Consider the following 44793-nt stretch of genomic DNA (forward strand, 5'->3'; position numbering starts at 1 on the left):
CGTTGTTCAGGATGCTCATCACCTCGCCAGTCTGGCGATTATCGAAGAACTCGACGCCCTGGCGCTGAAGCGCGTCGTAGCTGTCGACCCGGACGGAGTGCTGGAAATACTGGGAGAAGCGGTTCCAGAGGTAGTTGTTCGCCCAGCTGAACAGTGAACTCAGCGCGTAGGAGGCGGCGACCAACCCAACCGCGAGGAGGAACTGCGGCCCCTGTTCCGTCGGGAGCCATGCGCTCGGCATGAACGGCAGCGTGAACGGCCGTGTGTCGAAAAACAGCGCGTCGATGGCGATGGCGAGGACGAACGATGGCACCAGCGCCATCGACATCTGAAGCACCGCCCCTAACCCGCCGCCGATGAACGTTGGCAGGCGCTCGCGGCCGTACTCGAGAAACAGCCGGAGGATGGCGTTGCCCTCCTCGGCGCGAAGCTCCTCGAACTCGTCGTCTGTCACGTGAACAATCGGTCGGCCGAGGCGGGAAAACAACTCGATATCGGAGAGTCCTGTGGGGTTCGCTGCTCCGAGCCACTACTAGCGTAGCTCCACCGTGTCTCCGGCCGCGAGGTCGAACGCCTCGTCACCACGGCCACGGTTGACCGCGAACTCGACGTAGTCGTGGCTCCCGACGGTGACGAGCCGCTCCCCATCGCCGACGGCGGCGTAGGAGCGCCTGACGGGCGCCTGCAGGCCGTTTACGATCACGGAGTCACGGTCCGAGACGAGACGCCCGGGGATGTTGCTTACCGTGTTCCCGAAGTCGTCGACGACCAGTACCTCGCCCGTTGCGCCGTCGCTCCCCAGATTCGGTTCGGGGAACGTCAGGTCCACCCACTCGGCCGTCGGAGTGGCCCGCGCGACATCGGCGACGCTCCCGGCCTCGTGAATCTCCGCTGCTGCGGGGGCGAACACGTCCCGTCCGTGGAACGTGTTGCTCACCGCATCCTCGTCGCAGGCGAGGTCGTAGACCGCGAGCTCCGTTCCGGCATCAGTGAGCGCCCGGGCAGCGGGAACTGCGACGCCGTTATCCGGCGCGATGAGGTGGTGGTCCCCGGCCTCGATGGCGAGTGCAGCGCGTTCGGTGCCGACGCCGGGGTCGACGACGACGAGATGTGTCGCCGGTGGGAACTCCGGGAGCGTCTCACGGAGCCAGAACGCCGCCGCCCGCACGTCCTGCCGGGGGAAGTCGTGGGCGATATCGACGAGTCGGGCGTCCGAGCGCTGGAGGATGACGCCCTTCATCGCGGCGGGGTAGGGGGTGCCGAAATCCGAGGCGAGCGTGATCATGGCCGACTGTAGCGATCGGACGGTAGAAAAGCCCGTGGCCGGCTCCCTGCCGCTGGAGCGTTCTCCTCGTAGAGGCCTTCGCGGCGAGTACGTCCTTTATCACACCCGTCGGCTACCAGACGAACCTGCTGGTCGACGGACCCGGCGGCTACCGAGCAGTGTCGAGACTGACCCAAACGAATAGTTAACAAGAAGCTAAGTGCTCGCAGGGGAGAAATGGCTTCAAGGCCGTCTTCTGTGTTTCATCTGGTCCCGACGCTCGTCTCCGCTCGTCCTGCCTCCCTCGCTTCCGCGGCACGGGTATCGGCCCCTGTGGAGGTGAAGCTCGACTGGGAGGATGCAGCTGAGCTCGGGAACCTGAAACGCTGGCGGACGTCTGCCGCGAGCACGGGCTCGCTCCGGACGCTGTCAGCAGTGTCCATCTGCCACCAGGGACGACAGATCGGTACGGGATGGCGGCGGCGTCTGACAACGTCGGGACGATCACGAACCTCACCGAGCACCCAATTGCCCTGGAGAACACACCGGATGGACGCTGACCTCCGGAATCGTGTCGAGGGCCCGTTCCGCAGGGTCCTGCAGGACCACGAAGCCGGCCCAACAGTCGAACTCGATCCGGGGGACCCATGGCGGCCGGTACGCACTGCACTTCACCTCGTGGGTGGCGAGCGGGTGCAGGCCGTGCATCTGAACGATCCTGTGGACGACGGGACGCCCAATGTGCAGAACGGCGTTCCCGATGGCATGCGGGCCGTGGTCGAGTTCTGTCGGGAACACGAGGTGGCGATCGTTCTCGAACCGGGGCCGGCCGAGGCCGAACAGGTGGCGGCTGCACTGGAGTGGCTCCGTGGCTCGGGTTGAACAGAACGTCCAGACTGCAGCCTGGCGCTGCTGCAGACCAGTCCCGACTGCGCAAGCCGCCAGTGAGTTCGCAGCCACGGACTCTCTCCCGAACTCGGAGTTTCAGCAGCTCTTACAGCAACGTGGCGTCACCCGGCACGAACCCGACAGTCACCGGCTCAACCTCCGGTTCCGGGAGCCGGAGCACGACGTCCTCGTCCGCCCACTCGCCGTAGAGCCGGGCCGTGCCGCCGAGATACTCCGCGCTCTCGATGTCGACGGTGAACCGGTTGAGTGCTGCGTCGGTCGAGAGCGCATCGGGCCGGACACAGAACTGGATGCGATCGCCAGGGGTGTAGCCTTCCGCCGCCTCGAGTTCGACGCGCTCCTCGCCGGCGGGCGCACCGTCGACGGCGACGACGAGGCGACCGTTCTGGCGGGTTTCCACCACGCCAGCGAAGAGGTTGTTCTCGCCGACGAAGCCGGCGACGAACGGAGTTTCGGGCGACTCGTAGATCGCCTGGGGCGTGCCGACCTGCTCGGCGCGGCCGTTGTGCATCACCGCCAGCCGGTCGGAGACCGCGAGCGCCTCCTCCTGGTCGTGGGTGACATAGAGCGTGGTGACGCCGAGTTCGTCCTGGATCTGCTTGACCTGTCGGCGAAGCTGTTCGCGCAGGCGGGCATCCAGCGCGCTCATGGGCTCGTCGAGCAGGAGCACGCCCGGGGCGGGGGCGAGTGCCCGGGCGAGTGCGATGCGTTGCTGCTGGCCGCCGGAGAGCTCGTCGGGCTCGCGGTCGCCCATCCCCGGCAGGTTCACGAGGTCCAGCAGTTCGTCGACGCGCTCGTCCGGGGTCACGCCACCCGGCGGGTCGCTGAACGTGAGGCCGTAGCGGATGTTCTCCCGGACGGTCATATGGGGAAAGAGCGCGTAGCTCTGGAACACGACGCCCACGTCGCGGTCCTCCGGGGGGACGCCCGCAGCGTCCTCGCCGCCGAGGCGGACGACACCATCGGTGGGCTCCTCGAGGCCGGCGACGAGCCGCAGCGTCGTCGTCTTCCCGCAGCCCGAGGGGCCGACGAGCGTGAAGAACTCGCCGTCCCGAACCGAGAGCGTGAGTTCTTCGAGCGCGACAGCATCGCCGTACTCCTTGCGGACGGCCGCGAGTGCGAGGTCAGCCACCGAACCCACCCCCGTCGCCGCCGAGACGGTCGATGACGGCGAAGCTGGCACCGGTGACGAACAGCAGGACACAGCCCATCGCCGTCGCCGGGCCGAGCCGGCGGCCGATGAACCGTTCGATGGCGACCGGCATCGTGTACCCCGACCCCCCGGTGGCCAAAATCACCGTCGAATCGAACTCACCCATGCTGATGGCGAACGCGAAGGCGGTGCCGGCGAGCACCCCCGGCCAGACCTGTGGGAGTTCGATGTCCAGGAGCACCCGGAGCCGGGAGGCGCCGAGCGTGCGGGCCGAATCCAGCACCGAGCGGTCGATTGTCGCGAGCAACGGCGCAACGCTCCGGGTGACGAAGGGGTAGGCACCGACCGCGTGGGCGGCGACGACGGCGAGGCTCCCGGCGACGACAACTCGGTGCCCGAGGATGGGGACGCCGAACACCAGGCCGCGGAGCAGCCCGAGCCCGACGACGACGCCCGACACGGCGAAGGGGGCCATCCCCACTGTATCGACCAGTTTTCGCCCGGCGAACTCCCGGGTCGAGAGCACCGCGAACAGCAGCCCCATCGGTACCGAGACGGCGAGGCTGGCGACGCCGTAGAGCAGGGAGTTCAGCACCGCGGTCAACGGCTTCACCTGGAACGTCGCCGCCGTGGCCTGCCGGTCGACGAGAAACTGGTAGTGCGCCAGGGTGAGTCCCCCGTCAGGCCCGGTGACGCTCGCGAGTAGCATGCTCGCGATGGGGCCGACGAACACCAGCAGGGCAACGGCGATGTAGCCCCAGACGGCCACTCTGTCCGCGGTAACGGGACCGAAGAGCTGTTTCCGGGCTGGCGGCCGGGAGGCGCTCGCGGCGCGCTGGCGGGCCTCGTAGCGCAGGTACGCATAGGTGAGTGTGAGCGAGAACACCGTCTCCAGCAGCGCGAGCCGTGCGGCGGTGGCGTAGTCGGCGCTGCTGACGGCGTTGTACACCCAGACCTCCACGGTTGCGAGCTGGAGCCCGCCGAGTGCGAGGACGATGGCGAACGACATGAACGTGAAGATGAACGTGAGCAGGGCGCCGGTCAGCAGCGCCGGCAGCAACTGGGGCACCACCACGTCCCGGAACGCGCGGCGGGGCGAGGCGCCGAGGGTGCGGGCGGTTTCGGTGATACTGCCGTCGACGCTCTCCCACGCTGCCGCGACGATGCGGGCGATCAGCGGCGCGTTGTAGAACGCGTGTGCGAGGACGATGATCTCGAGCGTGAACAGTAGTTCCACGGGCGGGAGCCCGCTGCCTGTCAGCACGCGGTTGACCGTCCCGTTCCGACCGAACGTGGCGATGAACCCCGTGGCGACCATGATCGAGGGCATGACGAACGGGAGCGCGGTCAGCGAACGCACCGTCGGCCGACCGGGGAACTCGAAGCGTGCGAGCAGATAGGCGCCTGGAAGCCCGAGCACGATGCTCGCGAGCGTCGAGAGCACCGCCTGGTACGCGGTGAAGCCGAACAGTCCCAGCTGGTAGTTTGGGAAGGGATAGACGATGACGGCGTTGCCGACCGGGAGCTCCAGCGTGTGGGGCTCGACGGCGGTCCACAGTACCGATGGGTCAGAAACTGCGTGGGCAAACACGCCGAAGTAGAACGGGTCGGCGACCACCTCGAAAAACGGGGCGACTCCCGTACGGGTTGCCTCGACAAGAACGGTCGCGACCGGGTAGAAGAACATCAGCCCGAGCACCGAGACGGCGGCGACGGCGGTGGCTGGGAGTACAAGCGCCTCCGCCGTCTTACTCCGTAACACGAGAACCGGTTGCGCGAGGAGCTACTTAGGGGTCACTCCTCGGTTTCGGTCTCCGTCTCCACGTCGAGGTCCTCCTCATCCGGCTCCGAGACCACCTCCTCAGCGGGTTTGATGTCGGGCTCGGAGCCACCGGACATGACTTTCTCTGCCTCCTGCTCCATCGCCTCGGTGTCGAGTTCGGCGGCCTCGTCGATCTGGCCGAGGATGTCTTCGATGTCGTCGAGACCCAGCATCTCCCGGGTTTCCTCGTCGAAGTCCAGCGAGCCGAGGCTATCCTTGGTCTTGCTGTCGCTGCCGGTCAGATGCTGGCCGTAGCGACCGACGAGCGAGGTGAGCTCCTGGGGCATGATGAACGTCGAGGAGTCGCCCTGGCCGATGTTCTCCAGGGTCTCCATCCCCCTTTCGATGATTGCGCGCTCGCCCATCGACTGGGCGGATTTCGCCCGGAGCACCGTCGAGATGGCGTCACCCTGCGCTTCGAGGATCTGGGACTGCTTCTCCCCCTGTGCGCGGATGATGTTGGACTGCTTCTCCCCTTCGGCCTCCTCGACGGCGGAGCGGCGCTCCCCCTGTGCCTCGAGAATCATGGCACGGCGGCGGCGCTCGGCGGAGGTCTGCTGCTCCATCGCCTGCTGGACGTCCTTCGAGGGGTTGACCTCTCGGACCTCCACGGACTCGACACGAATCCCCCACTCGTCGGTGGGTTCGTCCAGTTCCTTGCGGATGCGGGCGTTGATCTCCTGGCGCTTGTTCAGCGTGTCGTCCAGTTCCATGTCGCCGAGCACCGCCCGCAGTGTGGTCTGGGCGAGGTTGGAGACGGCGGTCTTGTAGTCCTCGACCTCCAGATACGCCTTCCGGGCGTCCATCACCTTGATGTACACCACCGCGTCGGCCGTGACGGGTGAGTTGTCGCGGGTAATTGCCTCCTGGCGCGGCACGTCGAGGGTCTGTGTCCGCATGTCGAACGCGTGGGTCTGTGAGACGAACGGGGGGATGAAGTTGATCCCCGGTTCGAGCAGTTGGCGGTACTCGCCGAAGACGGTGAGTGCCTTCTTTTCGGTGGCGTCGACGATCTCGACGGCCTGCCAGACGGCGACGACGACGACGAGCAGGAACAGAAGCCCGACGACGCCCCCAACGGGGCCGAGCTGGAGCGGTTCAATAACCATGGTGAATAGTTTGGGTGTCGGCGTCTTAATAGTTGCCCGACGAACCGCAACGCCGTCTCGCTAAAACAGTGTGTTGGGTTGTTAGTTTCGTTCTCCCTGGAAGGCCAGGGCGACGGTTTCGGCCGTCAGTTCTCTTCGGTCTCTCGCTCGTTGGATTCGTCTTCGGGGTGGGCTTCCTCCTCGGCCGCTGTCTCCTCGCCGGCTCGTCGTTCGTTCTCGGTGCGAGCGCGTTCGAGTTCCCGGTCCAGTTCGCTCTCGACGTTGCTGAGCGACTCGACGGTGACGACGTTGCCGCCGCCGGGGTCGACCACCAGCACCTCCTCGCCCTCGGCGATTTCGCCGTCCATCGTCCGGGCCGTGTAGTGGGGGTTGAAGCCGCCGCCGTCGACCTTCACCTGCCCCCGGCCGGTGGTGACGCGTTCGGTAACGCGGGCGGTTTTCCCCTTCAGGTCGTCCGAATCTCTCGTCTGGGCTTGGCCTTTCCCACCGTAGAGGTCGAACTCCCGGTAGCCATAGAGTGCGAGCCCCCCGAACACCAGCACGAGCACCGAGAGCACGAACGGCGAGGCCAACGGGCCGAACAGGAGCCCGACGAGCCCGGCCGCGAGTAACGCGACGCCGATGACGATGAAGTGGGCGCCCGGTGCCAGCGCCTCGGCGATAGAGAGCCCTAAGCCGGCGACGACGAGCAGGAGTGGGAGTGCTTGAGGGCCGAGCAGGTCGAACTGGAGCAGCATCACCTAGAAGGTATAGCCGCCTACCTATCAACGTTGGCCACCGCGGCAGAGCGTCTAAACGCCGAAGAGGACGATCAGCGTGAGGGCGATGCCCAGCAGGACGAAAAACGCCCCTTCGAGCGACGGGTCGCCCCGTTCGATGGGTGGGGGTGTTGGCTGCTGCTGCCCACCCTCGGTGACCTCGTCGAGATTGAACTGCCACTCACTCTCTTCGTCGCCGTCGGTCGCGCTGTCGCTCATCCGTCTGAACATCGCGGATGGGCGCGGAAAGCCGTTTGGGTGGGTGGTCGCTGTCGCCGAAACCTCTTTGTTCGCCAAGAGTCGACGGTACGGTATGACTGACGGCGCCGACGAGAGCCAGCGGCGCTCGTCTGCCAACCGGAACTCGAAGAGTTCTGGTAACGTCGACGAGAGCAAGCGGGCCACACTGAAGCGGTTCGCTGCGGCGGGTGCAGCGACGCCGTTCGCTCGCCTCGGCGGCCGCGAGGAGGACGCCGGCCGCTCGGACGCCCGCGACGCCATCGTCGGCTATCTCGCCAGCATGCCAGGGGCCCACTTCTCGAAGCTCCGGGACGACCTGAGCCTGGGGACCGGCGAAACACAGCACCACGTCGAGCGACTGGTCTCCGACCGCGTCGTCGTCTCCCGACGCGACGGCGACTACCGCCGATTCTACCCCGCTGACCGGTTCTCGCCGTTCGAACAGGTTGCGCTCGGCTATCTCCGTCGAACGACCCCACGCGGAATGATGCTCGAACTGCTCCGGGAGCCCGCGGCGACCGGTGCGGCGCTGGCCGAGAGCCTCTCGGTCTCGCAAGCGACGGTGAGCAACCACGCCGGCGAACTGGAGTCCGCCGGCCTGCTCTCCCGCGAGGACGGCTACAGCCTGAACCGCCCGGAGACGCTCATCACGCTTGTCGTCCGCTACGCCGACTCCTTCGACGCCGAGACCGCCGCCTTCGCCGCCGAGGCCGACGACCTGCTCCAGTACGATCCGTGAGGGGTCCGAACTGCTAAGTTCTCACGCCCCCATGTTCGGCTATGTTGGGCAGCCCCGTGCTCTGGCTGCTGGTGCTGGTCCCCATCATCGCCCAGATCCCGCTGCTGCTGTTGCTGATGCGCCATATCGAGATCGAGGAGGAGCCCCAGCGCGCGCCGGGTGATGTCTGGGGTGAGACCGCGTACGAGGACTGGGAGCAGGCGGCCGGTCCGCCGTCGTCGGCGAACCAGTGTCGACACTGCGGCGCCGAGAACGAGGCCGGCTATCAGTTCTGTGGGAACTGTATGGCCCGGCTCTGACTCGCTACTCCGCGTGGGTTACCTTCCACGTCGTTCCGGAGGAGTAGCCCCACTTCTCGATCGTCAACCCGTGGTCGGCGCTGAGCAATGCCCGCATGTTCGCGCCGACCTCCTTTGCGGTCATGTCGAGCTCCTCGGCGACCAGCCGGGATTTGAAATACGTCTTCGCGCCGGCGGCCTCACGCAGATACGCGAGGATACGGCGCTGTTTCTCCGAGAGGTCGGTCGGTGTCGCTGCACTTGCCGTGGCGCCGTCCGTGCTCATGGCTCTCACAACGGCGTGTTCCCCCTTGAGGAGTTTGGTACGGCGGGTTAAACACGGTGCAGTCATGCGATTTCTTGCCCATAGCTGCTGGTAAACGACCGAGCTACCCCCGACGTGGGGTACGGTCGGCTAACGGTCGGTCGACCTCCGGAAGTACCCTCGCGCCTCCGTCCGGTCGTGGCCGCTCCGGTCAGGCTCGCCACCGTTCAGAAGCTACTTACGGCCGCCGCGGCTCAGCGTCCTACAATGAGTGGCCCCGCCGATGGGAGTGAGACCGCCGACATGGCGGCGGGGGTAGCGGAGTCGGACGCCGAGGTGACGGGCCCTGCCGGTGGCTCAACCCCGAAGTCGGTCGAGGTCAGCGTCGTCCTCCCGGCGTACAACGAGGAGGAGAGCATCGAGGAGACGGTGCGGACGACCCTCTCGGTGCTCGCCTCGTTCCTGAAGCCCGGGAGCTTCGAAGTCATCGTCGCCGAGGACGGCTGTGCGGACCGCACGCCCGAAATCGCCGACCGACTGGCCCGTGAGCTCCCCCCGGTCAGACATTACCATAGCGACGAGCGGCTGGGTCGCGGTGGCGCGCTCGAGCAGGCGTTCGCCGCCGCCCACGGCGAGACGCTGGTCTACTTCGACACCGACCTCGCGACGGATATGAAGCATCTGGAAGAGCTGGTGACCACCGTTCGCTCGGGCGATGCCGACGTGGCGACCGGCTCTCGCTGGATGCCCGGTAACGTCGCCGACCGCCCCGCAAAACGAGGCATTCCGTCGAAGGGGTACAACGGCGCTGTCCGGCTGTTCCTCCGAACCGGGCTCCGCGACCACCAGTGTGGCTTCAAAGCCGTCTCGCGTGAGGCGTTCGAGGCCGTCCACGACGACGTGGAGGACCGCCACTGGTTCTGGGACACGGAACTGCTGGTGCGCGCTCAGCGCGAAGGGTTCCGCGTAAGGGAGTTCCCGGTCGACTGGCAGCCCAGAGGCGACTCGAAGGTCGATCTGGTACGTGACGTGTTCGGGATGGGAAGCCAGATCATCCGCACGTGGTGGCAGCTCTCGGTGCAGCCCCGCATCACCCGCAGAACGTCACTGGTCGCCAGCGTCCTGCTGGTTTCGCTGGCGCTGGTGCTCTCGACACAGTATCTCGATTTCTCGGCGGTCATCACGAACATCGGCGCCGCCGACCCGCTGCTCATCGGCGCTGCCACACTGGTCTACGTGCTTTCCTGGCCGATTCGGGGGCTGCGCTATCGGGACATTCTCGCGGAACTGGGGTTCACCGAACGCCTCGGCTTTCTCACCGGGGCCGTCTTCATCTCCCAGACGGGGAACCTCGTCTTCCCCGCACGGGCCGGTGACGCCGTCCGCGCGTACGTCGTGAAAGCCAGACGCGGCATCCCCTACCCCTCGGGCTTTGCCTCGCTGGCGGCCGAACGCGTGTTCGACCTGCTCACGATCACGACGCTCGCGGGCGTGGTCCTGCTGGGCTACACCGCCACAGGTCAGTTGGCCCAGGTGGTCGAATCAGTCACGGGCGCGCCGGAGAGCGGTCGCATCGCGGTGTTCGTCGCCATGTTCGTCGGCGCCGTCGCCATCGCCGCCGTCGCGGGCATCGTGCTCTCGGCCCGGTCGGAGCGCAATCGCGTCCGGGGACTGGTCACCCGCTTCTCCTCGGACTCCTACGCCGACTTCGTCGCGGGTGTGCTGGAGCGGTTCGTCGGGGACGTCCAGAAGGTCGGCGGCGACCCCACGGCGTTCAGCCGCGTCGGCGCGACCAGTCTGTTCATCTGGACGCTCGACGTGGCGACGGCGGCGCTCGTGCTCGCGGCGTTCTCCCCGGGGCTCGCGCCCGCGACGCTCGTCTCGGTCTGTTTCTTCGCCGTCTCGGTGGGGAACCTCGCGAAGGTGCTCCCGCTCACCCCCGGCGGCGTCGGCCTCTACGAGGCGGCGTTCACCCTGCTCGTCGTCGGACTGACGCCGCTCTCCTCCTCGGTCGCACTGGGCGCCGCCATCGTCGACCACGCGGTGAAAAACGCCGTCACCGTCGTCGGCGGCGTCGTCTCGATGCTCGCGCTCAACGTCTCGCTGACGACGGCGGTCGAGGAGACCGAGGAGGTAGAAGAGGAAGGCGTCGAAGTATCCTAACCCCTCAGAGTGATTACTGCGAATAGTTGCATCGACGGTGTCGAACGCCGCCGGTTCAGTGGCTCCAATCACCGACACGGATGGTCACGGCGGGACAGACTCGCAGTAATCACTATCAAACCAGGCCGATGAACCACTGGATCGCCCACTGGACGCCCAACGGAAGCACCACGCTGAAGAGGATCTGTGACCACATTCTGATTGTCGCTGGAAACTCCCGCGTATCGCGAACCTGTTCGATTCGGTGTTTCTCCCGCTCCCACTGCCGGAGCTCCTCGCTATCCTTCAGCGTCTGTCGGACGTCGTACGGCTCACTGATCAGGTCGTAGAATCGGGACTCGAGCATCTTCAGTTCCTCCCGACGCCGCTTGCGCATGTATCGGTGTAAGCTGCCCAGCGAGAAGGCGATCGACAGGACACCGACGGCCCAGAGCCCCCCGACGATGACCGAGACGAGCTGTTCCGGCGGCTGGTAGGGCGTGTACAACATCTCGGGAAACAGGAACGGGGCGTACAGCAACACGGTGATGAGCACGACGCTGAGGGTGAACAGATAGTACGACTGTTTCAACACGGTCCCGACTGGCCGGAGCCCGCCGAGGTTGTGTGGGTCGAAGTAGTAGATCTTGACGTCCTCTCGGTCGAACCGCCGTGGCAACGAAACGTGCAGACTGAGATATATCGCCGCTGTCTCGACGAGGATCGGAGCGTAGACGAACGGAATGATGACGACCCACCCGAACAGTCCCGCGACGCCTTCGTATTCGAGAATCGGTAGAATCCGCCCGCTCAGCACCAGATAGCTGTAGTACCCCCCGACAGCTATCAGAAAGAACGCTCGCTTGAAGCGAACCGGAACCAGCCGTCGGAACGCTGTTGACCCGGTCGCTGTCCGTGTCTCGATTCTGATCTCCTCCAAGACGCTCCCATAGCGGTCTCGGGCGTACCTGTTGGTAACCACCGCCAGAAGAACCGTCGCTGGGAGGGCCAGCCAGGACGGATTATCCAGAACCGTGTTCCGTCCGACCGTCAGTTGCTGGACCGTGTGGAGGACGAAGATATCGAACAGAACGACCCCACCAACCAGCAGATACGGATCCGGGACAGGTGATGACCACTCGTCGGACGGCAGTGTCAGTCCTAGCCGACGTGCGATCCGCTCGCTAAGCGTGGCAACTCGGTCGGCCGCGATCTCTACCCAGAGTCGTTCCCCGTACGTGTGCTTGTTTGCGGACATTGGTCGTGCGTGTGGCGACTGTCGTTCAAGCCGAAACCTGTCTACGGTTCGGTTGGCCCGTCACCAGTGGCAAATCGGGTGGGTACTCATCGAACCGAACTCTCGAGGAGTCAAATAGCTATCTCCCCCGGTGACGAATCATCTCCGACGGCGCCGAGTCAATTTCGAGACCCCATGACGGATTCTCCGAGGGCTACTGCTCAGTAGTGCTCGGTCACGAACGGCCCCATCGCCGCCGCTACCCCCGCTGCGAGCGCGTCGTCCCGGTCGACCACGCCCGCTGAGAGCGCACCGGCGGCACCCTGGCGCTTCGCCACATCGTTCTCGCCGAGCACGTCGTCCATCACCGACCCCAACTCCTCGCCGGCGTCGACGCGCTCGGCGATGGGACCGGGCAGCCGGAACGACGGCCCCGCGCCGCGGCCGGTGCGCTCGCCGTCAGTCGCTGCCGCCCACATGATGAGGAACAGTCCCGCCGAGCCGGAGAACTCGGCGACGCCGCCCTCCAGGCCGACGCCGAGGTCGTACTCGCCGGCCGCGAGCGCGTTCGCCGCGCGGTTGCCCGCGCCGGTGATCGTCTCGGCGTGGCCCTGTGGCTGCTCGGAGACGCCGGAGTCGACCGAGACAACCTCGACTCTCGGGCTCTCGAGCGTTGACTGGACGGCCGCTTCGACCGCGCGACGCTTGACCGGGTTTCCGCTGCCGACGGCGATTCGCATTGGCCGCGATTGGCTACAGGGGTACGTGGGGCTTGCGATGGCGGCGCCGTCGACCGCTATGGCGCCAGGTCGGCCCCATGAAACAGTGTTGCCAGCCGCTCGATCCCATCGAGCAAGCGGGGGCTCGGCTGGTTCAGCGTCGCATCGTCGACGACGTGTACCGCGGCCGCGGGCGCCCAGCCCCGCGCACGGAACGCGTTCGGGTCCACCGTCTCGCCGTGGCCACAGAGATGGAGCACGACGTGGTCAGGGTCGGCCGCGTCGACCTCCTCGGCGCTCACCTCACGGGAGCGCTGGCCGGGCTCACAGAACGGGTAGGCGCCACCAGCAGCCCCGACGGCCTCGGGTACCCAGTTGCCAGCGACCATCGGCGGGTCGGACCACTCCTCGCAGTAGACCGTCGGGACAGGTTCGTCAGCGACCGCCGCTTCAACCTGTTCCAGCCGCTCCCGCGCGTCTGCCGCGAGCGCTTCGCCGGCATCGGGCGCGCCGACCGCTTCACCGAGGGTGGCGAACCCCTCGATCACTTCCTCGAGCGTCCCGGGCTCCCGGTGGAAACCTGACAGTCCGCGGGATCGGAGTTCGTCGCGGTGCTCGCGCTGGAGCGCGTCGCTCGTCAGCACGAGGTCGGGGTCGAGCGCGGCCACCCGGTCGTAATCCGGATTGAGCCACCCACCGACGCGCTCGGGCTCTTCCGTCGTGTCGACAGCGTCGAGGTCACAGTGAACCGTCGCGCCGAGGAGCGCCGCGCCGGCGTCCATCGCAGCCAGCGTCGCCGTCGCGCTCGGGGCCAGTGAGACGAGTCGCATTACCCGACAGAGCGGACCGGGCGGGGAAATATCCCCTGGAGGCGGTCCGTGATCACCGTCCAGAACCGGTTTCACCCCCGCGCACCATCTCTCCCTATGTTCGACTCGTTCACCCTCGTCGCCGCGACGGCCGATCTCGCCGACGAGCCGGCGGCCCGCGGCGTCGCTGATCTCGTGGAGTTCCGGATGGATCTGGCGAGCGACCCGCTCGCGCAGCTCGCGAGCTACGACGGCGAGCTTCCCCTGTTGGTCACCAACCGCCCGTCGTGGGAGGGTGGCGAGATTCCCGGCGGCGAGGCGCGGCTGGAAGCGCTCGAGGCGGCGGTCGGCAACGAAGCGGTCGCCGCAGTCGACATCGAACTGGCAGCGCTCCGGCGTGGCGGGGAGATCGGCGACGCGGCGAATGCGGTCGCCGCGGAGGCCGAGGCGCTGGGCGTCGACGTGGTCGTCTCGGTCCACGATTTTGTCGGCACGCCGTCCGAGCGGGCGATGGCCTCTCTGCTCACCGCGGCGGCCGATGCCGGCGATGTCGGAAAACTCGCGGTGACCGCGGTGAGCAGGAGCGACGCGCTGGCACTCCTGTCGGCGACTCACGCAACCGCTGCGATCGGCGAGCGGGTGGCGACGATGGCGATGGGTGAGCCCGGGCGTCACACCCGCGCGGTCGCACCGATGTACGGCTCCCGAATCGGCTACGCACCGGTTCGGGCCGAGGACGCGACGGCGCCAGGCCAGTACGATCTGGAGACGCTGGCCGACCTGGTGGTCGAACTCGGCGGACCGTAGCAGTGCGATTTTTGCGCCCCCCGTCCCGAGCGACCCGTATGTCCACGCTCTCGGAGAAACGCGTCTACGCCGAGCAGGGCGAGCCGACACCGGTCTACGTCGCCGCCGAGCAGGGGCTGGTACGTGCGAAGCTTTCCGGCGACGCCGTCGGAGAGTTCTCACTCGCCAGGAGCTGTACCGCTCGCGACGTGGCGCTCGGCGACGACGGGCTGCTCGCGCTTGCGACGACGGAGGAGACACTGGTCGGTGGCGACGCCGAGCTGCTTCAGCAGACAGGGTTCGGCTCCGCCGTGGCTGTCTCGTTCGTCGCCGATACCGGCGCCGGCCGAATCCCGACAGCGGCTTCCGGCGCCCTCATTGCTGCGACCGGGGCTGGCCGAGTCGCCCGGCTCCCGCTCGACACATCCGAAACGGCGAGGCCGACTTCCGATGACTGGACTGATCTCGGACCGATCGAGGGGGTGCGAGCGATCGACGGCTCGCTCATCGCCGCCGAGAGCGGGGTCTCCCGCATGGTGGACGATACTCTCGAGCACGCAGGGCTCTCCGATGTCCGGGACGTGGCGGCCCGTGGCGCCCCTCTCGCTGCGACGGGTGAGGGGCTCTACGAACTTGGCAATGGCTGGATGGTCGCCCGGGATACTGCACACGACATCATCGCGACGGACGGTGAGCGTGCCCACGCGGTCGACACCGATGGAGCACTGTTCGCTCGCGAAGGTCGGGAGTGGGTGGGGACGGCATTCCCAATCGAGAGCAGGCCAGCAGACGTGGCGTACACCCCGGATGGCGTCGTTGTCGCTACCGAATCGGGGTCGCTGCTTGTCGACGCCGGCGACGGCTGGCGCTCACGCGCGCTCGGTGTGACGGGCGTCCAGGCGGTTGCAGCGCCGCGAATAGAGTGAGCCGCTCCCACGGTGTGGGCCCGCAACGCTGGCGGCAACGGAAACGTGTTTACCGGCGGCGACGCGACCCTCCGGCATGATACTTCCGGGCTCGCACTCCCAGTCGCTCTCGGCCCGTCTGGCAGCGGCGACCGACCACCGGCTGGGCCGCGTGCGCTACCACGAGTTCCCAGACGGCGAGCTCTGTACCGCCATCGACTCGCTGGAGGACGGCGAGACGGGAGCGCTCGCTGGCGAGGAAGCCGTCGTCGTCGCCTCGACGGTCTCGAGCGATGCCAATCTCGAACTGCTTCAACTGCAGGACGCCGCCCGCGAAGCCGCTGCCGACCGGGTGACAACGGTCATCCCGTATATGGGCTACGCCCGCCAGGACGAGGCGTTCAAACCCGGCCAGCCGGTCTCTGCCCGGGCCCTGGCACGAGCGATTTCGACCGGGACGGACCGAGTGATCCTCGTCTCGCCGCACGAACCGGCGCTCGCGGATTTCTTCGACGTGCCCTGTGACACCGTTAGCGCGGCCTCTCGGCTCGCCGAGCCGCTTCCCGAGGGGCTGAACGATCCGGTGTTCGTCGCGCCGGACGAGGGGGCGGTCGATATCGCCGAGCGAGCCCGCGACGCCTACGGCCGCGGCGGTGCGGACTACTTCGAGAAGGAGCGCGATTACGACACCGGCGAGGTGACGGTGAACCCCGGCAGCGCCGAGGTGGCTGACCGTGACGTAGTGCTCGTCGACGATATCGTCGCCACCGGGTCGACGATGAGCGAGGCGATTTCGGCGCTCCACAACCGAGAAGTGAACCGGGCGTACGTCGTCTGCGTCCACCCGCTGCTGGTCGGCAACGCCCGGACGAAACTCGAAGCCGCCGGCCTCGCCGGCATCTGGGGAACTGACACGCTCGAACGCGACGTGTCGGACACCTCAGTCGCGCCGCTGTTGGCAGAGCGCCTCTGAGTGTCGACTCGCCGTAGCCCGCACCTTCTTAGCCTGCCGAATCTAACGAGTCCAGCATGCCCGAGGACTGCATCTTCTGTCGCATCGTCACCGGCGACATCCCCGGACGCATCGTCCACGAGACTGACCACGCTATCGCTTTCCTCGACGCAAACCCGCTTGCGCCGGGCCACACGCTCGTCATCCCCAAGCAGCATTACGCCCGACTCGAGGATATCCCCGGCGAAGAGGCCGCCGAACTGTTCGGCGCGGTCCACGACCTCGTCCCGCAGATCGAGGCGGCTGTCGACGCCGACGCCGTCTCGGTCGGGATCAACGACGGCGAGGCCGCCGGCCAGGAAGTGCCCCACAGCCACGTTCATCTCGTCCCGCGGTTCGAGGGCGACGGCGGCGGCCCGTTCCACGCTATCGCGCCGGCCAGCGAGGAGCCCGCCGACGAGGAACTCGACGAGATCGCCGCGACCATCCGCGGCGACTGAGCCGCCGTCCGAACACCGCCGGGGCCACAGCGTTTTTACGAAGTGACGGGTGAAAACAACCGTATGTCTCCCACGACTGCCGCGCTCGTCGGCGCGACCGGTGGCGCCGGGACCACCCGCTGCTGCCTCGAACTCGCGACTGCACTGGCCGCCGATGGCGCCGACGTGGCCGTGTTGGACGCCGCCTACGATACCCAGGGGCTGGCGCGTCATCTCCCGGGCCGGCTCGACCCGGACATGACCGCGCTCGTCACCGACGAGACGGAGAGCACGCTGGCTGCGGGGCTCGTGGCGTTCGACCCCGCCGAGCGCGCCGATGCGTTCGCCGCCGTCGACGGCGACCCCGAACCGGGTCGAATCGCGTGCTGCCCGGCACACGCACCGTTCGAGCGGCTCGCACGCGCGAAAACGCCTGACGCAGCGCAGGCGCTCGAGTACCGCATCGAGGAGGCCGCTGCCACGTTCGACTACGTACTCGTCGACACGCCGCCGCTGGGCTCGAACCCCGCCGTCGCGGCTGTTACGGCTGCCGACCGAATCAGTGTCGTCGCACCCGCGACGAGTCACGGCCTCGACGCGGCACAGGTCACCCGCGGTCGGCTCAAGGACGTGAGAACGGCCGCCGACGCAGTCGTCGCCGTCGACAGGGCAGGCAGCGAAGTCGTCCCGCAGGACGACGCTACCGTCGTGGTCCCCTCGCTGCCCGGAGACGCGCCGACCGCACTCACCACGGAGCGCGGGCTGGACGCGATGGAGCGGCTTGCTGGCGCAGTCGTCGACGACGCGATCGACTTTGCGGTCGCCGACGAGGGACTGGCCGACAAGCTCTCCTCGATCCGGACGAACTGACTCGGGCTTGCGAGGCGCGCGCAGGCGTCGACCCTCGTTACAAGAACTCGTCGACGCTTCCCACCGCATCCGCGAGCGGCGCTTCTGTGCCAGTCCCGTTCCCGAGGTCGGCGACCGCGGTTACGAGTTCTGGTGCGGGCTCGTGTGTCTCGATATACGTCCCGAGCGCGAACTCCGCCTCGGTCGCGCCGGTGAGTTCGACGGCCTCCGAGCGGGGAAGCTGCCCATCGAGCCAGTCCCGGACGATGCGGCGCGCCATGGGCGAGAGCGGCGTCACGCCCGAGACGCCGCAGCGGTGAAGCGCCTTCGCGGCGGTTACCGGGGCGATTCCCGCCTCTCGTGCGGACTCGGCGATGCTCGTGCCCCCGACGTGCGTTTCGACGACAGTCGCTGCAGCCTCCGACGTGCACGGAAGCTGCTCGGTGTGCGGCCGGAGGCGGTCGAGCAGCTCCTTCCCCGTCTCGTCGACGGTGGCGACGCCGCGGCGCTCCTGCTCGGCTGTCACCTCGATGCCGGCGGCGATCTCCGAGAGCGTCATGACTCAGGTTGCTCCCCCCACTTATTTAGGTTATTCGACGATTGAACTATCGAACCGGCTCCTGAACGTAGAGCCTACCGGTAACCGGTACCTTCGCCGGACGAAAGCAAGACGGAGAGGGGGTGAACCACCTTGGTTTATGTATGGAATCGGGACGGAGTTCCGAGTATGAGCAAGGCACGCTCACGAGGCTGTCCGGAGTGTGACGGGCGACTGAGTACCGAGGGCGACGAGACCGTCTGTGACGGGTGCGGACTGGTGGTCTCGACAGATCGGCTCGACCGCGGGCCGGAGTGGCGCTCGTTTGCGGACGACGACACTGACCCAGCGCGCTGTGGGGCGCCACTGACCCGGTCACGTCACGATCGCGGGCTCTCGACGGAAATCGGGCGCGACGGGCGCGGGAAGGGCCGGAAGTGGGCCCGGCTGCGCCGCCAGCACCGCCGGACCCAGATCCGATCCAAACGCGAGCGCAACCAGGTGTACGGGTTCACCGAGATCCGACGACTGATGGGTGCGCTCTCGCTGCCGGACCGCATCCGCGACCAGTCCTGTTCGCTGTTCAAGTCGGCCCAGGAGGCGGACCTGCTCCGCGGGCGCTCCATCGAGGGGTTCGCGAGCGCGGCGGTGTACGCGGCCTGTCGGGCCGCGGGCGTCTCCCGCACCACGAGCGAGATACTCGACGTCTCGAAGGCCACAGCTGGGGAACACCGCGCGGCCTACGACGCGCTGAATCGCGAACTCGGGCTCCCGGTGTCGGCGGCCGACCCGACCGAGTTCCTCGCTCGCTTCGCCAGCGAACTCGACCTGGGACAGGCGACCCGGCGCCGTGCCCGTGACCTCGCGACGGAGGCGGTCGAGATGGGTCACGCGAACGGGCGGAACCCATCCGGCGTCGCCGCGGGTGCGCTCTATCTGGCTGCCCAGTACGAGGGCGAAGCGCTCACGCAGACGGAGGCAGCGGAGGTCGCTAGCGTGACGGCAGTCACCGTCAGAACGACGTATCAGACGCTTCAGAACCGACGAATCGATTAGCGCTTCTTACTGGTTCTCCGAACAGCGCGCGACGCGGTCGGCCATCCGTTCGAACGCCGTTCCAGCCTCGCTGTCGGGCGCGGCGTCGATGACTGGCTGTTCCGCACAGACGGAGTAGCCAACGCGCGGATCGGCTGGCACGGTCTCGACCGGCGCCCCCAGCGCGCTCCGGACCGTCGCCGTTGGCATCTCCCCGATAACCCGGTTGAGCACGACACCGGCCACGCCTGCGTCGAGTTCGCGGGCGAGTTCGCGCGTCCTGAGCGTATCCGCCAGTGCGAACGGCTCGGGTGCGGCGACGAGTACCGTGGCGTCAGCAACTGCAAGCGGCACTCCGGCATCGGCGCGCATCCCCGCGGGACAGTCGACGACGATGGACCCGCGCTCGGGCTCGATCGAGGTGAGCGCCTCCCGAAGCCGGCCGAGCTCCGCGGCGCGGGCGCCAGCCAGTGAGCGGCCACAGGGGAGGACGTCCACGGGGCCGGCCCGTACCGCCTCCCAGGGGTCGGCCCGGCCGGCCAACACGTCGTGGAGCGTCGGCCCGCGACCTGTCGGGAGGTTCGCCATCCCGAGGTCGCCGTCGACGACCACTGCGGAGAGCGCTGCGGCGATGTTGTACGCGACAGTGGTTTTCCCAACGCCGCCTTTCCCGCCTGCGACTGCCAGAATCACACGAGCCTCCGGAGCGCGTCGACCGGCGGGGTCGCTGTCCGGGCTCGTACTGCGAGTGCGGTCGCCTCGATGGCGAGTGTTCGAAGGGCTGCGGCGTCGTCGTCCAGTTGCTTCCCCAGTCGTTCGACGCCGACAACACCGCCGTTGGTGTCGAGGAGTGTGGTCGCCTCCGACACTGACGCGAGCCCCAGCGCCTCGACGGTCTCGATGCGCCTCCGATACGGGGCAAGTCCGTCCTCGAAATCAGGCGGGAGGTCAGCTTTCGGGGCGGACTCGGCTTGGTCGGTCCCCTCGATAGGACCCGAACCGCGGTCTTTGGCGTTCCCGGGCTGGCCGCTGTTCTGCCGAGACTGGTCGCGCTCTCGTGGTTCACGTCCGCCGAATACGGGGTCCTCACCAAGCACCGCCCGCGGGGGGCGCGCGTCGCCGAGGTCACGTATCACGTCTTTTACGGCTTCCCCAGCTCCTGTCATCTCCGCGGGCGCGCTAACCGCAGCGATCTCCACTGGCGGCTCCCTGTTCGGCGCAGGACAGGCGTAGCCGCGAGCAACTGTTCGCTCGGACGGAACGACCGCGGTGAGGCCGTCGCGATCCCAGCCAGCCTCCGGCTCGCGCTGCCGTCGCGGCGGGAGAACTGGGCCGTCGAGCCGGTTCCTGAGTCGCACGCGTCTGTCCACTGCTCGTTCGTTCGTCAGGCGCACGCTGACGAGCGTGATGCCGCCAACGCTCTCGGTTTCCCAATCGAGCTCCATCGGCGGGACTGCTGCGCTCTCCGGGAAAAGCTCGGAGGGCCCTCAGCAGCGGATGACTGGTGCGCCGACCGTTTCGGCGGCAGCCCCAGCAGAGTCGAACCGACCGGTGTCGTCGATCACGGGTGCTCGGAGGTCGGCAAGCCGAGCCGCGGCCAGGGCTACGGTGACGGCGTCGCCCTCGACTCCGAGGGGGTCAGTTGAGAGGGCCCCCGCTCCAGGTACCGCGGACACCGCGGCGTCGAACGCGTCAGCGAGTTCGGTTATCAACGCGCGACGGGCATCACGACGGCGATTGGCGACACGGTCCTGGAGGCGAAGGCGCCGTTCACGAACCGACCGAGCGCGCCGTGCCTGGCGTTCGGCGGCCTCCTGTGCCTGCTCGGCAGCCAGCCGCTCCGTCTCGGCCTCCGAGAGCCGCTCGGCGGCGTCCGCGAGCGCTGCTTGGGCGGCCTCGGTGTCTGTATCGGTTCGCCGCCGGGCTTGGAGCCGTCCGCGCGCGGTCGCGACCTCCTCGCGCAGTTCCGCCACGTTCTTGCCGGCCGCTGCGAGCTGTCGGCGCGTCTCCGCGGGGTCGACGCGCTCAGTCGAGAGCGCCGCAAGCTCCCGCTCGGCAGCGGCCAGCGCTCGCTCTTCAGGCACCCGGACGCCGCGACTGCGCGATGCGGCCACGAGTCTGTCGAGCGGCGCGGTGTCGTCAGTCGGATGGGCGAGTGACTCCCACCAGCGCGACGGGCTGGGGCACGCGACTGAGATGTGACGGTCCACGGTCCCCCGTATCGCGTTTTTGAGTGTCTCCGAAGAGAGTTCGGTGGGGGTAAGATCGACAGCGTGTCCCGTCAGCGATGCCTCGCTCTCTCCATCCCCCTTCACCGGGGCTCTCCGAACGACGCGCATCTCAGAGTTCCTGCCCCTCCATCGCTGCCGCTTCGGGGTGGTCGGTCCCGACGGCGAACTTGGCATAGGGTGTACTGGGGCTGTCGCGGGACTCGTAGGCACTGGCAGCCTCCCGTACCGATGTGGGCACCTCCTCGAACTCGTTGAGTGGCCGGGTTCGTTCGACCTGCACGTCGCCGCCGTGTTTTTCGCGGAGTCGTAACGCGAGGAACGCTCCAAGCTCGGTTCCCGCGAGCAGTGCGGCGCGGCCGAATCGCCGGACTGTCGCCGCCTCGTGGCTACGACAGATGTTCCGCAGACTGTTACGTGCCTCCCGCGAGTAGGTAACGAGCAGCAGCATTGGTTGCTGCTGCCTCGTCGGGAAATTAAAAGTTCCGGCTCCGAACCTTTTTCTCGCCATCGTCGGCTTCGACGATGGCGTCCATCAGCGTCGAGATGCTCTCGACGGTCTGCTTGTCGTGTGCGTCCGGATCCATGTGGAAATGGGCAAACGCGTCGAGTGCGGCCATCCGCCCGGTGAGAATGTGCAGGAACTCGTAGGCGGTATCGAGTTCCACGTACTGTAACAGTGCGGTCAGCGAATCGAAGCAGACGATGGTCCGATTGCCGTTGTCCTCCCATTCGGTGAGGAACTCGGTGATACGGATGCCCAGCCCGGTGAGGTCGTTGGGGCTACTCACCGTCTCGACCGGCTTGTTCGGGCCCGAGAACTCCGAGCTGCCGGCAACCGACCGCATGGTATCTTCGACGCTCACCATTCCAATCTCTGCCAGGCTGTCCGGGGAGTCGGACTGCCACTGGCGAAGCTGCTCATCGGGTGATCTGGTGTAGGAAACCCACAGCACGTTCGACTCGCTCGCCTGCCCTGATCGCAGCAGATTCGTACAGGCTTCTTCGGCTTCGCCCGCGAACGAGGAGGAAAGCAGCAGCGTGCTATTAGCTCCGGATAGATGTTCCGCCAACCGCTCTCCGCTCATCGTTTCTGTCACTGCGTATTCCTCTCGTATGCCAATACATGCCCATCTATCAAAGTCTTTTCGACTTCTCAGGTTTGAGAACCGTCACAGCGGCTCGACGTCGAACGCGGCGTTTTCAGCTGCGAGACGCGATCTGACACGTTCTTCGGCTTCGGCCGGGTCGGCGGCGACGACGACGACGCCATCCGCCGGTTCCTCGCCGACGGCGCGGTAGGCACGGCGCGATTCGTCTTCGAACTCGGTGGCGTAGCTCTGGAGCACCGATTGGACCCGCTGCTGGGTGGTCGCGAGGTCGTCGTCGCCGGCCTCGAACGCACGCAGCGCCTCCTCGACGTTGCGGAGCGCGGAGATACGGTCCACGACTGGTAGATGATCTGGCCGAGGATAAAACTGATTCCCTGTTCGGCGGTTACGTCGTCCGCAGATGGCCCTGGACGGGTTCGTACAGCTCGCCCTTCCGGCGGAGGTTCTCGATCTCGCTCTCGGCTTTGTCGGCGTCCATGCCGACCTCACCCGCTCGCTCGAGCACCTCCTCGATTGGCGCGCCCTCATCGTACTCCTGTTCCACATCGGAGATGAGTTCACGGATGGATTTGATGCGGTCGCGCTGGGACTTGCTGGTCCCCGTCTCGACCACGTCGGCGTCGAACTCCCCGGTTTCGGGGTCGACGCCGATGTTCTCCAGACAGGAGCGCACGATATCGATGACCCGGGTGGCGTCCTCCGCTTCGACGGTGTCCGAGAGACGTACCCGCGCCGAGGCCTCCGAGAGCCGAACCAGCGCCTCGAGCTTTCGGGCGGTGACCGGCACCGGGGCGTCCTCGTCGGCGCCTTTCGCGCGCAGGTTGACGTAGAACTCCTCGATGGCGTCTTTCGCCTCGTCGGTCATCGTCGGGTAGACGTTGCGCTTGGCGTAGGCGATGTACTTCCGCAGGAGTTCGGCCTCGATGTCGGGGGCGACCTCCTCGGTGACGTTCTCGACCTCCTCGGCGGTGAACTCCGAGGTGGGAGTGTTCTCGCGCTGGGTGTTGAGCTCGCCCGCGTAGTTCGTCTTGATGATGTGCTCGGCCAGCCGGCTGTCGTGCTCGGGGTCGGGCTGGTCGGTGACGGTGAAGATCAGGTCGAACCGGGAGATGAGCGCCGGCTCCAGGTCGATCTGCTCGCCGATGGGCTCGTACTGGTCGAACCGGCCGTATTTGGGGTTCGCGGCGCCGAGCAGCGAACACCGGCTCTTCAGGGTGGCGTTGATGCCGGCCTTCGAGACGGAGATCTGCTGCTGTTCGAGCCCCTCGTGCATCGCCGAGCGATCGCTCGAATCCATTTTGTCGAGCTCGTCGACTGCGGCGATCCCCTTGTCCGCGAGCACGAGCGCGCCGGCTTCGAGGGTCCACTGCTGACCGTCGCCGAAGTCGTCGCGGACAGCGGCAGCAGTGTTGTGGGTTACGACCCCGTTTGCGAGGAAGTTGTGTGTCTCCGGAACCGTGAGATCGAACAGTTCTTTCTCACCGGAGTCCTCGGCAGCGGTTACCTCGTCCCAGACGAGGTCCGCTTCAACCGCTTCCTCGATGATAGACTCGATATCCCCGAGTTCCCGGTCACCGAGCATCTCTCGGGCGCGTTCCCGGCTCGGATCGTCTCCGCGGTTGAGGTCCTGGTAGAACGCGCCGCCGGCGCCATCTGCTCGCAGGAGCGCATCCCCCACCGGGAGTTGCTCGCCACGGCGCGGTGCGTCGCCGGCGATCTCGGAAAGCGCCTTGGACTTCGTCGTCGAACCGAAACCGATGCGGTCGGCGTACGTGTCGAGTTCCGCGCCGTAGATAGCGAGGTGGGTCTGGAGAGAGGTCGACTCGATCTCGTAACCATCCTCGCGCTCGTAGGTTCCACGTCGGTCTCGTACGCGCGTTCGCGAGCGAACACCGTAGCTCTCGAGCATGAGTTGGACCTGGTCGGCGAGCCGGTCACAGACCGTCGAGAACTGGACGCTCGACCCGCCGTCTTCACGGCCACAGACCGACCCGTCGGCGTCGAACAGTCCGCGCAGGAACGCGTCGGCGTGTTCGGTAGTGGTGAGCCGGGAATCTAGCGTGATATCGTCTTTCGGCGACTCGACGCCGAGATTGCTGAAGAATCGGGCGACGGTTGCGCTGTGGAGGCGGATGCAGGGGAGGCGTTCGTCTTGATACTCGATGTCCGGGCGCTTCCCGAACTTCTCGTCCATGATGTCGGCTGCCTCACGGAGCAGTTTCTCGTCGCCGTTCGAGATGCGAACGTGGCCCCGGTTCCCGCCGCGTCGTGAAACCATCACGTCGCCGTCACCGAAAACGAGGCCGATGAGGTACATGAGGTCAGCGTCGAAGCTGTCGGGAATCCGGACTCCATCCCCGTGGCGGAGCATCGCCCGCTCGAGGTCGATATCGGAACGGTCGGCACCGATGGCGTCCAGTACCGCGTCGAGTCTGTCCTGTGGAAGGTGCCGGTTCCACAGCGAGTCGTAAATGAAGTCCTCTGGGAGGCCGAGCGCGGCGGCGGCGTCCCGCAGCGTTCCGAACTCTTCTCGAAGCCCGTCGACGAGGAGCGTCGTCGATTTATCGCTCGGTTTCAGCTTCTCCTCAGTGAACTCGATGAACTCCATCGGGTCCGGCGAGATGCGCTCGATATCGGTGTACGACGGAACCGCAACGTGGTCGCCGGTCTCGACCTCGGAGATTTCGCGCCACTCGATGCCGTCCTCGCTGCAGACGAGAATCGGGGTGTTCGTAGAGGTTTCCAGTTCCTTCCCGTGGGCCGTCTTGATTCGCCGGCAGGGTTTCTTCGGCATCCGCCAGATGTGCGAGCTCTCCGCGAGTTCGATGCTTTCGGCGTCCCGGTCGTATGTGTAGAGGCTATGAGCCGCCGGGGCTGCCGTCTCCTCCTCGACCGGGTCAGGGTGATGTTCGGTGGCAAGGTCGCGGATCGGAGTGAACCCGTCCGCGGTGTGGACCATGGTGTCACCGGTGACACAGAGCCCCGCTGCGGACGATCCTTTCCCGGAGGTGTACACCGAACGGGGGGCGACCTGTTCGACGTATGAGATCATCTGAGATTTTCCCGTACCCGGATCCCCGATCAACAACAGATGCAGGTCCCCCCGAATCCGTGAGCCGTCGGGAAGATGTTTCGTCACACCGGAGAACAGTTGCAGCGCCATCGCGAGTTTCTCCTCCTCGTAGCCGTAGATGGCCGGCGCGAGCGAGCCGACCATCCGGTCGTAGATGTCGGGGTCGTTCGAGAGTTCGACGATTTCCGCGATATCCTCGTCGGTGATCTCCATGTCCTCGAACTCCTCGTCCTCCATCTCGACGGTGACCCCATCCATGTAGAGGTCGAACAGCGCCGTCTTCTCCTGGCCCTGGGTCACCTGCTCGATGTGGAGCACGCCCGTCACGGTGACGTGGTCGCCGGCGGTAACGTTGCCCGTGATGTCGTCCTCGACGTCGACGTCGATGTTCTGGGGCGTCTCGCCACCGCGTAGCCCCTCGGGGCTCTCCTGGACGCGAAGCTTCTGGGAGTCGACGAACTCCGACTGGTCGTGGTTGACTTTGAACGGCCCCTGGCGCTCACAGCCCTGACACTCGTGGGGCTCCTGGAACCCGGAGTCCGACTGGGGGATGTAGCTCATCGTCCCGCAGCGCTGGCACTCGAAGGCGGCTTCCGTGACTTTGGGCCGCACGTCGGTTGCCTTCCGCACGATGCCCTGAATCGAGACGAGTGAGCCGATATGGTCGTCCTGCACCCGGAGGTTCCGGATGTCGACGGTGTGTTCGGCAGGGAGGTTCCGGAGGCGAACGTGCGCCTGCCCGAGGCTCACGTCCGCGGGGAGGTCATAGAGCCGCAGCGCCTCCTCGGCGTACTCCTGCATCTGCTCAGGTTTGGTGAGGTAGTCCTCGGCGATATCCCGGTCGAAGGTGAACAGGTCGTTGTATTCGACGTAGAGCGACCGCCGCTCGTTGGGATACTCCTGTGCGAGCCGGCCGATTTCGTCCCGGCAGTAGTTCCGGTAGAACTGGATGAACCGCTCTGTGAGTTCCTGGTTCCCTGCCTGAGCCATCTTACACTCGCTTTCGGCTTCATGGGTTAAGAGCTATCGGCTCCCCAGTCCGACCCGAACTCCGGCGAAATCTGTTTCGATACCTAACTGTTCTGGTACCGGCGAAACAGTTAAGAGAGACCCCACCATGTCTCATGTTGTCATGGCTATCAGTGGTGACGACATCCGACGACGGACCGGCGTTGAACGCGTCCTCTCGTGGCTCGATACTGAGGACGAGGAGCTCACGGCCGAAGCCGCGTACCAGACGCTGGAAGACGAGTATCTCTACTGACGGCCCCACGGCGCCCGGGTGGGAGAGGCATAGCGACGGCAGACGGGTTCGAGTTGTTCGGTTTCGCTGATCGCCTACCACTCAGCGGCATCTGCGGACCAGAAGACACGTGTGATGGTCAGCGCCACCGAGTGACGCGCTCAGCTCTCGATTCCGTCAGTGCCACGTTCGGCCATCATCCCTGCGGCGCGGTCCGCCCAGCCGGAGAAGTGGAAGCCGCTGGCGACGATACTCGCCATCCAGAGGAAGCTCGCGGCGATGGCGACGTAGGCGCCCAACGCCTCCCAGCCAAGGACGACGCCGAGCAGGTAGGTCAGGCCGAGTTGGAAGACGAACACGCCAGTGACGCGGGCGAGGAACGGGATGCGCGTCTCGCTTGCTCCCTGCAGGCTGCCCGACAGCACCGAGAAGACGACGAGACCGGTCGCCGTCAAGCCGTACACCTGCGCGAACTCGACGGCGAACTCGACGGTCTCGGGGTCCTCGGTGAACAGGCTGACGAACGCGTCCGCGGCGAACACCAGGCCGAGGCCGATAACGCCGACAGTGGCGATGCCCAGTCCCGCGACGGCCCAGCCCTCGAAGCGCGCGCCGCCGGGGTCACCCTCACCGAGGCGCTGGCCGACGACGACGCTGGCGGCGACGTTGTAGCCCCGGGAGAGCGGCCCCGTCACCTGCTGGTACATCCGGCGACCGATCTGGAAGCCGGCGTTGACCGGTTCGCCGAACCCGAGCAGGATCGCGTTGAACGGGAACTCCGCCACCGTGGAGGCCATCCCCTCGGCGATTTTCGGCGCGCTCACGATGACCAGCTGTTTGGCGATGACGAGGTCCTGTGGCCACGCGAAGGAGGCCTCGGACCAGTCGGTCGCGATGGCGAGACAGAGCATCGTCGCGGTGAACACGTTCGCGATTGCGGTGGCGGCGCCGACGCCGACGACCCCCAGTCGGGGGAGCCCTAACGGCGCGAACCCCAGACCGAAGCCGAGGCTGCCGAGAATGTTCATCGCGTTGGCGACGACGTTGATGTACATCGGGGTCCGGGTGTCGCCGGTCCCCTGGAGCGAGCGCGCGGCGATGAGCGCGACGTGGCGTGCGGGCGCGGTGGCGAAGATTATCGCGAGATACGTCGATCCCAGCTCCACTACCTGGTCGCTCGCGCCGAGCAGGCGGATGGCCGGCTCGCCGAGGACGAAGCCGAAGATGATGAACGGAATCCCGAGCAGGAGTCCGAGCAGAACCCCCTGAGTGATGGCCTCGTCGCGGTTCGCCTCCGCAGCAGCACCGGTGTCCTGGCTCGACAGCGCGATGGTGCCGCCGCCGAGGCCGAGGCCGATGCGTAACGGGAGGCGAGCATAGAGGTCAGCGAGACCGATGGCGACGACGCTCGCGGGGTTGAACGTCGCGGTGATGACGACGTCGACGGTCCGCATCAGCGTGCGGAACGTCTGCTCGGCCATCACCGGCCAGGCCAGCGAGAGCACCCGCTTCCAGACGGAGCGAACGCGGGGCCAGTCCATGGTCGGGGCTGTCGTGGCCCTCTCTTCATGCTGCCGAAACCGGTTGTCGCGACGGCAAACAGTCGGTGCCGTTTTGCCCCGTCACCGCAAAGCGCCGGGCGTGTCGGACGTCGAGGACTGGCGCGCGGCGCTCTCGGACGCCGGGGAGCTCACCCCCGAGATAGCCGAAGCCATCCTCGACGCCCATGGCGACCGGGGGTCTCGCGCCATCGAATCCGTCTCCGAAGGGCGGGTGAAGGAGTACCGCGACTTCACCGTCGTCGTCGGCCACGAGGACGAGTACGTCGTCGAGGAGGGCGGCTGTACCTGCGCGGACTCCGCGTACAACGTCGACCAGGCGAAGGGCGAGCGCTGCTGGCACTCGCTCGCTGTGGACATCGCCGAGCGCGTGGGGCGGGTTGACCACCACGATATGTGGTACTCGGACGTTCGTGAGTTCATCTGAGTCGGTCTCCCGGCGACTGCGGCGAAACACCGTGAGACCCGGAAGTCAGAAACGTAAAGACCGTTGGCCACTAACCTTTGTTCAATGCCGGACTGTCCGCTTTCCGACGACTGTCCCAGCTTCTCGGAACGCATCGAGGGGATGGGCTGTCAACATTACGGCGACAAGGGGGGGGCGGAGTGGTGTAACCACTACGATATGCCCATCTACGAGCTCAAAGAACAGCCGGTGAAACCCGGCGAGGAGATCGTCGTCGACGTGACCGATATCCACGAGAGCGGAGCGGGCGTCGGTCGGACCGAGGACGGCTTTATCGTAATGATCGATGGACTGTTGCCGGAATGCCGGGCGAAGGTTCGCATCGACCAGGTGATGTCCAATCATGCGAAGGCGAAGAAGGTCATCGAGAAGCTCCCGATGGAGGGCGAAGCTGAAGACGGTGAGAACGGCGATGAAAGCGACGAGGGGGACGAGGTCGGATCCGACGAGGAGGCGGACGAGGAGGCGGAAGACGAGAGGCGTGACCGTCCCGAGCGCGAGCGACTCGGCTCACGCGACAACTTCTGGGGCGGCGACAGCGCCTGACTCCCGACGAACTGTAGCTTTTTTATCCGGCGCCGCTGAGTAGACAGTATGACCGAGGGCGATGCCGCGGCCGGCGGTGACGGCGGCTCCGATGCCGTCAGCGATCTCGACGCTGATGAACTGCTCTCACAGGCCGGCTTCGATGCCGAGCAGAGCGTCCTCACACGCCGACAGGCGCAGGTGCTCGCGCTCCGGGAGCGTGGCGTCCGACAGTCGGTTATCGCCGACCGGCTGGGCACCTCCCGGGCCAACGTCTCCAGCGTCGAAGCGAGTGCCCGTGAGAACGTCGCGAAAGCCCACGAGACGGTCTCGTTCGCCGAAGCGCTCACCGCGCCCGTCCGGGTGGCCGTCGAGCCCGGAACCGATCTTTACGACCTCCCGGAACAGGTGTACGACGCCTGTGACGAGGCGGGGGTGAAAGTGGGTTACGCTGCCCCAGATCTGATGAAGGTGGTCAGTGACGCCGCGGGCGACGCCGTCGGTGGCCGTGAAGTGCGCGAGGAACTGCTCGTCAGCGTGACCAGCGAGGGCCACGTCCGGGTCCGGCGGTCACGCGAATAGGTGGTGTCCGGTCTCACGCTCTCCAGCCCGTTTGTCGTCGCTGCCGCTCAGAACTCGTCGTCGGCTTTCAGCATCGACACCGCCTCGCGAACCCGTTGGGCCTCGCCTTTCGGGACGACCAGCACCCGGTCGTCGTAGGCGACCACGGCCAGCCCCGAGACGCCGACCAGCGAGACGTGTTTGTCGTCACTCGCAACCACGTTGTCGGCGGCGTCGATGGTGAGATGCTCACCGATCGCGACGTTCCCGTTGGCGTCCTGCGGGAGCAGCCGTTCGAGCGCGTCCCAGGAGCCCAGATCGTCCCAGGTGAACTCGGCGGGGACGACCGCCGCGTCGTCCACCCGTTCGAGCACGGCGTAGTCCACTGACACCGGGTCGACGATGTCGAAACCCGCCTCCAGCTCCCCGGCCGCCAGCCGATCGACGAGTGCGCCGAGCGGGGAGTCCGCGGCGGCAGAGAGGAACGATTCGGGCGTCCACGCGAAGATACCGCTGTTCCAGCGGTAGCCGGCCTCGACGTATTCGTTGGCCGTCTCGCTGTCGGGTTTCTCGTGGAAGCGGGCGAGTTCGCTGAACTGCTCGCCCGTTGCAGTCTGCCGTTCCGGGCCGGGTTCGATGTAGCCGTATCCCGTCTCGGGCCGGTCAGGCGTGACGCCGAAGGTGACAAGTCGCCCGGTTTCACCCGCGACGCGCGCGCCGCGCTCCATCGTCTCCTGGAAGGCCGTTGTGTCGGCGACGTGATGGTCGCTGGGCATGGCGACGACGACGAGCTGCTCGTCTGTGTCCTCCTCACCTGACTCTGCCCCGTAACGCTCCCGGATGCGGTGGGTCGCGTAGGTCAGTGCCGGCCCGGTATCCTTCCTGTCGGGCTCGACGATGACCTCCGCTTCCGGGGTGTGTTCGGGGACCTCGTCGACGAACTCGGGGCAGGTGGCGACGACGAGCTCGTCGGCGAAGCCCGCGCGCTCGGCCGTGCGGGCGAGGAGCGACTCCTCGCCGCCGATGGGGAGGAACTGTTTCGGCCGGTCACCGCGGCTGGCGGGGTAGAGTCGGGACCCGATACCGCCCGCGAGGATGAGGGCGACAGTGGTCATGCCCCTATCTCGGGGGCGAGGCTGTTCAACCCCGCGGAAGCGGGGGGAAGTTCAGGAAATGGCGAGCAGGGGGCGCCAGTGATTCTCCCTGGGTTACCACGTCTCGACGACGCCTTCGCGGATATCCTCCGCACAGCCCCGGCAGTCGGGGTGATCGGCGTCGAAACACGCCGGCTTCCCCTCGGCGTCGACGGCGACGGCGCGGCGCTCGGCGTGACGACGGCAGACGAGTTTCGCCCGGCCGTCCTCGTCGGTCGGGAGGTCGAACCTCGTGGTCCGCCCCTCGCGGTAGGCCGATTTCGCCTCCTCGAACTGCCGGCCGGCGCCACGGAGCTTCGTCCGGATGAACCGTTCGAGGCGGTCGTCCATACCGGCTGCAGTGGCCGTGGGCTCAAAGGCGCGTCGCCACAGCCGGCGGGTTCTGGGTCGCGCGCCAGGTGAGCGAAACCGCCGACGTTCTGGGTTGCTGTGGCGCTATTGCCGTGTTTCAGTTCCGCCGTGGTGGCGGAATTTTAAATAGTGGTGGGAACCAACCCTCGTATGCCTCCCAACGAAACACAGGCGGAGGCAGATCACCATGAGCGAGTTGGAGACACACGCAGCGGAGATAGCCGAACAGTTCTCGGACCAGCTACCCGTCAGCCAAGCCGACGTCGAGGAGCGCCTGCAGACGCTCGTCGGCGAGTACCGCGTCCCCCTCGAGGAGGCGCGCCGGAGCGTCGTCAGCCACTACCTCGACGAAGCGGGGATGGAGCGCGACGAGCTCGGCGGCGGCGACAGCGAACTCACGACGCTGGGCGAGATCGACGAGGACGAACAGTGGGTCGACCTGCGCGTGACGGTCGCCGACCTCTGGGAGCCCGGACACGACTCCATCGCACAGGTGGGGCTGCTGGGCGACGAGAGCGGGACGATGAAGTTCGTCGCCTTCGATACCTCGGACCTCCCCGAACTGGAGGAGCAAAAGAGCTACGCGCTCTCGAATGTCGTCACAGACGAGTACGAGGGGAGCTTCTCAGTGAAGCTCAACAAGACCACCGGCATCACCGAACTCGATGAGGATATCGAGGTCGGGGACGACGCGACGTCGGTATCGGGCGCGCTGGTCGATATCCAGTCGGGTTCGGGGCTCATCAAGCGCTGCCCCGAGGACGACTGCACCCGCGTGCTCCAGAACGGCCGCTGTTCGGAGCACGGACAGGTCGAGGGCGAGTTCGACCTCCGGATCAAGGCGGTGCTGGACGACGGTTTCGACGTCCACGAGGTCATCTTCAACAAGGAGATGACCGAGGAGCTGACCGGTATCGGACTCGAGGAGGCCAAGCAGATGGCCAAGGACGCCCTCGACACGACGGTCGTCGTCGAGGAGATGGAGGGCGACCTGATGGGCCAGTACTTCGAGGTGACGGGCCCGACGTTCGGCCGGTACGTGCTGGTCGACGAGTTCGAGCGCCTGAACGAGCCGGCGGATCCGGAAGCCGTGCTGATCAAAGCGAGGTCGATCTGAAATGAGTTCCACCGACGCCCCAACGCGCGAAGTCGCCCGACGCATCTTCGCCGCCGAGTTCAACGACGCCACGCACACGTTCAAGGAGTCCGACGACGAGCGAGCACCCGCCTACCAGCTGCTCCCGACCGGCGGCAAGGCAAACCGGGTGTTCTTCGTCGGCACGCTCACCGAGAAGGAGGACATCGGCGAGGACAACGAGTACTGGCGGGGCCGGATCGTCGGCCCATCAGGGACGTTCTTCGTCTATGCCGGCCAGTACCAGCCCGAGGCCGCCTCCGCGCTGCGTGAACTCGAACCGCCTGCCTACGTCGCCGTGGTCGGTAAACCGCGGACGTACGAGACCGACGACGGCAGCGTGAACGTCTCCGTTCGCCCCGAATCCATCACCGTCGTCGACGCTGCGACCCGCGACCGCTGGGTCGTCGAAGCGGCCGACCGGACGGTCGAGCGCGTCGCCGCATTCGACGACGACGGGAACGAATACGCCCGGATGGCCGAGGACCGCTACGACTTCGACCCCGAGCAGTACCGCGAGGTCGCGGTCTCGGCACTCCAGTCGATGGACGAAGGCGAGGGATCTGCCGACGCGGAGTCAGACGAACAGGCCGAGCCGACGCCGTAGTCGGCCATCGGTTTCGAATCTTTTCGACCGAGGCCGGCGATCGACTTCTTTGCGGGTGGACGTGGCTTCGAGAACCGAACGACGAGGCTATCGTTGACCGATATCTTCGAACCGCGAGCGCAGCCGCTCTGTACCGTGATAAACGGAGAAATCCGCTGAACGAAACGTCCGACTTAGAGTCGGGTGAGGTTCGTCGCGCGGGGGCCCTTGTCGGCCTGTTCGATGTCGAATTCGACTTCCTGTCCCTCTTCGAGGTCCGGGCCGCCCACGTCTTCCATGTGGAAGAACACGTCGTCGTCAGCGTCCTCAGTCTCGATGAATCCGTAGCCGCCAGTGTCGTTGAAGAAATCAACGGTTCCAGTCGCCATTGCACTCGTGAAAAAGGTGGCCCCATGCATAATGCTTTCGCGTCAGCCACTGACATCCCCGTGCCACGAACGTTTAAGCCGCGGCAGTGTCAATCTCTCACTAATGGGTACGAAGAGCAAGACCGTCTCGTTCCGCGTCGACGAGGACGCGTTTGAGGCGCTACGACAGATCGCCGAGGAGCGCGAGCTCTCGCTCTCGGCGCTGTTCCGGGATTACGTCGATACGCTCGTGGCCCACGACGGGCAGGTCGATCTGGTCCCCGCCGACGGCACCGGTGACGACGAGGCGGAGTTCCCGCCGACGGTGGAGGTTCCAAAGAGCTACATCCGTGAGCACGAGCGCCTCGAGCTCGAGGCCGACCACCTCCGCGAGCAGCTGGAGGAGCACAAGCGGTATCTCGATTATCTGCAGGACCAGTTGGACGATAACGAGGAGGAGGTCGTTCATCTGGAGGAACTCGACGGCGACGGCTCGTTCCGGATCGGATAGCTACCCCGAGAGCGCCTGTTTCGCGTTGCGGGCTTTCCGTGCCATCTCCTGGTCGCCTTCGACTTCCGCCAGCGACTCGACCGCCTCTAGCCGCCGAATTGCCTGGTCGAGGAAGGAGAGTACGTCCCCGGAGTAGGCGTACAGCATGTACTCTGCGGTCATCGTGTTGACGATGGCATCCGGGCCCATCCCCTGGGCGCGCAGTTCGAGCAGGTACTTGATGAACTTCCGCTCGGGGTGGCCACAGTAGGGGTTGTTGTCGCAGTCACAGTCGAGGAAATCCTCGGCGAAATCGAGCACTTTCTCGCGGGTCGCCTCGTCGAGTTTCTCGATGCCGTCACCGGTGAACAGCAGATCCATCGTCGCCCCCTTGAACGCGCCTTTCGGGATGGAGCGCTCCAGCTGGGAGGCGATCTGCCGGTGGTTTTTGATGTAGATCTTGTCGGTGATGGCCACTACCGTCCGATACGGGGCTCATCGAGAAAAGTCCCGTGCTCCTGTGCGGCCTGCGCGTGCGTGCCACAGGGCGGTCATGTCGTAACGTATTTCCCTCAAACCGTGGTAGGACAGGCTGTGTCCGGGCTGGGGTAGTGGTATCCTTCAGCCTTGTGGGGGCTGAGACGCGGGTTCGATTCCCGCGCCCGGACCTTCTGTCTCCGAGCAACGACGTGAGGAGGCTACAGTCCGTCGAGCGGGATCGAACCCTGCCAGTCGCGCACAGCGTGCAGTTCGTGCGAGCACGTCCGGCTCCAGTTCGATTCCCGCGGCCGCTCAAAATCGGCAGTATCGAGAGTCCGTCGTCGGGAGCGGTTCGCCGCGTACTCACCGGCTGAACGGTGTCGCACTCGGGCCCAGCGACTCGCCGCTGTCCCGGCCGCTGGACTGGATGATGTCGAACGCCGTCATCAGGTCGGTTCGGGAGATGATTCCGACGACCTCACCACGTTCGTCGACGACCGGGAGCCGACCGATGCTGTTGCGCTGCATCGTCTGCAGCGCTTCGAGCGCGTCCGTTTGAGGCGTGACACTGACGATATCCCGCTCCATCACGTCTTCGACACGAATCGCGTCGCGCTCCACCTCGTCGACGGTCTGGGCGTCGCCAAGCGTCACCACCCCGACGAGCTGCCCGTTCTTCAGTACGGGGTAGCCAGTGTGGCGCTCACGGAACATCCGGGTGATCAGTTCGGCGACGGTGTCCTCCGGCGAGACGGTTCGGAGATCGTCGCCGCTGGTCATCACGTCGCCGACCGTGACGCCGCGGAACGCCGCCCGCATCACGGTCTGCTGGGCCTCGCCCGCCGCACCCATGTAGATGAAGAACGCCAGCGCGAGCAGGTAGATGTTGAAGTTGAACAGGCCGAAGAGGCCGAGTAGGATCGCGAACCCTTTCCCCACCTCGGCGGCGATCTGGGTCGCCCGCGCGTACGATCGAGTCCGAGCCAGCAGTGCCCGGAGCACGCGGCCACCGTCCATCGGGAACCCCGGCAGCATGTTGAACGCCGCGAGTACGATGTTCATGAGCGCGAGATAGCCGATCACGAACGCGATCGCCGGCTGGCTGGCCGGGACGACCGAGAACGCCGCGTAGGCGCCGACACCCAGCGCGATGCTGACGACTGGGCCCGCGACGGCCACCTGTAGCTCGATCTTCCAGTCCTCGGGCATCTCGCTGAAGCGGGCGACGCCGCCGAGCAGCCAGAGGGTGATGGAGTCGATCTCGTAGCCGTACCGCATCGCGACGACCGAGTGGCCGAGTTCGTGGAGCAACACGCAGGCGAACAGCCCGATTGCGGCGATGCTGCCGAGCACGAACGGGAACAGCCCGCCGGTGAGGGTGGCGGCGTCGATGCCTGCGCCGAGGGCGTTGTTCAGCAGCTGTTCGACGATGATTTCCACGTCGCTGCCGATAATGTAGGCAAACAGCGGCAGTATCAGGAGGAACGTCGCGTCGAGTTTGATCGGGATGCCGAAGATGCTCCCCAGACGGATACCCTTCATGGAGAATCCTTCGGGACGATAAGTGAAAAAGGAGGGGCTCGGTGCGGGCATCGACCGGCGGACTGCCCCCGGTGAGAGCCCAATCGATTTACGGTCCGGCCGCCGAATAGTCAGGTATGGAAGAGCCCAAGCCGAAACCGGTCGTGAAGCACAGCGACGAGATCGAGTACGAGCCTCTCGACGCCGCCGAGGGGATGAACAAGGGCGTGCTGCTTTCCGACTCCGACGGTGCCCCGAACTTCGCGCTCCGGCGATTCGTCCTCGACGGCGGCGCATCGGTCCCCCGACACACGAACGAGGTCGAGCACGAACAGTACGTGCTCTCCGGGGAGTACGTGGTCGGCATCGAGGGCGAAGAGTACACCGTCTCAGCGGGCGACTCCCTGCTCATCCCCGCGGGCGCCGTCCACTGGTATCGTAACGAGACCAACGAGGAAGGAGCATTCCTCTGTGCGGTACCGAACGGCGACGACGAGATCCAACTCGAAGAGTGACCATCGCAGCGGGGTGGACTACCCGGCCGTCCGTCGCCGGTCAGTCGGCGATAACCACGGCGTCGACGCTTTTCGTGTCCAGCGGCCGTCGTGTAACCGCCGTCGAACACTCCGGACAGGAGAGCGTCAGCCGGTTACCAAGCTCGGTTTCCGTTTCCGTCTCGACCCAATCACCGCCGGGCGGGCTCTTGTGACCGCAGACTGTACAGAAGAGCAACGCCTTCTGTTTCGTGGAGGGTTTCATTACCGAATCGTACGAGTCGGGGGTGTGTAAAGGCTCTGTGAGGGTGTCTGCCAGTCACACGGGCGGTTCTCCCGGGGCCGCCGGTGTCGGCCGCCTACCGTATCCCTGAAATACCCGCTTGCCGTAGTAGCGAGTGTGTCACAGCAGGTCGCCCGGGCCGATACCCTCTTCCTCCACGAGGCCGGCGATGATTTCCTCGTCGTCATCGACCGCGACGGTTCCAGAGTGTTCCGCGGGACGCTCGAACTCAAGGAGACCGACGCAGGCCCCCGCCCACGGCGCTTCCTCAAGACGGAGGATTCGGGGGACGAGCCGCTGCGCCCCGAGGAGTTCGTCGAAATCGCCCGCAGCGCTAACCGCATCCGTATCTCCCAGCAGACCTCCACGGAGGCCCGCCAGCGACTGAAGTCGATGCTCGAGGGCTACCAGCAGGAGGCGCTGGTGGTTCGGACCTGTCGCTACTGCGCCAACGCGGGCCGCTACTCGCCGATAACCGAGGAGTCGGCCATCGTCGCCGACCGCGACCACATCTGCCAGGACTGCGCTATCCAGGAGCTGGAACGCGAGCTCTCTTTCAAGGGGCAGTTCACCGGCGCCGCACAGGACCGCCTCGAGGAGCTCCTGCTCGAAGTCGGGGACCTCGACCGCATCATCGACCTCCTGCAGGGGGAGCTCGATCCCGATCTGACGCAGTTCGACACCATCTCGGCCACAACTGACGAGGTGGACCCGTATCCGACGAGCGACCTGGACCTCCATCCCGTTCTCCAGGAGATGGTCGAAGACCGCTTCGAACACCTGCTCCCGGTTCAGAGCCTCGCCGTGGAGAACGGGTTGTTCGGCTCCGAGCACGTCTCGGGCGAGAAAACGGGCGGGACGGCGAAGCGTTCCCAGGGCCAGGACCAACTCATCGTCTCCGCGACGGCGACGGGGAAAACCCTCGTCGGCGAACTTGCCGGCGTCGACCGCGCGCTGCGCGGGGAAGGGAAGATGCTGTTTCTCGTCCCGCTGGTCGCCCTGGCGAACCAGAAACACGAGGACTTCGAGGACCGGTACGGTGACGAACTCGACGTCACCCTCCGCGTCGGCGGCTCTCGCGTGACGGGGTCGGGCGCCCAGTTCGACCCCAGCGCCGACATCATCGTCGGCACGTACGAGGGAATCGACCACGGGCTCCGGACCGGCAAGGATATGGGCGACATCGGAACCGTCGTCATCGACGAGATTCACTCCCTGAAGGAGGGCGAGCGGGGCCACCGCCTCGACGGGATGATCTCTCGGCTGAAACACTACTGCGAGCAGCGCGCCAGACAGCGGTCGAGCTACGACGGGGCTCAGTACATCTACCTCTCCGCGACTGTCGGCAACCCCGAGTGGCTCGCCAAGCGGCTGAAGGCGACCCTCATCGAGTTCGAGGAGCGCCCGGTGCCGATCGAGCGTCACGTCACCTTCGCGGACGGGCGCGAGAAGCTGCGCATCGAGAACCGACTGGTCAAACGGGAGTTCGACACCAAATCCTCGAAGGGCTACCGGGGCCAGACCATCATCTTCACCAACTCCCGGCGGCGCTGTCACGAGATCTCCCGGAAGCTGGAGTACAGTTCGGCGCCGTACCACGCCGGTCTCGACTACGGCAAGCGCAAGCAGGTCGAGCGCCGGTTCGGCAACCAGGATCTCTCGGCCGTCGTCACCACTGCCGCACTCGCCGCTGGGGTGGATTTCCCGGCCTCGCAGGTAATCTTCGACTCGCTGGCGATGGGAATCGAGTGGCTCTCCGTCCAGGAGTTCTCCCAGATGCTCGGCCGGGCGGGCCGGCCGGACTACCACGACAAAGGGACGGTGTATCTCCTGGTCGAACCGGACGCCGTCTACCACGGCTCGATGGAGGCCACCGAGGACGAAATCGCGTTCACGCTCCTGAAAGGCGAGATGGAGGACGTCTCGACGGTGTACGACGAGGCCGCGGCCGCCGAGGAGACGCTCGCGAACATCGTCGTCGCCGGAAAGCTGGCGAAGCGACTGAACGAGCGGATGCTCGGCGACGTCCCCACCAAGCACGCAGTTGGAAAGCTGCTCGAGTGGCGGTTCATCGACGGCTTCGAGCCGACGCCGCTGGGCCGCGCAGTGACCACCCACTTCCTCTCGCCGGACGACGCGTTCCGCATCCTCGAGGGGATTCGGGACGACAGCACCCCCTACGAACTGGTCGCCGACCTCGAACTCGCCGACCAGGAGCTCTAAGCTCGAGCCCACAGCCACCTCCGCCGGTCGTGTCGATCACTGAAACTCACTCCTCGAACGGCAATAGCTTATTTTTTGCCGGACCCCAGTCAGAGAACTGCTGTGATAACGATAACGCCGGGTATCGCTCTGGTCACACTCGTCGTGCTCATCGCGCTCCTGCTGTTCGCCACCGAACCGGTACCGGTGGACATCACGGCGCTGGGGGTGATGGTGACGCTGATGCTCGTCGAACCGCTGACAGCGGCGATGGCCGACGCCGGCCTCCTCGCGTCGCAGGTGACGATGATCCGGCCCGAACAGGGGCTCTCGGGCTTCGCCAGCCCGGCGACGATCACGGTACTCGCGATGTTCATCCTCAGCGAGGGGGTGCGCCGGACCGGCATCGTCCAGACGCTCGGCTCGTTCATCGCCAGCGCGACCGGCGACAGCGAGAGCAAGCAGTTAGGCGCCGTTATCGGCGTCGTCTCCCCCATCTCGGGGTTCATCAACAACACCGCCGCCGTCGCCATCCTGTTGCCGATGGTCATCGACGTGGCCGACCGTGGGAACACTTCCCCCTCGAAGCTGCTGTTGCCGCTCTCCTACGCCTCGATGTTCGGCGGCACGCTCACGCTCATCGGGACGTCGACCAATATACTCGCCAGCGACGTGGCCGCGCGGCTCGCGCTCCAGTACCCCGCCTCCGATCTTCACGCCATCTCGATGTTCGAGTTCACCGCGCTGGGGGTCGTCGTCTCCATCGTCGGCGTCGTCTACCTGATGACGGCCGGGCGCTGGCTCACGCCCGCACGAATCAACCCTCGCGGCGACCTCACCGAGGAGTTCGACGTCGCCGACTATCTCGCCGAAGTGACCGTCCGGGCGGACTCCCCGATGGTGGGCCGCACGGTCCGGGAGGCGCTCTCGGACTCGGAGTTCGACGTGGACCTGCTCCAGCTCACCCGTGGGGGTGAGGTGTTCCTCGAACCGCTCAACCCGAAGCAGATTCAGCCGGGCGATATCTTCACACTCCGAACTGACCGGGACACGCTACTGGCCCTGCTCGACGTGGAGGGGTTAGATCTCGTCCCGGACGTTATCGTCGACGAAGCGGAACTGGAACAGGCCGAGAGTGGGCACAACCTCGTGGAAATCGTGGTCGCGCCGGGCTCCTCGCTCGTTGGCGAGTCGCTGGCCTCCTCGGAGTTCCGCCAGCGTTACGATGCGACCGTGCTCGCGCTCCGGCGTGGGCGCGAACTGGTGCGCCGCCGCATGGACCAGATTCCGCTGAAAGTCGGTGACACGCTGCTGGTGCAGGCGACGACGGGCTCCATCGAGCGGCTGGAGGCTAACCGGGACCTCATCGTCGCCGGCGAGGTCGAGCGCCACGACTGGCGCGAGGAGAAGACCTGGCTCGCCATCGGCATCGTCGCCGCCGTCGTCGCCCTGGCGGGTGCGGGGATCCTCCCGATCGTCGTCTCGGCGCTTGCAGGCTCGCTCGCGATGGTTATCACGGGCTGTCTCAAACCCGGCGAACTGTACGACGCGGTGCAGTGGGACGTGATCATCCTGCTCGCGGGCGTCATCCCGCTGGGCATCGCACTGGAGCAGACCGGGGCCGCCTCGCTGCTCGCGATGGGTGTCGTCGCCTCCGCCGACTTTCTGCCGGTCATGGGCGTGCTCGCGCTGTTCTACCTCGTCACGGCGCTGCTCACCAACGTCATCAGCAACAACGCGAGCGTCGTGTTGATGATCCCCGTCGCCGTCGAGGCGGCCCAGTCTATCGGCGCCAGCGCCTTCGCGTTCCTGCTGGCGGTGATGTTCGCGGCCAGCACGGCGTTCATGACGCCCGTGGGCTACCAGACGAACCTGTTCGTCTACGGCCCCGGCGGCTACCGCTTCACGGACTACCTCAGGGTTGGTGGCCCGCTCCAGCTGCTGCTGATGGGCGTGACGACGGTGGGCATCACCGTGCTGTTCGGTCTCACTCCCTGAGCCAGGTTGCGAAACGCTTTAGCGGATGACCCGCGCAGTGATTTGTACGGGATCGTGGGTTAGCTTGGTATACTTCGGGCCTTGGGTGCCCGTGACCCCGGTTCGAATCCGGGCGATCCCATAGCAGGCATAAGCATTGCGGAGGTTATTGCCGAAATCGGGGGCCGTCGCCCTGAACTACTCCTCGACCACGAGCACCGGTGCTTCCCTCGGGACGTCGACAGTCTCCCAATCTGTGACTACTGCGGTTGCTACATCGAGGAGATTGATCAGCCGTGCGCGGCTCTTCACGACGGAGTGTGTGCGCCATGAGACGGTGGTGTGGAACCTGCGGCTCCCGCCTCGTGACGGAGACGAAGCCCGGGAGCGGTATCCCCCGCCGCGTCTGCCCGAACTGCTCGGGAGGTGACGGCCGGTGAGCGCGGACAGCCCGCGGTCGCCGCCGTCGACGGACCCGAACGCGCCGGGCGAGCCGGTGGACTTCGACGCGCTCGCCGGGACCGACGCGACGAGCTGGCGCCGCGGCGAGCCCGAGATCGCGCTGATCGAGAGCACGGGCCGCTACGGCTATCTCGTCACCCTGCCGGGCTGTCGGTGTCGAGGACGGCCAGCACGTCGGCCAGTTCGACTGCAAAGCGTGGGAGCACCACGACGGCCCGTGTGCCCACCTCTGTGTCGTCAGGAAGGCCGCCTTCATCGACGCTACGGACGTGGAGGACGAGCCGGTGCGCATCCCCCGGCTGGACCTCGACGCCCATGAGACGGACGAACGGGCCGTCAGGCGTGACCAGGAAGACGTGCGTCCCGGTCGTCGTGCGGGTGGCGTCGACGGCGTCGGCGACGCGGTAGGTTACTTGGCGGCCATTCTCCTTCCGATGGACCGTGTCAGGTGCCATAGATGGCAATCTGGGGACCGGGATACTCGGCGGCTGGGGAACCTGATACTGGCGTACCTATTTGCGTATATATTCGCGTAGGTATTTTACCAATCTACGGGGAAGAGGTAGGCGTGGCGACGAAATCTCGGCCCAGCCGGGTGGCGGCTGAAGCGAAGACTGGTAGCGACTCCGACGTGGTCCCGCTGGGGCAGCGGACCCTCGGCAGCAACGACGGCACGCCCACAGTTTCACTCCCGAAGGGGATGGTCGAGCGTCTCGGCATGGTGCCGGGCGACAATCTCGAGCTCGGCTACGACGCCGAGGCCGACGAGTTCCGCGTTCGACGGGCGGACGGCTTCGAGGGGTGGGACTGATGGATTACTGCCCGATTCATCGCATTGAGTACCTCAGCACTAGGTACGACGGGTGCCCGCTCTGCCAGCGCGACGAGACCAACACTGCGGCGGGGGGGACGGCATAACCGACAAAGCGGCGAGTCGGACAGCGGTAAGTACAGACAAGACAACTACTGTCTGTGTCAACCAGCCGGTACTCCTATCCTCGCATGGGATTCGGAGATTCGTTTGCTGACTAACTCTATTTCGGCACAGAAGGGGTCACTTCTGCTCGGAATCGGGAGACTCCTGGCACTGCCTGATTAGCGGGGCAGGTAGACCGCCTCGGTTGCTAGTTACGGCGGGGGGCAACCACCGAAAACAGCCGTTCAGCGCGTTGATCAGAGATGGAGTAGAGTATTGTCGGATTCATCCTCGCCCTCTGGGGTAATTTTCTCCTCGAACTCCCGTGACGGCGGTGCTGTCGCTGTCCGGGATAGCGTTCGAAAGAAAGGGAGTGTCGAAAGGACCGGCGCGAAGCCGGTTATTCGTTACTGGTGGTCAGCGAGAGAACGTTAGTTCTCGCGGCGACCGGCCAGCAGTGCGGCAGCGAGCAGAGCCACGAGGGCGACTGCGACGCCGAAGCCGGGCGTCTCAGTCGTCGTGGTCTCCGTGTCGGTGTCCGGCTCGGTAGCCGTTGCCGTATCGGTTGCCGTTGCCGTCGCAGTATCGGTTGCCGTTGCCGTTGCCGTGTCGGTCGGCGTTTCCGTATCCGGCTCTGCCGTATCCGTCGGCGTCGCCGTTGCTGCTTCGACGACTTCACCGTCAGCAGACGTGACCTCATTGCCAGCCTTGCGGACGGTCACAGTGAACGTGTCGCCTGCAGTCTGGTCGCTCATGTCGAACGAAGCGGAGAACGTTCCGTCAGCAGCGACCGTGACGTCCTGCGTGTTGAAGAAGCCGGGGGCCACGTCCGTCGTCGATCGGACGCGAACCGTCAGCTCCGTCCCGGGTGCGTAGTTCGTCGTCCCGGAGACAGCCTGGTCGGCGGCTGCCTCAACTTGGACTGGGTCACTGTCGAGCGACGTCGACGGTGCGGCGACCTCGAAGGTCGCGCTCACCGACTCGTGGTCCTCGGAATCTGTGCTGCGGAGGAGACGGTCGTTAGCAACCGTGAAGGTTGCCTCGTACTCGTCACCTGCGGCGGGCGGGTTGCCGGCCTCAGTCTCGAGGTCGTCAGATTTGATGATGACGTAGTACGCACCGTCACCCTCCAGGAACGACGGGTTGGATGCCGAGACGTTGATTTCCTTCGCGTCCTGGTTCTGGATCGGGTTGGTCTGAACGATGCTGAGCGTCACGGAACCGTTGGCGATGGCGCCACTGAGACCGCCTTCGGCCTCAACGACCCCGTCCAGACCGCTTGCGCTGATCTGGTGGATCGTGTAGTCGCCTGCCGTGAAGGAGCCGTCGGCTTCCGTGACCACTCCATCCTCGATGAGCGACACGATGTCGCCTTCGGTAGTTTCGCCGTCGCCGTCAGCGTCGAAGGCAGCGTCGCTCGGTGCGGTCCACAGAGCGAAGCTGTCAGTCGAGCGGTCACCGATGACGAGTGCGCCCAGATCCTGGGGCTGGTCAATGGCCATGGCTGCGTCTCCCGTGCTCACGGAGAGCGAGTAGTCGCCCTGCGCGAGGAGCGCGCTGATCGGGGTCTGGTCGTCTACGGTTGCAGTGTCGTCGCCTGTTGCGGAGGCGGCCATCATGCTCCCGTCACCCGCAGCGTAGGTGTTGAACTGGATCGTCACCTCACCGTCATCGTCCACGTCGGTGAAGGAGACGTTTGCCTGGTAACCATCAGTGGCTTCGTCGCCGATGATCATGGTGCCGCTGTCGGCTGCACCGGAGATCTCGACGTCGATGGCGGCGATGCCACCTTCAGAGACCTGGTAGGTGTTGGCCGTGAAGTCGATCTGGCCAGTGGCGACATCGTTGACCATGATCTCAGTGGAGTTCGAGACACCGGTGTCGTTCACCGTCGACGTGACGGTGTAGTTACCGGCGTCTGCGCCACTGAAGTTCGCGGTGAACGTGTCTGCGGAAGTGCCGGCGACGACGAGTTCGTCCGTGCCGTCAGCGTCGGCGTCTTTGACCGTCCCGGCACCGCCCAGGACACTCTGGAGGGTGCTCGCTGCGATAGCGGAGCCCTCGTAGGTGGCAGTCAGAACGTGCTCGTAGTTTGCGCGGTTCGACTCCGCGTTGAAGTCGACAGTCGTGTCCGCGCCGCCGTTGTTGACCGAATCAGCAGCGAAGTCTACGGAGAGGTCCTGCTCTGCGAGCTCGAAGTTGTAGTTCGTGCTCGTGTTGGTGATGAAGTAGTCACCGGTTGGTCGGCCTGCCGTGTCGAACGTGACAAAGCCATCAGCACCGGTGCTCTTCTGAACAACCAGCGTCGAACCGGTACTGGTGTTCCGGCGGAGCTGAACGTCAACGTTGTCAGCAAATGCCGAGACACCGACGGTCTGACCGGCCCACACCAGCGGCTTTTGGGTGGAGGAAGTCAGAATTTTGTCAGCGGATCCAGTCTGGCTGACTGCCTGAATTGTCAGGGACTGAATTGCGGCGCTATTAATGTCGGCACCCGTGGTGTCGGTAACGCTCAGGGTAGCGTCCGCGGTAGTGTCGGACTGAACATAGCCCCAATCAACAGTCGCTGTGAAGCTGACTGTGATTGACTGGTTCGCCGGACCAGTACTCTGGTTGATG

General features: G+C 66.0%; 49 protein-coding genes and 2 tRNA genes. 23 read left to right on the plus strand and 28 right to left on the minus strand.

Going from position 1 to position 44793, the window contains the following annotated elements:
• Both V5A38_RS03175 and V5A38_RS03180 read right to left on the minus strand, forming a co-directional pair.
• Window positions 1–454, minus strand: a 454-nt coding sequence (locus tag V5A38_RS03175; RefSeq protein WP_332324300.1) for an ABC transporter transmembrane domain-containing protein, incomplete at its 3' end; no start/stop codon positions are given.
• Window positions 455–532: 78 nt separating this feature from the next.
• Window positions 533–1285, minus strand: coding sequence for an SAM-dependent chlorinase/fluorinase (locus V5A38_RS03180; RefSeq protein WP_332324301.1), 753 nt, complete (start codon window positions 1283–1285; stop codon window positions 533–535).
• A gap of 528 nt (window positions 1286–1813) precedes the next feature.
• On the opposite strand from V5A38_RS03180, the gene V5A38_RS03185 reads away from it, so the two are divergent.
• Window positions 1814–2146 carry a hypothetical protein gene (locus V5A38_RS03185; protein WP_332324302.1) on the plus strand — a complete coding sequence of 111 codons (333 nt, stop codon included), beginning with the start codon at window positions 1814–1816 and terminating at the stop codon, window positions 2144–2146.
• 112 nt (window positions 2147–2258) lie between these two features.
• Here V5A38_RS03185 and V5A38_RS03190 read toward each other — a convergent pair whose 3' ends face one another.
• From V5A38_RS03190 to V5A38_RS03210, 5 genes are all read right to left on the minus strand, one after another.
• Entirely contained in the window at window positions 2259–3305 is a 1047-nt protein-coding gene (locus V5A38_RS03190; RefSeq protein ID WP_332324303.1) for an ABC transporter ATP-binding protein, read from the minus strand.
• On the minus strand, window positions 3298–5013 hold the full coding sequence (locus V5A38_RS03195) for an iron ABC transporter permease (protein WP_332324347.1): 1716 nt from the start codon (window positions 5011–5013) through the stop codon (window positions 3298–3300). Before V5A38_RS03195 ends, V5A38_RS03190 begins: the two co-directional genes overlap by 8 nt.
• Window positions 5014–5120: 107 nt before the next feature.
• On the minus strand, window positions 5121–6257 hold the full coding sequence (locus V5A38_RS03200) for an SPFH domain-containing protein (RefSeq protein ID WP_332324304.1): 1137 nt from the start codon (window positions 6255–6257) through the stop codon (window positions 5121–5123).
• Window positions 6258–6382: 125 nt separating this feature from the next.
• Window positions 6383–6994, minus strand: coding sequence for an NfeD family protein (locus V5A38_RS03205; protein ID WP_332324305.1), 612 nt, complete (start codon window positions 6992–6994; stop codon window positions 6383–6385).
• Between the two features lie 54 nt (window positions 6995–7048).
• Window positions 7049–7234 carry a hypothetical protein gene (locus V5A38_RS03210; RefSeq protein WP_332324306.1) on the minus strand — a complete coding sequence of 62 codons (186 nt, stop codon included), beginning with the start codon at window positions 7232–7234 and terminating at the stop codon, window positions 7049–7051.
• Window positions 7235–7328: 94 nt separating this feature from the next.
• Between V5A38_RS03210 and V5A38_RS03215 the strand changes: the two genes are divergently transcribed.
• Both V5A38_RS03215 and V5A38_RS03220 read left to right on the plus strand, forming a co-directional pair.
• Window positions 7329–7994 (plus strand): HTH domain-containing protein, encoded by a 666-nt coding sequence (locus V5A38_RS03215; RefSeq protein ID WP_332324307.1) that lies wholly within the window; start codon window positions 7329–7331, stop codon window positions 7992–7994.
• A 41-nt stretch (window positions 7995–8035) separates the two neighbouring features.
• On the plus strand, window positions 8036–8293 hold the full coding sequence (locus V5A38_RS03220) for a zinc ribbon domain-containing protein (protein ID WP_332324308.1): 258 nt from the start codon (window positions 8036–8038) through the stop codon (window positions 8291–8293).
• A gap of 4 nt (window positions 8294–8297) precedes the next feature.
• Here V5A38_RS03220 and V5A38_RS03225 read toward each other — a convergent pair whose 3' ends face one another.
• Window positions 8298–8558 (minus strand): hypothetical protein, encoded by a 261-nt coding sequence (locus V5A38_RS03225; protein ID WP_332324309.1) that lies wholly within the window; start codon window positions 8556–8558, stop codon window positions 8298–8300.
• A 246-nt stretch (window positions 8559–8804) separates the two neighbouring features.
• Here V5A38_RS03225 and V5A38_RS03230 point away from each other — a divergent pair, with 246 nt between their 5' ends.
• Window positions 8805–10700 (plus strand): flippase-like domain-containing protein, encoded by a 1896-nt coding sequence (locus tag V5A38_RS03230; protein ID WP_332324310.1) that lies wholly within the window; start codon window positions 8805–8807, stop codon window positions 10698–10700.
• 115 nt (window positions 10701–10815) lie between these two features.
• Here V5A38_RS03230 and V5A38_RS03235 read toward each other — a convergent pair whose 3' ends face one another.
• The 3 genes from V5A38_RS03235 to V5A38_RS03245 all read right to left on the minus strand — a co-directional run bounded on the left by V5A38_RS03235 (window position 10816) and on the right by V5A38_RS03245 (window position 13465).
• Window positions 10816–11937 (minus strand): hypothetical protein, encoded by a 1122-nt coding sequence (locus V5A38_RS03235; protein WP_332324311.1) that lies wholly within the window; start codon window positions 11935–11937, stop codon window positions 10816–10818.
• A 200-nt stretch (window positions 11938–12137) separates the two neighbouring features.
• Window positions 12138–12656, minus strand: a complete 519-nt coding sequence (yjjX, locus tag V5A38_RS03240) for an inosine/xanthosine triphosphatase (RefSeq protein ID WP_332324312.1) — start codon at window positions 12654–12656, stop codon at window positions 12138–12140.
• Between the two features lie 56 nt (window positions 12657–12712).
• A complete protein-coding gene (locus tag V5A38_RS03245; RefSeq protein WP_332324313.1) occupies window positions 12713–13465 on the minus strand; it encodes a cobalamin-binding protein in 753 nt (250 codons plus the stop codon).
• A gap of 96 nt (window positions 13466–13561) precedes the next feature.
• Between V5A38_RS03245 and V5A38_RS03250 the strand changes: the two genes are divergently transcribed.
• The 5 genes from V5A38_RS03250 (at window position 13562) to V5A38_RS03270 (ending at window position 17436) form a co-directional block, all read left to right on the plus strand.
• Window positions 13562–14251: a type I 3-dehydroquinate dehydratase gene (locus V5A38_RS03250; protein ID WP_332324314.1), complete on the plus strand. Its 690-nt coding sequence runs from the start codon at window positions 13562–13564 to the stop codon at window positions 14249–14251.
• Between the two features lie 38 nt (window positions 14252–14289).
• Window positions 14290–15156 carry a hypothetical protein gene (locus tag V5A38_RS03255; protein WP_332324315.1) on the plus strand — a complete coding sequence of 289 codons (867 nt, stop codon included), beginning with the start codon at window positions 14290–14292 and terminating at the stop codon, window positions 15154–15156.
• Between the two features lie 76 nt (window positions 15157–15232).
• Window positions 15233–16108, plus strand: coding sequence for a ribose-phosphate diphosphokinase (prs, locus tag V5A38_RS03260; RefSeq protein ID WP_332324316.1), 876 nt, complete (start codon window positions 15233–15235; stop codon window positions 16106–16108).
• Window positions 16109–16164: 56 nt separating this feature from the next.
• Window positions 16165–16587 carry an HIT family protein gene (locus tag V5A38_RS03265; RefSeq protein ID WP_332324317.1) on the plus strand — a complete coding sequence of 141 codons (423 nt, stop codon included), beginning with the start codon at window positions 16165–16167 and terminating at the stop codon, window positions 16585–16587.
• A gap of 63 nt (window positions 16588–16650) precedes the next feature.
• Window positions 16651–17436 (plus strand): AAA family ATPase, encoded by a 786-nt coding sequence (locus tag V5A38_RS03270; protein ID WP_332324318.1) that lies wholly within the window; start codon window positions 16651–16653, stop codon window positions 17434–17436.
• 37 nt (window positions 17437–17473) lie between these two features.
• On the opposite strand, the gene V5A38_RS03275 is transcribed toward V5A38_RS03270, so the two are convergent.
• The gene (locus tag V5A38_RS03275; protein ID WP_332324319.1) at window positions 17474–17974 is read right to left on the minus strand and encodes a hypothetical protein; all 501 of its coding nucleotides are present in this window, start codon (window positions 17972–17974) and stop codon (window positions 17474–17476) included.
• Window positions 17975–18142: 168 nt separating this feature from the next.
• Here V5A38_RS03275 and V5A38_RS03280 point away from each other — a divergent pair, with 168 nt between their 5' ends.
• Window positions 18143–19009, plus strand: coding sequence for a transcription initiation factor IIB family protein (locus V5A38_RS03280; protein WP_332324320.1), 867 nt, complete (start codon window positions 18143–18145; stop codon window positions 19007–19009).
• Between the two features lie 6 nt (window positions 19010–19015).
• On the opposite strand, the gene V5A38_RS03285 is transcribed toward V5A38_RS03280, so the two are convergent.
• The 7 genes from V5A38_RS03285 to V5A38_RS03315 form a co-directional block, all read right to left on the minus strand.
• Window positions 19016–19681, minus strand: a complete 666-nt coding sequence (locus V5A38_RS03285; protein WP_332324321.1) for an AAA family ATPase — start codon at window positions 19679–19681, stop codon at window positions 19016–19018.
• On the minus strand, window positions 19678–20433 hold the full coding sequence (locus tag V5A38_RS03290) for a hypothetical protein (protein WP_332324322.1): 756 nt from the start codon (window positions 20431–20433) through the stop codon (window positions 19678–19680). Before V5A38_RS03290 ends, V5A38_RS03285 begins: the two co-directional genes overlap by 4 nt.
• A 42-nt stretch (window positions 20434–20475) precedes the next feature.
• A complete protein-coding gene (locus tag V5A38_RS03295; protein ID WP_332324323.1) occupies window positions 20476–21303 on the minus strand; it encodes a hypothetical protein in 828 nt (275 codons plus the stop codon).
• Window positions 21304–21328: 25 nt separating this feature from the next.
• The gene (locus V5A38_RS03300; protein ID WP_332324324.1) at window positions 21329–21667 is read right to left on the minus strand and encodes a hypothetical protein; all 339 of its coding nucleotides are present in this window, start codon (window positions 21665–21667) and stop codon (window positions 21329–21331) included.
• 25 nt (window positions 21668–21692) lie between these two features.
• On the minus strand, window positions 21693–22304 hold the full coding sequence (locus V5A38_RS03305; protein WP_332324325.1) for a hypothetical protein: 612 nt from the start codon (window positions 22302–22304) through the stop codon (window positions 21693–21695).
• An 84-nt stretch (window positions 22305–22388) separates the two neighbouring features.
• Window positions 22389–22664, minus strand: coding sequence for a hypothetical protein (locus tag V5A38_RS03310; protein WP_332324326.1), 276 nt, complete (start codon window positions 22662–22664; stop codon window positions 22389–22391).
• Window positions 22665–22713: 49 nt separating this feature from the next.
• Entirely contained in the window at window positions 22714–26391 is a 3678-nt protein-coding gene (locus tag V5A38_RS03315) for an LAGLIDADG family homing endonuclease (RefSeq protein WP_332324327.1), read from the minus strand.
• A 142-nt stretch (window positions 26392–26533) separates the two neighbouring features.
• Between V5A38_RS03315 and V5A38_RS03320 the strand changes: the two genes are divergently transcribed.
• A complete protein-coding gene (locus tag V5A38_RS03320) occupies window positions 26534–26665 on the plus strand; it encodes a hypothetical protein (RefSeq protein WP_332324328.1) in 132 nt (43 codons plus the stop codon).
• Between the two features lie 140 nt (window positions 26666–26805).
• On the opposite strand, the gene V5A38_RS03325 is transcribed toward V5A38_RS03320, so the two are convergent.
• Window positions 26806–28185 (minus strand): MATE family efflux transporter, encoded by a 1380-nt coding sequence (locus V5A38_RS03325; RefSeq protein ID WP_332324329.1) that lies wholly within the window; start codon window positions 28183–28185, stop codon window positions 26806–26808.
• A gap of 100 nt (window positions 28186–28285) precedes the next feature.
• Between V5A38_RS03325 and V5A38_RS03330 the strand changes: the two genes are divergently transcribed.
• From V5A38_RS03330 to V5A38_RS03340, 3 genes are all read left to right on the plus strand, one after another.
• Entirely contained in the window at window positions 28286–28630 is a 345-nt protein-coding gene (locus V5A38_RS03330; protein ID WP_332324330.1) for a hypothetical protein, read from the plus strand.
• Between the two features lie 84 nt (window positions 28631–28714).
• Window positions 28715–29215 carry a TRAM domain-containing protein gene (locus V5A38_RS03335; protein WP_332324331.1) on the plus strand — a complete coding sequence of 167 codons (501 nt, stop codon included), beginning with the start codon at window positions 28715–28717 and terminating at the stop codon, window positions 29213–29215.
• Window positions 29216–29263: 48 nt separating this feature from the next.
• Window positions 29264–29776 (plus strand): Tfx family DNA-binding protein, encoded by a 513-nt coding sequence (locus V5A38_RS03340; RefSeq protein WP_332324332.1) that lies wholly within the window; start codon window positions 29264–29266, stop codon window positions 29774–29776.
• Window positions 29777–29823: 47 nt separating this feature from the next.
• Here the strand turns inward: V5A38_RS03340 and V5A38_RS03345 are convergent, their stop codons facing one another.
• Window positions 29824–30870, minus strand: a complete 1047-nt coding sequence (locus tag V5A38_RS03345) for a sugar phosphate nucleotidyltransferase (protein ID WP_332324333.1) — start codon at window positions 30868–30870, stop codon at window positions 29824–29826.
• Between the two features lie 93 nt (window positions 30871–30963).
• On the minus strand, window positions 30964–31239 hold the full coding sequence (locus tag V5A38_RS03350) for a hypothetical protein (RefSeq protein WP_332324334.1): 276 nt from the start codon (window positions 31237–31239) through the stop codon (window positions 30964–30966).
• 208 nt (window positions 31240–31447) lie between these two features.
• Here V5A38_RS03350 and V5A38_RS03355 point away from each other — a divergent pair, with 208 nt between their 5' ends.
• Window positions 31448–32377: a replication factor A gene (locus V5A38_RS03355; RefSeq protein WP_332324335.1), complete on the plus strand. Its 930-nt coding sequence runs from the start codon at window positions 31448–31450 to the stop codon at window positions 32375–32377.
• Between the two features lies 1 nt (window position 32378).
• A complete protein-coding gene (locus tag V5A38_RS03360; protein WP_332324336.1) occupies window positions 32379–33002 on the plus strand; it encodes a DNA-binding protein in 624 nt (207 codons plus the stop codon).
• A gap of 173 nt (window positions 33003–33175) precedes the next feature.
• Here the strand turns inward: V5A38_RS03360 and V5A38_RS03365 are convergent, their stop codons facing one another.
• Entirely contained in the window at window positions 33176–33370 is a 195-nt protein-coding gene (locus V5A38_RS03365; protein ID WP_049980416.1) for a cold-shock protein, read from the minus strand.
• Window positions 33371–33473: 103 nt separating this feature from the next.
• On the opposite strand from V5A38_RS03365, the gene V5A38_RS03370 reads away from it, so the two are divergent.
• Window positions 33474–33860, plus strand: coding sequence for a ribbon-helix-helix protein, CopG family (locus V5A38_RS03370; protein ID WP_332324337.1), 387 nt, complete (start codon window positions 33474–33476; stop codon window positions 33858–33860).
• Here V5A38_RS03370 and V5A38_RS03375 read toward each other — a convergent pair whose 3' ends face one another.
• Window positions 33861–34316: a DUF5814 domain-containing protein gene (locus V5A38_RS03375; protein ID WP_332324338.1), complete on the minus strand. Its 456-nt coding sequence runs from the start codon at window positions 34314–34316 to the stop codon at window positions 33861–33863.
• Window positions 34317–34436: 120 nt separating this feature from the next.
• Between V5A38_RS03375 and V5A38_RS03380 the strand changes: the two genes are divergently transcribed.
• Window positions 34437–34507: transfer RNA gene (locus tag V5A38_RS03380), tRNA-His, on the plus strand.
• Window positions 34508–34682: 175 nt separating this feature from the next.
• Here the strand turns inward: V5A38_RS03380 and V5A38_RS03385 are convergent.
• Window positions 34683–35861: a CBS domain-containing protein gene (locus V5A38_RS03385; RefSeq protein WP_332324339.1), complete on the minus strand. Its 1179-nt coding sequence runs from the start codon at window positions 35859–35861 to the stop codon at window positions 34683–34685.
• A 116-nt stretch (window positions 35862–35977) separates the two neighbouring features.
• Here V5A38_RS03385 and V5A38_RS03390 point away from each other — a divergent pair, with 116 nt between their 5' ends.
• Window positions 35978–36355, plus strand: coding sequence for a cupin domain-containing protein (locus V5A38_RS03390; RefSeq protein WP_332324340.1), 378 nt, complete (start codon window positions 35978–35980; stop codon window positions 36353–36355).
• A 40-nt stretch (window positions 36356–36395) separates the two neighbouring features.
• Here the strand turns inward: V5A38_RS03390 and V5A38_RS03395 are convergent, their stop codons facing one another.
• Window positions 36396–36599, minus strand: coding sequence for a hypothetical protein (locus tag V5A38_RS03395; protein ID WP_332324341.1), 204 nt, complete (start codon window positions 36597–36599; stop codon window positions 36396–36398).
• A 135-nt stretch (window positions 36600–36734) separates the two neighbouring features.
• Between V5A38_RS03395 and V5A38_RS03400 the strand changes: the two genes are divergently transcribed.
• From V5A38_RS03400 to V5A38_RS03410, 3 genes are all read left to right on the plus strand, one after another.
• A complete protein-coding gene (locus tag V5A38_RS03400; protein ID WP_332324342.1) occupies window positions 36735–38840 on the plus strand; it encodes a DEAD/DEAH box helicase in 2106 nt (701 codons plus the stop codon).
• 102 nt (window positions 38841–38942) lie between these two features.
• Window positions 38943–40817, plus strand: coding sequence for an SLC13 family permease (locus tag V5A38_RS03405; RefSeq protein ID WP_332324343.1), 1875 nt, complete (start codon window positions 38943–38945; stop codon window positions 40815–40817).
• A 48-nt stretch (window positions 40818–40865) separates the two neighbouring features.
• A tRNA-Pro gene (locus V5A38_RS03410) sits at window positions 40866–40938 on the plus strand.
• 454 nt (window positions 40939–41392) lie between these two features.
• Here the strand turns inward: V5A38_RS03410 and V5A38_RS03415 are convergent.
• Window positions 41393–41713, minus strand: a complete 321-nt coding sequence (locus tag V5A38_RS03415) for a hypothetical protein (protein WP_332324344.1) — start codon at window positions 41711–41713, stop codon at window positions 41393–41395.
• Between the two features lie 113 nt (window positions 41714–41826).
• Here V5A38_RS03415 and V5A38_RS03420 point away from each other — a divergent pair, with 113 nt between their 5' ends.
• Window positions 41827–42069, plus strand: coding sequence for a hypothetical protein (locus V5A38_RS03420; protein WP_332324345.1), 243 nt, complete (start codon window positions 41827–41829; stop codon window positions 42067–42069).
• Between the two features lie 536 nt (window positions 42070–42605).
• Here V5A38_RS03420 and V5A38_RS03425 read toward each other — a convergent pair.
• Window positions 42606–44564: a BGTF surface domain-containing protein gene (locus V5A38_RS03425; protein WP_332324346.1), complete on the minus strand. Its 1959-nt coding sequence runs from the start codon at window positions 44562–44564 to the stop codon at window positions 42606–42608.
• Window positions 44565–44793 lie beyond the last annotated feature (229 nt).

Origin of the sequence: Halolamina sp., from assembly GCF_036626355.1 — an archaeon.
Classification (GTDB): Archaea; Halobacteriota; Halobacteria; order Halobacteriales; family Haloferacaceae; genus Halolamina.

Bases quoted from the DNA above. Each gene is read 5' to 3' on its own strand.
- V5A38_RS03415 (WP_332324344.1), bottom strand. From the start codon at position 41,713: ATGGCACCTGACACGGTCCATCGGAAGGAGAATGGCCGCCAAGTAACC.
- V5A38_RS03300 (WP_332324324.1), bottom strand. From the start codon at position 21,667: ATGCTGCTGCTCGTTACCTACTCGCGGGAGGCACGTAACAGTCTGCGG.
- V5A38_RS03305 (WP_332324325.1), bottom strand. From the start codon at position 22,304: ATGAGCGGAGAGCGGTTGGCGGAACATCTATCCGGAGCTAATAGCACG.
- V5A38_RS03245 (WP_332324313.1), bottom strand. From the start codon at position 13,465: ATGCGACTCGTCTCACTGGCCCCGAGCGCGACGGCGACGCTGGCTGCG.
- V5A38_RS03280 (WP_332324320.1), top strand. From the start codon at position 18,143: ATGAGCAAGGCACGCTCACGAGGCTGTCCGGAGTGTGACGGGCGACTG.
- V5A38_RS03385 (WP_332324339.1), bottom strand. From the start codon at position 35,861: ATGAAGGGTATCCGTCTGGGGAGCATCTTCGGCATCCCGATCAAACTC.
- V5A38_RS03215 (WP_332324307.1), top strand. From the start codon at position 7,329: ATGACTGACGGCGCCGACGAGAGCCAGCGGCGCTCGTCTGCCAACCGG.
- V5A38_RS03335 (WP_332324331.1), top strand. From the start codon at position 28,715: ATGCCGGACTGTCCGCTTTCCGACGACTGTCCCAGCTTCTCGGAACGC.
- V5A38_RS03325 (WP_332324329.1), bottom strand. From the start codon at position 28,185: ATGGACTGGCCCCGCGTTCGCTCCGTCTGGAAGCGGGTGCTCTCGCTG.
- V5A38_RS03230 (WP_332324310.1), top strand. From the start codon at position 8,805: ATGAGTGGCCCCGCCGATGGGAGTGAGACCGCCGACATGGCGGCGGGG.
- V5A38_RS03390 (WP_332324340.1), top strand. From the start codon at position 35,978: ATGGAAGAGCCCAAGCCGAAACCGGTCGTGAAGCACAGCGACGAGATC.
- V5A38_RS03360 (WP_332324336.1), top strand. From the start codon at position 32,379: ATGAGTTCCACCGACGCCCCAACGCGCGAAGTCGCCCGACGCATCTTC.
- prs (WP_332324316.1), top strand. From the start codon at position 15,233: ATGATACTTCCGGGCTCGCACTCCCAGTCGCTCTCGGCCCGTCTGGCA.
- V5A38_RS03315 (WP_332324327.1), bottom strand. From the start codon at position 26,391: ATGGCTCAGGCAGGGAACCAGGAACTCACAGAGCGGTTCATCCAGTTC.
- V5A38_RS03355 (WP_332324335.1), top strand. From the start codon at position 31,448: ATGAGCGAGTTGGAGACACACGCAGCGGAGATAGCCGAACAGTTCTCG.
- V5A38_RS03255 (WP_332324315.1), top strand. From the start codon at position 14,290: ATGTCCACGCTCTCGGAGAAACGCGTCTACGCCGAGCAGGGCGAGCCG.
- V5A38_RS03270 (WP_332324318.1), top strand. From the start codon at position 16,651: ATGTCTCCCACGACTGCCGCGCTCGTCGGCGCGACCGGTGGCGCCGGG.
- V5A38_RS03195 (WP_332324347.1), bottom strand. From the start codon at position 5,013: ATGTTCTTCTACCCGGTCGCGACCGTTCTTGTCGAGGCAACCCGTACG.
- V5A38_RS03220 (WP_332324308.1), top strand. From the start codon at position 8,036: ATGTTGGGCAGCCCCGTGCTCTGGCTGCTGGTGCTGGTCCCCATCATC.
- V5A38_RS03205 (WP_332324305.1), bottom strand. From the start codon at position 6,994: ATGCTGCTCCAGTTCGACCTGCTCGGCCCTCAAGCACTCCCACTCCTG.
- V5A38_RS03265 (WP_332324317.1), top strand. From the start codon at position 16,165: ATGCCCGAGGACTGCATCTTCTGTCGCATCGTCACCGGCGACATCCCC.
- yjjX (WP_332324312.1), bottom strand. From the start codon at position 12,656: ATGCGAATCGCCGTCGGCAGCGGAAACCCGGTCAAGCGTCGCGCGGTC.
- V5A38_RS03350 (WP_332324334.1), bottom strand. From the start codon at position 31,239: ATGGACGACCGCCTCGAACGGTTCATCCGGACGAAGCTCCGTGGCGCC.
- V5A38_RS03365 (WP_049980416.1), bottom strand. From the start codon at position 33,370: ATGGCGACTGGAACCGTTGATTTCTTCAACGACACTGGCGGCTACGGA.
- V5A38_RS03180 (WP_332324301.1), bottom strand. From the start codon at position 1,285: ATGATCACGCTCGCCTCGGATTTCGGCACCCCCTACCCCGCCGCGATG.
- V5A38_RS03340 (WP_332324332.1), top strand. From the start codon at position 29,264: ATGACCGAGGGCGATGCCGCGGCCGGCGGTGACGGCGGCTCCGATGCC.
- V5A38_RS03290 (WP_332324322.1), bottom strand. From the start codon at position 20,433: ATGGAGCTCGATTGGGAAACCGAGAGCGTTGGCGGCATCACGCTCGTC.
- V5A38_RS03395 (WP_332324341.1), bottom strand. From the start codon at position 36,599: ATGAAACCCTCCACGAAACAGAAGGCGTTGCTCTTCTGTACAGTCTGC.
- V5A38_RS03210 (WP_332324306.1), bottom strand. From the start codon at position 7,234: ATGAGCGACAGCGCGACCGACGGCGACGAAGAGAGTGAGTGGCAGTTC.
- V5A38_RS03225 (WP_332324309.1), bottom strand. From the start codon at position 8,558: ATGAGCACGGACGGCGCCACGGCAAGTGCAGCGACACCGACCGACCTC.
- V5A38_RS03275 (WP_332324319.1), bottom strand. From the start codon at position 17,974: ATGACGCTCTCGGAGATCGCCGCCGGCATCGAGGTGACAGCCGAGCAG.
- V5A38_RS03185 (WP_332324302.1), top strand. From the start codon at position 1,814: ATGGACGCTGACCTCCGGAATCGTGTCGAGGGCCCGTTCCGCAGGGTC.
- V5A38_RS03320 (WP_332324328.1), top strand. From the start codon at position 26,534: ATGGCTATCAGTGGTGACGACATCCGACGACGGACCGGCGTTGAACGC.
- V5A38_RS03250 (WP_332324314.1), top strand. From the start codon at position 13,562: ATGTTCGACTCGTTCACCCTCGTCGCCGCGACGGCCGATCTCGCCGAC.
- V5A38_RS03370 (WP_332324337.1), top strand. From the start codon at position 33,474: ATGGGTACGAAGAGCAAGACCGTCTCGTTCCGCGTCGACGAGGACGCG.
- V5A38_RS03235 (WP_332324311.1), bottom strand. From the start codon at position 11,937: ATGTCCGCAAACAAGCACACGTACGGGGAACGACTCTGGGTAGAGATC.
- V5A38_RS03345 (WP_332324333.1), bottom strand. From the start codon at position 30,870: ATGACCACTGTCGCCCTCATCCTCGCGGGCGGTATCGGGTCCCGACTC.
- V5A38_RS03200 (WP_332324304.1), bottom strand. From the start codon at position 6,257: ATGGTTATTGAACCGCTCCAGCTCGGCCCCGTTGGGGGCGTCGTCGGG.